The organism is Arthrobacter sp. BC5 (assembly GCF_056680255.1).
This window is the reverse complement of record NZ_JBWXPX010000003.1, coordinates 56,782-113,052: the sequence shown is the minus strand read 5'-3', so window position 1 is coordinate 113,052 and position 56,271 is coordinate 56,782. Positions and strand designations below refer to the sequence as shown.

Annotated in this window: 59 protein-coding genes and 1 other annotated feature (2 of these 60 cut by a window edge); of the genes, 38 read left to right on the top strand and 21 right to left on the bottom strand. The window is 63.2% G+C overall.

What is annotated here, in order from left to right; all coding sequences use genetic code 11:
* The 10 genes from AC1MFI_RS19490 to AC1MFI_RS19445 form a co-directional block, all read left to right on the top strand.
* Nucleotides 1-1,110: the 3' portion of an ABC transporter substrate-binding protein gene (locus tag AC1MFI_RS19490; RefSeq protein ID WP_479821400.1), read on the top strand. It extends 258 nt beyond the left edge of the window; 1,110 of the gene's 1,368 nt are visible here — the last part of the coding sequence; the start codon falls outside the window, past its left edge; it ends in the stop codon at nt 1,108-1,110.
* Nucleotides 1,111-1,193: 83 nt separating this feature from the next.
* Nucleotides 1,194-2,372, top strand: coding sequence for a CaiB/BaiF CoA transferase family protein (locus AC1MFI_RS19485; protein ID WP_479821399.1), 1,179 nt, complete (start codon nt 1,194-1,196; stop codon nt 2,370-2,372).
* The gene (locus AC1MFI_RS19480) at nt 2,369-3,157 is read left to right on the top strand and encodes an enoyl-CoA hydratase (protein ID WP_479821398.1); all 789 of its coding nucleotides are present in this window, start codon (nt 2,369-2,371) and stop codon (nt 3,155-3,157) included. The genes AC1MFI_RS19485 and AC1MFI_RS19480 overlap by 4 nt, the downstream gene beginning before the upstream one ends.
* Complete coding sequence (locus AC1MFI_RS19475; protein WP_479821397.1) at nt 3,157-4,041, top strand: amidohydrolase family protein; 885 nt, start codon at nt 3,157-3,159, stop codon at nt 4,039-4,041. The genes AC1MFI_RS19480 and AC1MFI_RS19475 overlap by 1 nt, the downstream gene beginning before the upstream one ends.
* A 35-nt stretch (nt 4,042-4,076) precedes the next feature.
* Nucleotides 4,077-5,267, top strand: a complete 1,191-nt coding sequence (locus AC1MFI_RS19470; protein WP_479821396.1) for a fumarylacetoacetate hydrolase family protein — start codon at nt 4,077-4,079, stop codon at nt 5,265-5,267.
* Nucleotides 5,267-6,241 (top strand): C-terminal binding protein, encoded by a 975-nt coding sequence (locus AC1MFI_RS19465; protein WP_479821395.1) that lies wholly within the window; start codon nt 5,267-5,269, stop codon nt 6,239-6,241. Before AC1MFI_RS19470 ends, AC1MFI_RS19465 begins: the two co-directional genes overlap by 1 nt.
* A gap of 26 nt (nt 6,242-6,267) precedes the next feature.
* Nucleotides 6,268-7,728: an aldehyde dehydrogenase (NADP(+)) gene (locus AC1MFI_RS19460; RefSeq protein WP_479821394.1), complete on the top strand. Its 1,461-nt coding sequence runs from the start codon at nt 6,268-6,270 to the stop codon at nt 7,726-7,728.
* Nucleotides 7,725-8,267 (top strand): gamma carbonic anhydrase family protein, encoded by a 543-nt coding sequence (locus AC1MFI_RS19455; protein WP_479821393.1) that lies wholly within the window; start codon nt 7,725-7,727, stop codon nt 8,265-8,267. The genes AC1MFI_RS19460 and AC1MFI_RS19455 overlap by 4 nt, the downstream gene beginning before the upstream one ends.
* A 290-nt stretch (nt 8,268-8,557) precedes the next feature.
* A complete protein-coding gene (locus AC1MFI_RS19450; protein ID WP_479821392.1) occupies nt 8,558-9,166 on the top strand; it encodes a DUF1016 N-terminal domain-containing protein in 609 nt (202 codons plus the stop codon).
* Between the two features lie 8 nt (nt 9,167-9,174).
* Nucleotides 9,175-9,603, top strand: coding sequence for a PDDEXK nuclease domain-containing protein (locus tag AC1MFI_RS19445; RefSeq protein ID WP_479821391.1), 429 nt, complete (start codon nt 9,175-9,177; stop codon nt 9,601-9,603).
* A gap of 159 nt (nt 9,604-9,762) precedes the next feature.
* Here the strand turns inward: AC1MFI_RS19445 and AC1MFI_RS19440 are convergent, their stop codons facing one another.
* The 9 genes from AC1MFI_RS19440 to AC1MFI_RS19400 all read right to left on the bottom strand — a co-directional run bounded on the left by AC1MFI_RS19440 (nt 9,763) and on the right by AC1MFI_RS19400 (nt 19,526).
* A complete protein-coding gene (locus AC1MFI_RS19440) occupies nt 9,763-10,347 on the bottom strand; it encodes a hypothetical protein (RefSeq protein ID WP_479821390.1) in 585 nt (194 codons plus the stop codon).
* 73 nt (nt 10,348-10,420) lie between these two features.
* Nucleotides 10,421-10,873 (bottom strand): DUF4913 domain-containing protein, encoded by a 453-nt coding sequence (locus AC1MFI_RS19435; RefSeq protein WP_479821389.1) that lies wholly within the window; start codon nt 10,871-10,873, stop codon nt 10,421-10,423.
* Between the two features lie 5 nt (nt 10,874-10,878).
* Nucleotides 10,879-12,696, bottom strand: coding sequence for a type IV secretory system conjugative DNA transfer family protein (locus tag AC1MFI_RS19430; RefSeq protein WP_479821388.1), 1,818 nt, complete (start codon nt 12,694-12,696; stop codon nt 10,879-10,881).
* Nucleotides 12,693-14,459, bottom strand: coding sequence for an ATP/GTP-binding protein (locus AC1MFI_RS19425; protein WP_479821387.1), 1,767 nt, complete (start codon nt 14,457-14,459; stop codon nt 12,693-12,695). Before AC1MFI_RS19425 ends, AC1MFI_RS19430 begins: the two co-directional genes overlap by 4 nt.
* Nucleotides 14,459-15,976 (bottom strand): SCO6880 family protein, encoded by a 1,518-nt coding sequence (locus tag AC1MFI_RS19420; RefSeq protein ID WP_479821386.1) that lies wholly within the window; start codon nt 15,974-15,976, stop codon nt 14,459-14,461. The genes AC1MFI_RS19425 and AC1MFI_RS19420 overlap by 1 nt, the downstream gene beginning before the upstream one ends.
* The gene (locus tag AC1MFI_RS19415; protein WP_479821385.1) at nt 15,957-17,783 is read right to left on the bottom strand and encodes a hypothetical protein; all 1,827 of its coding nucleotides are present in this window, start codon (nt 17,781-17,783) and stop codon (nt 15,957-15,959) included. The genes AC1MFI_RS19420 and AC1MFI_RS19415 overlap by 20 nt, the downstream gene beginning before the upstream one ends.
* Before the next feature lie 55 nt (nt 17,784-17,838).
* Nucleotides 17,839-18,600, bottom strand: a complete 762-nt coding sequence (locus tag AC1MFI_RS19410; protein ID WP_479821384.1) for a DUF8175 domain-containg protein — start codon at nt 18,598-18,600, stop codon at nt 17,839-17,841.
* A gap of 37 nt (nt 18,601-18,637) precedes the next feature.
* Nucleotides 18,638-18,940 (bottom strand): hypothetical protein, encoded by a 303-nt coding sequence (locus tag AC1MFI_RS19405; RefSeq protein WP_479821383.1) that lies wholly within the window; start codon nt 18,938-18,940, stop codon nt 18,638-18,640.
* A gap of 4 nt (nt 18,941-18,944) precedes the next feature.
* Entirely contained in the window at nt 18,945-19,526 is a 582-nt protein-coding gene (locus tag AC1MFI_RS19400; protein ID WP_479821382.1) for a DUF6668 family protein, read from the bottom strand.
* Between the two features lie 212 nt (nt 19,527-19,738).
* On the opposite strand from AC1MFI_RS19400, the gene AC1MFI_RS19395 reads away from it, so the two are divergent.
* From AC1MFI_RS19395 to AC1MFI_RS19330, 14 genes are all read left to right on the top strand, one after another.
* Nucleotides 19,739-19,990, top strand: a complete 252-nt coding sequence (locus AC1MFI_RS19395; RefSeq protein WP_479821381.1) for a helix-turn-helix domain-containing protein — start codon at nt 19,739-19,741, stop codon at nt 19,988-19,990.
* Nucleotides 19,991-20,058: 68 nt separating this feature from the next.
* The gene (locus AC1MFI_RS19390) at nt 20,059-21,534 is read left to right on the top strand and encodes a MinD/ParA family ATP-binding protein (RefSeq protein WP_479821380.1); all 1,476 of its coding nucleotides are present in this window, start codon (nt 20,059-20,061) and stop codon (nt 21,532-21,534) included.
* A 77-nt stretch (nt 21,535-21,611) separates the two neighbouring features.
* Nucleotides 21,612-22,751 (top strand): transglycosylase SLT domain-containing protein, encoded by a 1,140-nt coding sequence (locus AC1MFI_RS19385; RefSeq protein ID WP_479821379.1) that lies wholly within the window; start codon nt 21,612-21,614, stop codon nt 22,749-22,751.
* On the top strand, nt 22,736-23,401 hold the full coding sequence (locus AC1MFI_RS19380) for a hypothetical protein (protein ID WP_479821378.1): 666 nt from the start codon (nt 22,736-22,738) through the stop codon (nt 23,399-23,401). The genes AC1MFI_RS19385 and AC1MFI_RS19380 overlap by 16 nt, the downstream gene beginning before the upstream one ends.
* Nucleotides 23,402-23,475: 74 nt before the next feature.
* The gene (locus tag AC1MFI_RS19375) at nt 23,476-23,703 is read left to right on the top strand and encodes a hypothetical protein (protein ID WP_459337315.1); all 228 of its coding nucleotides are present in this window, start codon (nt 23,476-23,478) and stop codon (nt 23,701-23,703) included.
* 142 nt (nt 23,704-23,845) lie between these two features.
* Nucleotides 23,846-25,729 (top strand): hypothetical protein, encoded by a 1,884-nt coding sequence (locus AC1MFI_RS19370; RefSeq protein ID WP_479821377.1) that lies wholly within the window; start codon nt 23,846-23,848, stop codon nt 25,727-25,729.
* Nucleotides 25,730-26,655: 926 nt separating this feature from the next.
* Nucleotides 26,656-27,294, top strand: coding sequence for an AAA family ATPase (locus tag AC1MFI_RS19365; RefSeq protein WP_479821376.1), 639 nt, complete (start codon nt 26,656-26,658; stop codon nt 27,292-27,294).
* Nucleotides 27,285-27,587: a hypothetical protein gene (locus tag AC1MFI_RS19360; protein WP_479821375.1), complete on the top strand. Its 303-nt coding sequence runs from the start codon at nt 27,285-27,287 to the stop codon at nt 27,585-27,587. The genes AC1MFI_RS19365 and AC1MFI_RS19360 overlap by 10 nt, the downstream gene beginning before the upstream one ends.
* A 1,147-nt stretch (nt 27,588-28,734) precedes the next feature.
* A complete protein-coding gene (locus AC1MFI_RS19355; RefSeq protein ID WP_479820873.1) occupies nt 28,735-29,985 on the top strand; it encodes an IS256 family transposase in 1,251 nt (416 codons plus the stop codon).
* Between the two features lie 328 nt (nt 29,986-30,313).
* Nucleotides 30,314-31,534 (top strand): IS110 family RNA-guided transposase, encoded by a 1,221-nt coding sequence (locus tag AC1MFI_RS19350; RefSeq protein ID WP_479817666.1) that lies wholly within the window; start codon nt 30,314-30,316, stop codon nt 31,532-31,534.
* Between the two features lie 142 nt (nt 31,535-31,676).
* A complete protein-coding gene (locus AC1MFI_RS19345) occupies nt 31,677-32,165 on the top strand; it encodes a hypothetical protein (protein ID WP_479821158.1) in 489 nt (162 codons plus the stop codon).
* 464 nt (nt 32,166-32,629) lie between these two features.
* Nucleotides 32,630-33,979, top strand: a complete 1,350-nt coding sequence (locus tag AC1MFI_RS19340; protein WP_479821374.1) for a ParB/RepB/Spo0J family partition protein — start codon at nt 32,630-32,632, stop codon at nt 33,977-33,979.
* 426 nt (nt 33,980-34,405) lie between these two features.
* Nucleotides 34,406-34,687 (top strand): helix-turn-helix domain-containing protein, encoded by a 282-nt coding sequence (locus AC1MFI_RS19335; protein ID WP_479821373.1) that lies wholly within the window; start codon nt 34,406-34,408, stop codon nt 34,685-34,687.
* A gap of 23 nt (nt 34,688-34,710) precedes the next feature.
* Nucleotides 34,711-36,011, top strand: a protein-coding gene (locus AC1MFI_RS19330; RefSeq protein ID WP_479821372.1) for an IS3 family transposase whose coding sequence is annotated in 2 segments (ribosomal slippage) — nt 34,711-35,005 and nt 35,005-36,011 — 1,302 coding nt in all. Because the reading frame shifts where the segments join, the coding sequence is not laid out codon by codon here.
* Nucleotides 34,992-35,141: a sequence feature (AL1L pseudoknot), on the top strand. It overlaps the preceding gene by 150 nt.
* Nucleotides 36,012-36,023: 12 nt before the next feature.
* Here AC1MFI_RS19330 and AC1MFI_RS19325 read toward each other — a convergent pair.
* On the bottom strand, nt 36,024-36,485 hold the full coding sequence (locus tag AC1MFI_RS19325; RefSeq protein WP_479821371.1) for an ArsR/SmtB family transcription factor: 462 nt from the start codon (nt 36,483-36,485) through the stop codon (nt 36,024-36,026).
* Between the two features lie 96 nt (nt 36,486-36,581).
* Nucleotides 36,582-36,923, bottom strand: a complete 342-nt coding sequence (locus tag AC1MFI_RS19320; protein WP_479821370.1) for a histone-like nucleoid-structuring protein Lsr2 — start codon at nt 36,921-36,923, stop codon at nt 36,582-36,584.
* Nucleotides 36,924-37,163: 240 nt separating this feature from the next.
* Between AC1MFI_RS19320 and AC1MFI_RS19315 the strand changes: the two genes are divergently transcribed.
* Nucleotides 37,164-38,441: a competence protein CoiA gene (locus tag AC1MFI_RS19315; RefSeq protein WP_479821369.1), complete on the top strand. Its 1,278-nt coding sequence runs from the start codon at nt 37,164-37,166 to the stop codon at nt 38,439-38,441.
* A 135-nt stretch (nt 38,442-38,576) separates the two neighbouring features.
* Here AC1MFI_RS19315 and AC1MFI_RS19310 read toward each other — a convergent pair whose 3' ends face one another.
* Nucleotides 38,577-39,515 carry an AbiTii domain-containing protein gene (locus tag AC1MFI_RS19310; RefSeq protein WP_479821368.1) on the bottom strand — a complete coding sequence of 313 codons (939 nt, stop codon included), beginning with the start codon at nt 39,513-39,515 and terminating at the stop codon, nt 38,577-38,579.
* A gap of 194 nt (nt 39,516-39,709) precedes the next feature.
* Complete coding sequence (locus tag AC1MFI_RS19305; RefSeq protein ID WP_479821367.1) at nt 39,710-40,501, bottom strand: SDR family NAD(P)-dependent oxidoreductase; 792 nt, start codon at nt 40,499-40,501, stop codon at nt 39,710-39,712.
* Between the two features lie 114 nt (nt 40,502-40,615).
* Between AC1MFI_RS19305 and AC1MFI_RS19300 the strand changes: the two genes are divergently transcribed.
* Nucleotides 40,616-41,119 (top strand): MarR family winged helix-turn-helix transcriptional regulator, encoded by a 504-nt coding sequence (locus tag AC1MFI_RS19300; protein ID WP_479821366.1) that lies wholly within the window; start codon nt 40,616-40,618, stop codon nt 41,117-41,119.
* A 133-nt stretch (nt 41,120-41,252) separates the two neighbouring features.
* On the opposite strand, the gene AC1MFI_RS19295 is transcribed toward AC1MFI_RS19300, so the two are convergent.
* The gene (locus AC1MFI_RS19295) at nt 41,253-41,792 is read right to left on the bottom strand and encodes a GIY-YIG nuclease family protein (RefSeq protein WP_479821365.1); all 540 of its coding nucleotides are present in this window, start codon (nt 41,790-41,792) and stop codon (nt 41,253-41,255) included.
* A 531-nt stretch (nt 41,793-42,323) separates the two neighbouring features.
* Here AC1MFI_RS19295 and AC1MFI_RS19290 point away from each other — a divergent pair.
* Nucleotides 42,324-43,289, top strand: a complete 966-nt coding sequence (locus AC1MFI_RS19290) for a hypothetical protein (protein WP_479821364.1) — start codon at nt 42,324-42,326, stop codon at nt 43,287-43,289.
* Between the two features lie 239 nt (nt 43,290-43,528).
* Here AC1MFI_RS19290 and AC1MFI_RS19285 read toward each other — a convergent pair whose 3' ends face one another.
* From AC1MFI_RS19285 to AC1MFI_RS19265, 5 genes are all read right to left on the bottom strand, one after another.
* A complete protein-coding gene (locus AC1MFI_RS19285) occupies nt 43,529-44,149 on the bottom strand; it encodes a TlpA family protein disulfide reductase (RefSeq protein WP_479821363.1) in 621 nt (206 codons plus the stop codon).
* A gap of 147 nt (nt 44,150-44,296) precedes the next feature.
* The gene (locus AC1MFI_RS19280) at nt 44,297-45,007 is read right to left on the bottom strand and encodes a vitamin K epoxide reductase family protein (protein ID WP_479821362.1); all 711 of its coding nucleotides are present in this window, start codon (nt 45,005-45,007) and stop codon (nt 44,297-44,299) included.
* A 15-nt stretch (nt 45,008-45,022) separates the two neighbouring features.
* A complete protein-coding gene (locus tag AC1MFI_RS19275) occupies nt 45,023-45,772 on the bottom strand; it encodes a cytochrome c biogenesis CcdA family protein (RefSeq protein WP_274249654.1) in 750 nt (249 codons plus the stop codon).
* Nucleotides 45,769-46,458, bottom strand: a complete 690-nt coding sequence (locus AC1MFI_RS19270) for a DsbA family protein (RefSeq protein ID WP_479821361.1) — start codon at nt 46,456-46,458, stop codon at nt 45,769-45,771. The genes AC1MFI_RS19275 and AC1MFI_RS19270 overlap by 4 nt, the downstream gene beginning before the upstream one ends.
* Nucleotides 46,459-46,631: 173 nt before the next feature.
* On the bottom strand, nt 46,632-47,291 hold the full coding sequence (locus AC1MFI_RS19265) for a cation diffusion facilitator family transporter (RefSeq protein WP_479821360.1): 660 nt from the start codon (nt 47,289-47,291) through the stop codon (nt 46,632-46,634).
* A gap of 130 nt (nt 47,292-47,421) precedes the next feature.
* On the opposite strand from AC1MFI_RS19265, the gene AC1MFI_RS19260 reads away from it, so the two are divergent.
* From AC1MFI_RS19260 to AC1MFI_RS19240, 5 genes are all read left to right on the top strand, one after another.
* Nucleotides 47,422-47,799 carry an ArsR/SmtB family transcription factor gene (locus tag AC1MFI_RS19260; RefSeq protein WP_479821359.1) on the top strand — a complete coding sequence of 126 codons (378 nt, stop codon included), beginning with the start codon at nt 47,422-47,424 and terminating at the stop codon, nt 47,797-47,799.
* Nucleotides 47,796-48,377 (top strand): signal peptidase II, encoded by a 582-nt coding sequence (lspA, locus tag AC1MFI_RS19255; protein WP_479821358.1) that lies wholly within the window; start codon nt 47,796-47,798, stop codon nt 48,375-48,377. Before AC1MFI_RS19260 ends, lspA begins: the two co-directional genes overlap by 4 nt.
* A 97-nt stretch (nt 48,378-48,474) precedes the next feature.
* Entirely contained in the window at nt 48,475-49,083 is a 609-nt protein-coding gene (locus tag AC1MFI_RS19250; protein ID WP_479821357.1) for a cadmium resistance transporter, read from the top strand.
* Nucleotides 49,084-49,551: 468 nt separating this feature from the next.
* On the top strand, nt 49,552-50,460 hold the full coding sequence (locus AC1MFI_RS19245) for a DNA/RNA non-specific endonuclease (RefSeq protein WP_479821356.1): 909 nt from the start codon (nt 49,552-49,554) through the stop codon (nt 50,458-50,460).
* 246 nt (nt 50,461-50,706) lie between these two features.
* A complete protein-coding gene (locus AC1MFI_RS19240) occupies nt 50,707-51,054 on the top strand; it encodes a hypothetical protein (RefSeq protein WP_479821355.1) in 348 nt (115 codons plus the stop codon).
* A gap of 43 nt (nt 51,055-51,097) precedes the next feature.
* Here the strand turns inward: AC1MFI_RS19240 and AC1MFI_RS19235 are convergent, their stop codons facing one another.
* A complete protein-coding gene (locus tag AC1MFI_RS19235) occupies nt 51,098-51,367 on the bottom strand; it encodes a DNA cytosine methyltransferase (protein WP_479821354.1) in 270 nt (89 codons plus the stop codon).
* A 655-nt stretch (nt 51,368-52,022) separates the two neighbouring features.
* Here AC1MFI_RS19235 and AC1MFI_RS19230 point away from each other — a divergent pair.
* Nucleotides 52,023-52,877: a restriction endonuclease gene (locus AC1MFI_RS19230; RefSeq protein ID WP_479821353.1), complete on the top strand. Its 855-nt coding sequence runs from the start codon at nt 52,023-52,025 to the stop codon at nt 52,875-52,877.
* Nucleotides 52,878-53,266: 389 nt separating this feature from the next.
* On the top strand, nt 53,267-53,830 hold the full coding sequence (locus AC1MFI_RS19225; protein ID WP_479821352.1) for a recombinase family protein: 564 nt from the start codon (nt 53,267-53,269) through the stop codon (nt 53,828-53,830).
* Here AC1MFI_RS19225 and AC1MFI_RS19220 read toward each other — a convergent pair.
* Nucleotides 53,827-54,486: a hypothetical protein gene (locus AC1MFI_RS19220; protein ID WP_479821351.1), complete on the bottom strand. Its 660-nt coding sequence runs from the start codon at nt 54,484-54,486 to the stop codon at nt 53,827-53,829. The genes AC1MFI_RS19225 and AC1MFI_RS19220 overlap by 4 nt on opposite strands.
* A gap of 46 nt (nt 54,487-54,532) precedes the next feature.
* On the opposite strand from AC1MFI_RS19220, the gene AC1MFI_RS19215 reads away from it, so the two are divergent.
* From AC1MFI_RS19215 to AC1MFI_RS19200, 4 genes are all read left to right on the top strand, one after another.
* Complete coding sequence (locus AC1MFI_RS19215) at nt 54,533-54,811, top strand: hypothetical protein (protein WP_479821350.1); 279 nt, start codon at nt 54,533-54,535, stop codon at nt 54,809-54,811.
* A gap of 227 nt (nt 54,812-55,038) precedes the next feature.
* Nucleotides 55,039-55,731: a GNAT family N-acetyltransferase gene (locus tag AC1MFI_RS19210; protein WP_479821349.1), complete on the top strand. Its 693-nt coding sequence runs from the start codon at nt 55,039-55,041 to the stop codon at nt 55,729-55,731.
* 1 nt (nt 55,732) lies between these two features.
* Nucleotides 55,733-55,951: a hypothetical protein gene (locus AC1MFI_RS19205; protein ID WP_479821348.1), complete on the top strand. Its 219-nt coding sequence runs from the start codon at nt 55,733-55,735 to the stop codon at nt 55,949-55,951.
* A 169-nt stretch (nt 55,952-56,120) separates the two neighbouring features.
* A protein-coding gene (locus AC1MFI_RS19200) for a hypothetical protein (protein ID WP_479821347.1) crosses the window boundary here: on the top strand, nt 56,121-56,271 show its 5' portion. It continues 206 nt past the right edge of the window; the window shows 151 of its 357 coding nt (coding positions 1-151); the start codon lies at nt 56,121-56,123; its stop codon lies beyond the right edge, outside the window.

The following is a 56,271-nucleotide window of genomic DNA, read 5'->3' as shown; positions in this document are numbered from 1 at the left end:
GAGCGCGAGTTCGCCGATTTCGGTGCCTACTTCCAGCGGCTCAACGTGCAGGGAACCAGTGGCAACCTGCCCTGCCTCACCCAGATGCAGGGCCGGCAGCTGAACGACTACACGTCCCGCAACCTGTTCCTCCCCCTCGATCCGATGATCGAATCCGGTGCGATCGACGTCAGCGACATCCCCGAGGAGGTCCTCGACACGGGCCGCGGGACGGACGGCAACCTGTACGTCGTCCCCTACGGTGCCGCCTACGACGCCCTCGTCGTCAACGAGACCCTCGTGGAGCAGGCGGGCAGCGAGATGCTGCCCGAGGGCTACACCTGGGAGGACCTGCAGAGCTGGGCCATGGAGATGCAGCCGAACCTGCCCGAGGGAGTCTCCGCACTCTCGCTGAGCGGTGGCCGCCCGAACTTCCTCATCAGCTACATGGCGGCGAAGGGCGAGACCCTCTTCAAGGACGGCAAGCTCGGCTTCTCCGAGGAGGCACTGGCCGAGTACTGGACCATGTGGGAGGAGATGCGCAACGCCGGAGCGACGGCAACGCCGGCGCAGATGAGCGAGCAGCCCGAGCAGCCCGAGCAGAGCTACGTCTCCCGCGGAGTGACGGTCGCCGACACCGCACCGGGCAACTCGATCATCAACTCGCAGGCCACGCTGGACGGGCTCGGGAACGGTCAGACACTGACCTCCCTCCCCCTCCCCTCGGGAGAGGCAGGGCCCGGCAACGTGCTGTTCACGTCTGGCTTCGCCATCCCCGTCAACTGCGACAACGTCCCGACGGCGGCAGCCTTCATCGACTTCTGGGCGAACAACGACGAAGCGGCGGCGGTGTTCGCGTCGTCGAACGGTGCTGTCACCAACTCGCGCCACCTCGAAGCGCAGCTGGAGAACCCCGAACTGCCGGAGCTCCGCAAGCACGACCTCGAGCTGTACCAGCAGATCGCCGAGTCCGAGCCGCCCACGGTCGTCTACCCTCCCGGCTACCAGGCCACCTTCGAGGAGTCCTACACCCGTGCCTACGAGCGTGTGAGCTTCGGCGAGGTCTCCATCGAGCAGGCCGTGTCCGACTTCTTCACCGAGGTCAACGCAGGGCTCGGCGCTACGGGATAACGCACCCGGGCAGGGGCGGCCCGCTGCCGCCCCTGCCCGCCCGATCACCCGATCCCCGTACCGACCTGACAGAGGAGAGCCCCGTGCCCCCATCACCACCGCCGCCCGCAGGGCCACCTGCCGCCCAGGCACTCACCGGCATGACCGTCCTCGACCTCACCCAGGTCATGGCGGGACCGTTCTGCACCATGGTGCTCGCCGACCTGGGCGCCGACGTCATCAAAGTGGAGAACCCCCAGGACGGAGACCAGACCCGGCGCTCCTGGGGAACCTCCGGCAAGGGGGAGGACAGCCGGGCCTTCCTCAGCCTCAACCGGAACAAGCGCAGCATCACCCTCGACCTCAAGACCGAGGAGGGGCGCGACTCCTTCTACCGCCTCGTACGGACAGCCGACGTCGTGATCGAGAACTGGAGGCCGGGCGTCGCGGAACGGCTCGGACTCGACTTCGACACCCTCAGTGCCATCAATCCCCGCCTGGTCGTCGCGAGCATCTCCGGGTTCGGGAAGACCGGCCCCTACGCGACACGGCCCGGGTACGACCTCATCGCGCAGGCCATGGCCGGCGTCATGAGCATCACCGGGGAACCCGACGGCCGCCCCGTGAAGAGCGGCATCCCGGTCGCTGATCTGGGCGCGGGGCTGTTCTGCGCCGTCGGGATCCTCGCCGCCTGGAGCTCGAGCAAGGAGACCGGGCAGGGGCAATACCTCGAGACCTCCCTCTTCGAATCGACCCTCGCCCTCTCCGTCTGGGAGTCCACGGAGTTCTGGACGACGGGCGATGCGCCGCTGGCCCTCGGATCCGCGAACCGCATGTCGGCGCCGTACCAGGCCCTCGCCACGAAGGACGGGTACGTCACGATCGGAGCGAACAACGACCGGCTGTGGAACCGCCTCTGCGAGTGCACCGAGCTCACCCGGCTCCTGTCGGACACGCGCTTCATCGACAACCCCAGCCGGATGGCCAACAGGGCGGCGCTCGTCGCGGAGCTGGAGGCGGTCTTCACCGGGAGGACGACGGCGGAGTGGGTCGACGTGCTCCTCGGCGCCGGCATCCCCGCAGGTCCCATCCAGAACTACCAGCAGGTCCTCGAGGAGGACCCCCACGTGAAGGAACGGGACATGATCAAGTTCATGGACCATCCCGTCGAGGGGCGCGTCGAGGTCATCGGGTCCCCCATCCGGCTCAGCCGGACTCCTCCCACCATCCGCCGACACCCACCGCTGCTCGGGGAGCACAACGACGAGGTGCTGGGAAGATGAGGGCCACTGCTGCTGACGAGGGGCGGATCCTCCTCGAGAGGAGCGGGCCGATCCTCCAGGTGGTCCTGTCCCACCCTGGGCGCCACAACGCACTCACCTGGCGGATGTACGACGAGCTCGCGGAAGCCCTCGAGCAGACGGCGGCGGACCCGTCGGTCAGGGTCCTGGTCATCCGGGGCCAGGGCGGGGCCTTCGCCGCCGGCACCGACATCACGCAGTTCTCGTCCTTCACGACCGGCGAGCAGGGGCTCGAGTACGAGCAGCGGGTCGGCGCGATCCTCGACTCGCTGCTGAAGCTCAGCATCCCGGTCATCGCCGCCGTCGATGGTCCCGCCGTCGGCGCCGGGCTTGCGATCGCCGCCTGCTCCGACGTCGTCATCGCCACCGAGTCCTCGACGTTCGGGGTGCCGATCGCCCGGACGGTCGGGAACTGCATTCCTCCCGTGGTGCTGAGGCGGCTCCAGGCCCGCATGGGCCAGGGACGCACCATGGCCATGCTCCTCGCCGCAGCACTCCTGCCCGCCGGTGAAGCGCAGAAGGCAGGCTTCGTGTACAAGGTGGTGGCGCACGAGGAGTTCGAGGCCACGCTGTCCAAGCTCAGCACCAGGATGAGCCAGACGGCCCCTGTCACCATCGCCGCGCTCAAGGAGATGGACCGGCGCCTGCAGGAAGATCCCGCCGCGAACGGCGACGACCTCCTGCTCGCGTGCTACGGCAGCGCAGATTTCCAGGAGGGCGTCGCAGCCTTCACCGAGCACCGCACACCCCGATGGAAGGGACACTGATGGAGCAGGCACAGGAGCAGGCACCCCGCGTCGTCGACGCGCACCACCACTACTGGAAGCTCGAGGCCCAGGAGCAGGCCTGGCGAACGTCCGACCACAGCCACATCGCGCGGGACTACGAACCCGCCGACCTGGCCTCGGAGCTCGTCGGCTCCGGAGTGGACGCGACGGTGCTCATCCAGTCGGTCGACAGCAGCGACGAGAATGACCGGCTCGCGGCCTACGCCTCCTCGTGCGGCACAGTGGCCGGCGTCGTGGGCTGGCTCCCGCTCGAGCAGCCCGAGGCGGCCAGGGCCGAGCTGGCACGCGCGGATACGACGGCGTGGGCAGGGGTCCGCTGCCTCGTGGGAAAGCGTTCCCTTGAGTGGCTGGGCAACCCCGACGTCATCTCCCTGTTCGGGGACCTCGCCGAGCGGGGACTGTCCTGGGACATCGTGCCCGTCACCCCCGACCAGGTGGCGGCGGTCGGCGCCCTGACGCGCGCCGTTCCCGACCTCCGGGTCGTGCTCGACCACCTCGCGCGTCCGCCGGTGGATTCCGGCGGCTGGGAGCCGTGGGCGGGGCAGATCGCCGAGCTGGCGTCGTCGCCCTCCGTCTCCATCAAGATCTCCGTCGGGATCGACGTCCTGACCGCGTGGTCCCAGTGGCGGCCCGACGAACTCGCTCGCTATGTGGACTGGGCGCTCGCCAAGTTCGGCCCGCAGCGGTCGATGCTGGCCAGCAACTGGCCCGTCATCCTGCTCCAGCGCAGCTACCGGGAGGCGTGGCAGGACCTCTCCGCGCTCGTGGCCGCCACCGGCCTGTCGGCCTCCGACCTGGCAGCCGTGCGCGGCGGGGCCGCGATCAACGCCTACCGGCTGCACGAATCCATTCCCGCCGCGTGAGGAACCACGCGAGCACGAGCTCCTGAAAGAAGCCGATGCATCTTCTCGAAAACCACGCCGATGTCCTGCCGGTCGACGCAGACGCAGCAACACTCGTGGGCCGGGTCCTCGATCCCGAGGTCGACGGGCCGTGCGTCGTCGTCGTACGGGACCGCCGCGTCCACGACATCACGGACGCCTTCCCCACCATGAGCGACCTGCTCGAGTCCGCGGACCCGGCGGCACAGGTCGCGGCGGCGGAAGGAACCCGCAGCTGGGACCTCGACGACGTCCTGCGCAACTCGCTCGACGAGCGCCACACCGGCGTCCGCCTCCTCGCTCCCGTCGACCTGTCCGTGCTGAAAGCGGCCGGAGTGACATTCGCGAACTCGCTCATGGAACGCCTGATCGAGGAACGCGCGGGCGGCGACAAGCACGCCGCCACCTCCTTCCGCGCCGAACTGGAGCAGCTCGTCGGAGCCGACCTCACGACGGTCCGGCCCGGCAGCGCCGACGCGGACGCCCTGAAGGCCGAACTGTCGGCCAAGGGCCTGTGGTCGCAGTACCTGGAGGTGGGACTGGGCCCGGACCCGGAGGTGTTCACCAAGGCACCCGTCCTCTCGGCGGTGGGCTGCGGCCAGGACATCGGAGTCGCGTCCGTCTCCACCTGGAACAACCCCGAACCGGAGGTCGCGATCCTCGTGACGTCCACGGGGCAGGTGGTCGGCGCAACCCTGGGGAACGACGTCAACCTGCGGGACGTCGAAGGCCGGTCCGCGCTGCTGCTGCCAAAGGCGAAGGACAACAACGCCTCCGCCGCCGTCGGCCCGTTCATCCGCCTGTTCGACGACGCATTCAGCCTCGACGACGTCCGGGCCGCCGAGGTCCGGCTCGAGGTACTGGGCGAGGACGACGGCTTCGTCCTCGACGGGGCCAGCTCCATGCCCCTCATCTCGCGGGACCCGGAGGCGCTGGCCCGCTACACGGTCGGGGACTCCCACCAGTACCCCGACGGGATCCTGCTCTACCTCGGAACGCTCTTCGCCCCGACCGCCGACCGGGACGGCGCGGACATGGGATTCACCCACCATCCGCGCGACATCGTCAGGATCTCCAGCCCTCAGCTCGGGACCCTCGTCAACCGCGTCACCTCCTCGGAGGCGGCACCGCCCTGGGAATTCGGCATCCGCGACCTCATCCGCAGCCTCTCCGAGCGCGGCCTGGCCGCAACGGTGGGGGTGCGGTGATGCGCATCGTCGTCACGGACCACAACTTCCGGGGACTCGAGGACGAGCGCGCCGCCGCCGCAGCGCTCAGCGCCGGCTTCGAGGTGTATCAGGCAACCACGGAAGAGGCCGCACGCGAGGCGGTCCGCGGGGCCGACGTCGTCCTGGTGAACTTCGCGCCCATCACGGCCGCAGTTCTCGACGAGCTGCCGGCTGGTGCGGTCGTCATCCGGTACGGCATCGGCTACGACAACGTCGACCTCCAGGCGGCGAACGAGCGGGGGATCTCGGTCTGCAACGTCCCCGACTACGGCGCCGACACCGTGGCCGACCATACGCTGAGCCTGATCCTCGTCCTCGTGCGCAAGCTCGTGCAGTTCGATCGGGTGCTCAGTGGGGGAGGCTGGATCTCGCCGCCGTCTTTGGCTCCTATCCGTGCTTCCGCAGACACCACGGTCGGGCTGATCGGGCTGGGCCGCATAGGGCTCGGCGTCGTCGCCCGGCTCAAGCCCTTCGGGTTCCCCGTCCTGGCTTTCGACCCCTTTCTCGATCCGTCGGTCGCGGCCCACCACGGCATCGAGCTCGTGGACCTGGACACCCTCTTCCGCAGGGCGAATGTCGTCTCACTCCACGCACCTGCGACTCCGGACACCTACAAGGTCGTGAACGCGGAGAACCTGCGGAAGATGCAGCCGGGATCCTTCGTCGTCAACACGGCGCGCGGGACCCTGGTGGACCAGGACGCCGTCCTGGCTGCCCTCGACGCCGGACAGCTCGCAGGAGCAGCCCTGGATGTCTTCGACCCGGAGCCCCTGCCCGCGGACCACGGATTGAGGAGACATGCCAACGCGGTCCTGACGCCGCACGCAGCCTTCTACTCCGAGGCGTCACTGGCCGCGCTGCAACGGCTCGCCGCCGAGGAGGCGTACCGTGCAGGTCGGGGCGAGCCGCTACGCTGCCTCGTGAACCAGCCGGAGACAGCACAGACAGCATGAGCAGCATCGGAGAGGACTGACGGGCCATGAACAGCACGATTGAGGACACCCGGACCGAGGAACTCGAGCAGGTCCTGTCCGCGGTAGCGGCTGCCGCGGATCCGTGGGCCGCGACGCCCGCCCGCAACCGCGCTGCGGCGCTTCGCGCCATCGCGGACCACCTGGACGGGGCCGCGGACACTCTCGTCGACCTGGGGACCAGGGAGACCTTCCTTCCCGAGGCCCGCCTGCGCGGCGAGCTGAAGAGGACGACGTTCCAGCTCCGGCTCTTCGCCGAGGTGCTCGACGACGGCTCCTACCAGGACATCCGCATCGACACCGCGGACGAGCAGTGGCCGATGGGGGCTCCGCGCCCGGACCTGCGCCGGGTGCTGGAACCCGTGGGCCCCGTCCTGGTCTTCGCGGCCAGCAACTTCCCGTTCGCCTTCAGCGGGGCCGGCGGCGACACGGCTGCAGCCCTCGCGGCCGGGTGCCCGGTCATCCTCAAGGCCCACCCCGGGCATCCCGAACTGTCGGTCGCGACAGCGGACGTCATCCAGGCCGCCCTCCGTGACGCTGGCGCTCCGTCCGGGCTGTACTCGGTCATCTTCGGTCTCGATGCCGGACGTTCAGCCCTGCTGGATCCCCGGGTACAGGCGGGATCCTTCACGGGATCAATCGCAGCAGGGCGGGCGCTGTTCGATCTCGCCAACGCCCGCGAGACACCCATCCCCTTTTTCGCGGAGATGGGCAGCGTGAACCCGACCTTCGTCACAAGGACGGCCGCCCACGCCAGGGGTGCAGACATCGCCTCGGCCTTCTTCGCCTCCGTGACGGCCAGTTCCGGACAGCTCTGCACCAAACCGGGCGTGCTCGTCGTCCCGGAGGACATGCTGGTCCACCTGCGCTCACAGACGCCGCCGCCGCCGTCGCCACTACTCAATAACGGGATTCAGGAGGGGTACGTCCGCTCCCTGCAGGAGCTCGTGTCCCACCCGGGCGTCACGCCCCTGTTGGGAAGCGAGAAGGCCTTCGCTGACCCACCGGAAGCAATCCTTCTGGTGACGAGCATCGGGGACGTGCTGGGCGATCCTTCCCCCTTGCTCGCCGAGCGGTTTGGTCCTGCCGCGCTGGTCGTGACCTACGAGGACGAGGGCGATCTGCTGAGCCTGGCTCGCGTGCTGGAGGGTCAGCTGACCGCGAGCATTCACGGCGAAGAGGCCGACGACGTGCAGGACCTCATCCGCGAGCTTGCGAAGCGGGCCGGGCGTCTCCTTTGGAATCAGTGGCCCACCGGCGTGTCCGTCACGTACGCCCAGCACCACGGCGGGCCCTACCCCGCAACCACCCAGGCCGGCACGACCTCCGTCGGAACCGCCGCCATCCTCCGGTTCCTCCGGCCCGTCGCCTACCAGGGCTTCCCGCAGTCCCGGCTTCCGGAGGTGCTGCGTGATGACGCCCCGACACCGGTCCAGCGGATGCTCAACGGGAAGCTAGTGTCGGCGTGAGCATCATCCCGTTTCGCGGTCATCTTCCGGTAGTCCATGACACGGTCTTCGTCGCGTCGACGGCGTCATTGATCGGTGACGTCGTCCTCGGCCCGGGAGCGAGCGCCTTTTACGGCGTTACCGTCCGTGCTGACACGGCGCCCATACGGGTGGGGGAGGGGACCAACCTGCAGGACAACGTCGTCGTTCATGCAGACCCCGGTTTCCCCGCGACCATCGGCGCACGGGTCAGCGTGGGCCACAGCGCAGTCGTGCACGGCTGCACCATAGAGGACGACTGTCTGATCGGCATGAGCGCGACCATCATGAACGGCGCGGTCATTGGCAGCGGGTCGCTGGTCGCAGCCGGCGCCGTGGTCCTGGAAGGAACGTCCGTGCCGCCTCGATCGCTTGTTGCGGGAGTTCCCGCGAAGGTGCGCCGGCAATTGACCGATGACGAAGTGATGGGAGTCAAGGTAAACGCCGAGCAGTACAGGAGCTTGGCTGAAGAACACCGGGAATGGTCGACCGGAAACGGAAGCAAAAGGATGATCTGGTAGTCGATCACTAGACGTTCTAAAAGGCCTTTGCTTACAGCCTCGCGAAGATCTGCCGACGACGGCTCCTGGTTGGTTGCAGCACCCCGGCCACATCCAAGAACAATCACCCGCTATCGAGCGCGGTCACACAGAAGTGCGGAATTACTGCGTGGCTGGTCTTTAATTGCGCCACAGGTTGTGGCGCTAGTTGTCGAGCACCCTGCTTGCCGATCGTCTGCTGTAGCAGCACTGCCACCGCAGGCTCGGGCTGACGGGGAATGAACACTGGTACGTCCAACTAGGGTGGTTTCATGACCCAGCTGGAGCCGGATCTTCCAAGAGACTACGCCGCCACCCTCACCGCTCTGACGGCGCTGGTGCAGGAAGCTCAGCACCGCGCGCAGCGCGTCGTGAACACGGCGATGATCGAGTTGTACTGGAACATCGGGCGGTCCATTCTGGACAGGCAGGCCGACGAACCCTGGGGGAGTAGGGTCCTCGACCACCTCGCGAAGGATTTGAAGTCAGAGTTCCCCCATATGAAGGGCTTCTCCCGGACGAACCTGTACAATATGCGTGCCTTTGCCGCTGCGTGGGACGGCACGGAATCAATTGTCCAGACACCGTCTGGACAATTGAGCTGGAGCCACAACGTCACCCTTCTGAACAAGGTCGGCGACCACGATGTCCGCTCCTGGTACGCAGCGCGGGCTGCTCAGCACGGCTGGTCCGTGGCCGTCCTTGAACACCAGATCCTCACCAACCTCCATGCCCGGGCCGGCGCAGCACCGAATAACCTTGAAGCACGACTACCCGGTGTGGGTTCGGACTTGGCGCGCGAAGTAGCGAAGGATCCGCTGGTGCTCGATTTCCTCGGGCTGACCGAGGAAGCCAGGAACACGCCATCGAGGAAGCCATGACTCTCCGGATGGCCCAGACCCTGGCGGAGTTCGGGCCAGGGTTCGCCTTCGTCGGCCGTCAGCATCACCTGAACATCGACGGGGACGACTTCTACATCGATTTGTTGCTTTACCACGTCCCCTCCGACCGATACGTGGTCGTGGAGTTGAAGGCCGGCAAATTCAAGCCCGAGAACCTGGGACAACTCAACTTCTACGTCGCAGCCGTCAACGACATCCTGCGACTCCCACGGCAAGCACCCACCGTAGGGATCCTCGTGTGCGGCTCAAAGAGCGAACGAGTCGTGCGCTACGCCCTCGAGGGATCCACCCAACCTTTGGCTGTCACCTCCTACACCTACGACGCACTTCCCGCTGATGAACAAGCTGCCTTGCCGTCGCCAGCCGCCATCACCGCTGCACTCGGGCACGAGAAACAACCAGACACTGACAATTGAACCTCTGCCCTGCGCGATAACTCCGCCATGAAGCGATAGACCGCTCATCGAGACCGTTCTGAAGCCCCAACAGCCCCTCTTCGAGACGAGCAAAAACTGCCGATAACCATGATTATGTCAACCTAAGTTGACGACATCTACTTATCGGCACTTTGCTCGTTAGTCACCCCACAGGTCATTTACTGTTGCAAGATCATCTGCTTGCTTAGCGGCTGCGACGGCTTGGTCGGCCTTGAATACCTCTGCGAACGCGTGGACAAGGGTTTTGATCTGCGGAGTGATTTCTTCCTCGGAGAACAGATATTGAGGAAGGACCAAGCTTTGAGAATTTCGCGCGTTACCATCGTGGATGTCATAGCCGTTGTTTTTGAGAAGTTCGGCTAACTTATTGACCTTCGGACGCATGTATTGGAACAACGAAGTTCGGATGTCATTCGGCGTCACCGGAGAGTAAGCCCTTGCCTCCGGCCAAATGATCTTGGATTCAGCACTAGCTAGGTCTGCAGCGAGTTCGTCCGCCAGCATTTGCAGGTCGTCCTTTAGCTTCACAATACCCTGATTCCCGAGCGCCCGAGTTACGTCGGGTTGCGTCTGCGCCGTCCGCTTCGCCAAGTCCGTCGCGTGCTGAGGGAGATTGGCTGCAACCGCTGCTAACAGCTCCCTCTTGCGCTCCAGAGCAATTTGTTGAACCTCTAAGTAGGTAGCGTTAGCCTGCTCTAGTTTCTGTGCTGTGTCACTGCTCATTCAGTAAGGCTAACTGACGCGGTATACGGTGCTCCTCGACCTAGGCCTTGCTACCCCGACGATTGCAGGTGTTCTACGTGAAAAGACCTGATGGTGCAGGTGTAACCGGTAGCGACGGATTAGCTGGTTTGTGTTCCTCGGCTGTGCAGCCTTGGAACGGGCCCTTCGCAGCGAAGAGCGCGTTCATCGTGGGGTCCGCGTAGTGGGTCCACCAGTCAGCCATGCCTGTCGTCTCATTCAGGCGGAGCGCTTCCCAGGCCCGCCAGAGGGCGTTGAGTCGGCTGGCCGCTTCTGTGTGTGCCCACCAGTTGCTGCACCAGTAGAACTCCTTGTCGTACGCGGATGCCTGCACAGGCCGCGGGAAGTGGTGGACAAGGTAGTCCGAGACGAACGCTTCCAGGTTCGGAAAGATCAGCTGAGGCTGATCATCCTTGGTTTCGTCACTGGTCGCATTAGCTTCCGCATCAGTGCCGGGCGCGAATGGGTCGAGGTCGTCCTCGGACTCGTACGAGGAATGAGAATCCATGTTTGTTACTCCTTCACCATGGTCGTCCACCGGTTGCCGCCACCTGCAGGCGCGGCTGCAGACGCCACCTTAGAGGCGACCGCGGCCGGAGGGTTCTTCTCGGACGTCTGGGAGCCGTTGTGCGCGGCTTCTGAGGCCGCGACCTTGTCCGCGTAAGGTCGTTCACTGATCGGCACGGTACGGAGCAGGACGGCTCGGGAGCCTGAGCCGAGCATGATGGCCCGGCCCTTGGGCATCGCGGCGAGGTCGGCGACGGAGAGGATGTCGTCGGTGGAGTCCTGACGGCTCGTGGACCGGCTGTCCTTCTGCCTCGAGGTCGATACCGAGGTGTACCGGTACTGACCTACCAGGTCGGAGAGCATCTTCAGGAAGCCCTCTTCCTTCACGTTGCCGCCGTAGGTGACGACATTGGCCGTGGAAAACAACTTCTTCATCCCGGACTCTCCCCAGACGTCGACGCCCTGAGACCAGGATTGTAGGAATGTAGAAACCACGATTCCTCGGGAACCGTAGTGACTGTAGAGGTCGGGCAGGTTCTCCCACCGGCACACGTTCGCGGCCTCATCGAGGACGCAGACCATCGGGACCGCCAGGCGGCCGCCGGGCTGGGTAGCTGCGTACTCTTCGGCTGCGGTGGCCGTGGCCACGGTCAGCGACGTCACCAGAGGACCTGCGGTGCCGGCACCTTCCTTGGACAGCGCGTAGAGGGTGTTCTTGCCCTTGATGAAGTCCTCGGGCATGAACTGCGGCCGCGGATCGTTCGGTCCACTGGGGTTGACCCATGCTGCGATCTTCTCGTTCTTCAGGCACGTGGCCATCTGCCGTGCGGTGCCGTAGACACCTTCGCGCTGCTTGTCGGGCAGCGCCATGGTGCTGCCCATCGAGTCGGCTTCCTTCGTCCACCCAGCGTCCCGCAAGAGCCCCGCGGCTTCCCTGTTCTCCGCGTAGGACAACCAGCTGTGAACCTGGTTGATCGGCCTGCCGGCGACTGCGGCGGCGAGGAGGTAACCGGCGAGCAGGTCCTTGCCTGCGTTGTCGAAATAGGCGTCAGCTTTCGCGCCGACGGAGCGGGAGCCGAGGGCGAAGTTGTTGGCCATTTCTGCCGCACGTTCTGCGTCGACCACGTAGCTGAGCGGGTTCCACCACCAGGTGGGCTTCTCGTTCGCGACGCCCTGCGGGTCGAAAATCCACACGTCGCCGGTCTCGACGCGGATGTCCCGGGTCAGGTCAGACAGGTCCCGCTTGTTCGACGTCGCGATCACCGGACCAGGTGCTTCGATGATCGAGGGCGCGGCCTGCGTCGTGGTCTTACCGGTGCGGGTGCCCCAGATGTGCAGGAGCGTGTCCTCCCACGAAGCATAGAGCGTGTTCCCACCGCGCACCATGCGCCCGATCATCACCCCGGGCGACTGGTCAGCACTCAAGCCGAAGCGGGCGGACTTGGCTTTGACCTGCTTCTCGGTAAAGGGGGCAACGTCTTTCAGGGACGCCATCTTCACAGCGGCCCGGTCGTGCTTGACGAGTCGCCGGCCCTTGCGAATGCTCATGACGATGTACAGCACGAACAGGGCCAGCAGCACCACGCCGGCGATGATCGCCAGCGTGATCTCCGTGGACCGCCACGGCATGATGCCGGTGAAGTTCCCCAGGGATCGCGGCCAGAACCCGGCAGAGATTCCTTCGGGCCGAGGTGCGAGCTGATGCCCGAGGGTGTTCAGCCCGTACAGGGCGCCCGGGACGCCGACGAGGGCGACGATGAGGACGACCAGGAGTGCGGCCTCACCGCCGAGTCCTGCTGTGTGTTTGCGGTCCAGTGAGCTCACAGTTCGCCTCTCTCCTCTGCAGCGGCTCTCTTGGCTTTGTGCCACTTCTTCTCGGTGTCGTGGACGCGCGACCGGCGCTCGGTGGGGGTGAATTCCATCGAGAATGGGATGCCGGCCCGGGAGCCGACCTTGATGAAGAACTTGCCCTGGCCTGGTGGGGGCTGGGTGGAGCGGTCGTCGTTGTACCAGGCGGCGTTGTCGTCGTCCTCGAGCCACGCGGCCAGCTCATCATCGGTGAACGACTGATCGGTGCGCCGGAACACGTCGTCGTTGGTGTAGCGCATCGCATCCTCTCCTGCCCGGTTCCAGGCGGGCGGGTCCTGCCATGCGGCGAGCTGTTCCTGCTCCCGGTTGCTCAACGGCACGGACTGGGTGAGCAGCGGCATTTCGGAGCGGGCAAGGCCTCCGAGGATCTTGATGCCGCAGCGGTCCATGATGCCCTGGGCCTTGTGCCGGTCCGCTTCGTCCTTGACCGCTTTGAGGTCAGAGGGAGTGTGGGACGCCATGATCTGACCCACGCCCCACTCGCGGTTCAGGCGGGTGAGTGCGTTGACCTGATCCACGATGCCGGGACCGGCCGCGAGGGTGTTCCACAGCTCATCGAGGATCACCAGGAACCTTTGGCGCTCGATCACGCCGTCGTCCGCGAGCATGTTCGAGGTGGTGACGGTCCCGAACCCGGCCGACCAGCACGCCATGAGTGTTGCCGCCCGCAGGTCGTTCTCGGCCTGCGAGATCCGGGAGAGGTCGAACGCCATCGGCGTCGTCGCGTCGATCTTGTGGGTGGAGGCCTTGGAGAACATGTCACCGAACGCACCGGCCCCGCACAGTGAGTTCAGCGAGGACTCCAGGCCCTCGGTGATCGTGTCGTATCGCTCGTCGCTGCCACGGTCGAGGGCGACTTCCCGCACCTGCGCCGGACGGCTTTTGAGGACGGCCCGCAGGTCGTTCATGAGGGGGACGGTGCCGGCGGGGTTGTGTGTCGCTTCGAGGACCATCAGGCACCGGTCGAGGATCGACTCCTCACGCTCATCGAGGGGCTTTTTGCGCAGGATGGCGATGAGGGCCGCGATGAGTCCGCGGCGTCGTGCGTGGAGTTCGGTGAGCAGTTCCTCCCGCTTCACCGGGGAGAGGCGGGTCGCAGCTTCCAGGGCGCCGGCATCATCGAGGGGGTTGATGTGGCCGATACCGCGCCCGAGCGGCAGGCCCTTGCCGCCGAGCTTTTCGATCATGTCGATGTGTTCGCCCTTGATGTCTCCGAGGATCATCGGGTTCACGCCGAATGCGCACAGGCCGATCGCCATGCGGCGCAGCAGCGAGGACTTCCCCAGGCCGGGGTTCGCCATGACGAACGCGGACGGGTTGGAAATCAGGCGGACGTTCTGGAACCACGAAATCGGGTCGCAGCACACTGGTTCGTTCGAGAGCAGGTTCCGGCCCAGTGGCACTCCTTCCAGGGGTGCGCCGCCGCCCATTGGGAACGGGTAGAGACCGCAGACCTGATAGTTCGTGCCGCGCATCTCCTTCACCGGGTGCAGCAGCTGCGCCTCACCCATCCCACGGCCCTTGAAACCACGAGGGCCAGGACGCAGCGCAGGCTTCAGTGCAGTGCTACCGGTGCGCGTCTTCGTCGCAGCTTTCTTGCTGGTCTTGGCGCGGCCCTTTACCTTTGCGGGAGCGTTGCCAGTGCGGAGACGGGCGAGGATCCGCGACAGTGCTCCATCGTCGGTGGGGATACCTGCGCCGGGGTTGAGTGCGGTCATCAGAGTGCGTCCCTTACAGTCTTGGGCAGTGCCAGGTGGTCGGGAATGACGATGCCCAGCGGCAGGCCGGCGGCGAAGGTCGAGTCCTGCGCCCCGTACGCCTCCTCGAGGCGGATACGAGCGGATGCGCCAAGGTTCTCGATGGCGGCCTCTGCCTCGGGCAGGTCCTCCTTGTGTCGGACGGTCGCGGTGACGATCATCGCGAAGTTCAGCAGACCTGCTCCATCGGCTTCCTCCTCCGCCGTCGCTTTCGCGGCCCGCGTCTCACGGCTGTCCCGTGATGTTGCGCGGTTGCGGGAGGAGGCGTTGAAGGTTGCGGTGTTGACGTCGTTCTCGACCAGCTGCGCGGCTCGCGCCGGGTCGATGGGACGGTAGAGCATCGTCACGCGCTTACGCACGACCTCAGGGGTCGGCGCGACGAGGGACTGCAGCACGTTCGCCTGAATGGTGGATCGAGGCGGGACAGACATTGCCCAGGTCTTCGACCACGCGTTGTTGTGGTGGTAGGTGTCCCAGAACGCGTCAGCGGCCTGCGGGCCAACCTCGTTCCAGTCGAGCATCGGTGCTTTGCCTTCGGCGTGGGCGCGGTCGAACAGGATCGCCTCGGCCGGGTCGTAGGCCACGCGAATAACCTCGCACAGCTCCTGCGCAGACAAGGGGGTCGAGACGCCGGCCCCGGTGTCCCCCAGGCTCAGGGTCAGGTTCGGCAGACGCGCCGCGAGGTCGTTGGCGACCTCATCGGCCTTACGGATTTTGCCGCCCGGGCGCAGCGTGGCTTTGAACGTCACCGCGATGTAGGCACGGGTGACTGTCGCACCGGTGGGCAGGGCCCGCACGGTTTCGTTCATGATGTCGCGGGCGAACTGGGGGGCGTTCGGGTCCATACGATTCTCGACCTTGCGCGCGAGCCGGAACCCGGAATCCGGGGCGGTCTCGATCGTCGCGGACGCGGCAATCAGGCCGGGCTCGTCGGTGAGCATCCCCAGCCAGTGCGACCACCGGTCGACCCACCGGTTGATCTGCTCCTGGTCGACCATGCCGCCGCCGTCCGGCTCGGAGCCGAGGACCACGGTGTAGTGGTTCTTCACCGGAATGTGCAGCAGAGCGAACGGGCGGCCGTAGCCGTCGGTGTGCTCGCTGATGGTCGAGCGAGCCGAGATACCCGGTAGCTGCGTCGTTCCGGAGGGGACACGGCTGATCGGTCCCGCCCGGTACACGTTCGCCCCGGCGTAGCGGGCGTTCATCCACCCGAAGCGGCGCATGATGCGTTCGATCATCGTGCGGCCGTGCTTGTTCTTCTGCATCGACAGCAGGATCAACAGTCCGATCAGTAGTTCGAAAATCAGGGCCAGCATCCACTGGCCGAGCATCATCAACACCACTCCGACGACAACGCCGAGGATGAGGATCACCGTGCCCGCCGTGGACAGCCCGGCCAGACCCTTGCTGGTCGGCAACCGGTAGTTGCCGTAGATGCGTGGTCGGACGTCGGGGGTCTTAGCGTCGGTTTGCGCCATCAGTGCGGTCCTCGTTCCCAGTGTTATTCGAGACTTCGTTCTTCAACTGCTGCGTCTTCTTCTGGATCTGCGCAGCTCCCTGCCTCAGCGCAGCGCCCGCCGGACCAGAGGTACCGGATGCGCCCTTGGGTCCAGCTGCTTTCGCACCCGCCGGTCCTCCGGTTGTCTGGGGCGGAATAGCACCCTGAGCCGAAGGCTTGGCCCCCGACTCCGCAGCTGACGGTGGTGGAGCCTTCGGAAGGCTGCTCGAGCCGGCCTGCCCACTTCCCTGTCCACTGCCTGACCCGGTTTGTGCGCCCTCCTGGACAGCGCCCTGAACGGCTTCACTGCCCTTCTTGACCGCTTCACCGGCGATCATTGCTGCAGCTGCGGGAGGCGCGGCAGCAGCCGCACCAGCAGCTGCACCGCCACCGGCGGCCGCGCCGGCCCCAGCGCCTGCTGTACTGCCAGCCCCAGCGGTGGTGCTCGTTGCTGATCCGGTCGGCACTGCTTTCGAGCCGCCGCCGGTCACGTCTGCACCCTTCGGTGCGGCACCGTCACCGCTACCGTCCCCGCCACCCTTGGGTGCGGACGATGACTTCTCCGACTTCGCCGGAGGTCGCTGCGGTGGTGCCTGGCTACCGAATCCTTGTCCTCCACGCGGAGTGCGGGACGCACCCTGCGGGATCGCCGCGCCCAGTGCTGCAAAGCCCATGGCGGCCCCACCGCCGCCACCGGAGGATGCCATGGCGCCTAACGCGGGGCTGAGGAAGCCGATGAGGACCGGCAGAGCGACGACGGACGCGAGGATGAGCATGAGCCCCGCGGAGAACTGTAGGAGAGCCTGCCCGGAGAACAGCCCCGAGGTCGTCATCTGGATACCGGTCGCGTAGATCAGTGCGGCGGCCGGCTTGTAGAAGGCGAAGGCGAGGGTCCACGCGATGATCTTGCCGAACCAGGTCTTTCCTGTCTCGGTGTTCATGAACGCCGCTGACAGGGGCAGGACGCCTGCGATGAGGAACAGCATCGCCGTGCGCAGGACCATGAGCATGATCTGCACGATGTTCACCAGGACCGCGAGCAGACCGCCGACGATGATGAGCATCTGGTTGCCCATGAGGAACGTCGCGCTGGAGGTACCGGTGTCCTCCATGCCCAGCAGCATCTGGACGTCTGATTGGAAGTCGTCTCCAACACCAGCCTGAATGATTTGCTCGGCCAGAGCGTCGGTCGCTCCGAGGAGCACGTTGAGGAGGGCAACGCCCGAGGCTGTCACGATGGCCAGCGTGAGTAGTCCCTTGAGGAGGTCCTGTGCCGGTTCGGCGCGCTGTGACCACACCATGCGGACTCCGGCGACGATCATGCTGATAGCCGCCAGTGCGAGGGTCAGGTAGAAGGTCTGATCCTGCACGAACCCCACGGCCGGGGCCGAGGATGCCGCACGTCGAGGAACGATATAGCCAACGAGAGAGGTGGCCCCACCAATAAGGGCTGCCCCACCGAACACGATCGTCGCCGTGTTGACCAGGCCCGCGCCATCACCACGGCGGGCATTTGTCACCAGAGTGATTCCGAGAAGGATGATGGCGATCGTGCTGATGCCCAGCCCGATCCAGGTCGCGTAACCGAGGATTGTTGCAACCTGATCGTTGAATGCGCCCCCAGCGGGAGCAGCTGCGGACCCAGTCTGACCGGTTGTTAGGTCGCCGGCGTCGATCGTCGTCCACAGCGTGCCAAGCTGAGCGATCGTCGCGACAAGGGCAGCCTGTACGGCATCCGCCATGGCTTCGATCGCGTTGCCGGCCGCACCAGTGATTGCGTTAGACAACCCGTTCTTGACGTTGCATCCAAAATCGCCGAACTCGCAAACCTTCTCAGCGACCTCAGCCACTGGTGGGCCCCCAGGGGATGTAGCCCGATAGGTCGGACACTTGGCCTTGAACAGGACCACTGGAACCATCGTCTTGGTACTTCACGTACCAGTCGCCTTTGTGCCACTGCATCACCGCGGAGCTTGTGAAGTAGAGCAGCTCAGAACCTGAGTCACCCGAAGCAACAACTTCCACTACTGCCTCAGCATCGTCGTATGACAGCAGGCGGAACCCTTCAATCTTGATTGGAGGAGCAGACGATTCTCCAGAGTCGATGTTCTGCTGGATTCGCTGAAGGCCAACCACTTTGCCCGGTCCGTCTAGCGAGAGAGCCTTGGCAGTCTCGAGGTACAGTTCCGGATCACCACTCGCCGCCATCCGACCAACCGTGGCTAGAAGTGCACCTTCGGGGGTGTGGGAGTAGCAGGAGCGAACACCCGTTTGCTCGTCCACAACACCAGGCCCATGTTCAGCTGACTTGGGTGCTGCAATTCCTCCAAGGAACTCCCACTCGACGTCCTCGGGTGCAGAGGTGAGAGTAGTTCCGCCGGTGGCGTCTAGGCCACACACAGATTCGTCTAATGCAAGCGACGCGGACGGCGTTGGTGTGACAGCTTGCGTCTGGGCCGGTGGTGCAGCCTCAGATTCATCGTCGTTGCCGACCCAGACGAAGAGGATGATCCCGACGATGATGAGCAGCAGGACGGCGACCGCTGACATGAGGAAGCGGGGTGCGGCCCACCAGACGTTCTCGGGTTCTTCGGTTTCGGCCATGACTACTCCTGTAGGTAGGGCTGATTCTGCAGGGTGGCTACGCCGTGCCGCCGCCGGAGATGAAGGTCAGCAGTGAGGCCCCGCCGGAGATGAGGGCGACGGCGAGGACGATCTTGATGATCCCGGAGATCTCCTGCGTGGTTTCGCCGCGACTGGAGTCAAACGCCATCTTGCCGCCGACAACGAGCAGGCCGAGAACGCAGATGCCCAGGGCAATCCATTTACCGACGCCGACCATCCGGTTCCAGGCATCCCCGATGCCTGGAGGGGCTAGGGGCCCGCTGTCGGGCAGGGTGTTCGCATTGATCATGACGTCCTGTGCAAGGAGGAGCAGCTGCATGGGTCTAATTCCTTCCAGAATTAAGGTTGACGATGACCTCACTGAGACTGGTGAGGACTTTCCTTGGCTCGCGGGCCAGCGACTCGGGGTCGACTGTGCCTTCGAGTCGAAGCTCTTCTATCCACGGCAGCGTCCATGTTTGTGGGATACCGCCGGCGGTGATGCGGGTCAGGTTATGCAGGGCCTTCGGCAGCTTGCCGGGTGCATCTGCAATCACGACGAGGCCGCGCAGGGTGATGGTCGGGTGTGAGCCTGCGGCCCAGTCGCGGGCGGCGAGCTGGGCGGCTTTCAGCCCTCGATGGTTCTGCCGGGCGACGAGGAACACATCAGCCGGAGGCACGGACAGGTTCGTGGATGGGTCGGCGTCCGAGCGGGAAGGCCAGCGGTGGTGGCACGGTACCCCACCCAGGAGATCGGCCATGGTGTTCTCACCGGCGCCCCCATGCACACCAAGCCAGAAGACTCCCGGGTTGTCCGTGATGAACCGAGCCATCCCCTCGCCTGCGGCGAGGCCAAGGATGCCCTGCTGAGGCCCAGCGACACCACGAAGGACCTCAACGGCGTCACGAATCTCGGTTTCCATCATCACAGGCGCCTCATCGGGCTCGCGCGTAACGAATCCACCCCACCGGTTGTTCATGTAGCGCTTCCCCCAACTGGCTTCCCATAGACTCGACTACTGATCATAGTAAGGCACCTTAGAGGAACGAAAGACCATAATGAGGAGAAACATGCTGATATGTGGTGGAAGTAAGGTTTCCGTGTATTGTTCCCACTACAGGAACTGGGGCGGTCATTGTGTCTAAAGCTCTTGACCGTCTCTTCGCGGAACTGCCCTCGCGGCTTAGTGTCGATCAGCTCACCGACATTCTTGGTTTGTCGGATAAGTCGGTGACGTATCGCTGGCTGCGCGAGGGTCGAGTGCCGGCGATCAGGCTGGGCGGCACCTGGATCATCTTTCGGGATGACGTCCGGGAGCACCTTGAGGCGAGCTACAACACGCGCCCCGGTTTCAAGGCAGCAGCGGAGCACGATCCACCAGAAGACTGAGGGGACATATGACGGCGGAAGCACTGACCAGACCGGTATGCACGGCAACCATCAAGGATGATGACACAGTGAGCGTCACCATCGATGGCGTTGACCAAACCTTCGGCTCCATGCCCGACGCCATCGGCTTCCTCGCCAGCACGGCCGGCGATCTTGGCCGCCCCGTCAAAGTCACCGCTCACGACCCGTCGTCGACCACGCAGCCGGAAACGTACATCATCGTCAATGAAGATGGTTCCGTCGACGCAGACACCAGCGTGCCAGTAAAGAAGCGGCTCCCACGCCGCACCACGCCCCGTCCCGCCAAGGCAGCAGCTGCAAGCCAGCCCGAAACCCCGTCAGGGAACGAAGATGCTGCGGCTGTGCAGCCCACTGCCGTCATTGGCGCCCACTTCGTGCCCGACGTCGCAGCAGCGGACGCAGCGGACGCTGCCAGAACTCAGCAGCGACCGTCGGTCGAGACACCGCCTGAGGCACACCCCGCTTTTCCCGTCCAGCATGACGTCCCAGCACCCTCTCCCGAGCCAGTCCCGGCGCCACAGGTGCCGCAGGCCCCGCAGGAATCAGAGGCACAGCAGGAACCACAGGCACAGCGGACCGCACCCACCGCTGTTCAGGTCGAGCCGGGGGATGACCGGATCACGCTGCGCCCCGAGGTGAAGACCGAGAAGGCTGCAGTGCCGGCCCGTGAAGGCTTCCGAGGCTGGTTGAACGCCACGTTCAAAGCGAACCTCGCCGCCTCTACTGCAGAGCAGTCGGGCCGTGAGCGCCGGGCGCGCATCCAGCGGCCGCTGGAGACTCACTGCACGATGGCCGTTGTCCAGCTCAAGGGCGGTGCGACGAAAACCACCGTCGCCTACCACCTGGCCGCGACCTACGGGCGGATCCGCGGAGGGAACATCCTCGCCGGTGAGTTCAACGAGAACCAGGGAACCCTCGGTGAGCGAGCCCTCGCAGGCTCCCACGACCGCACCACTCTGGACCTGATCCGGAACCTCGGCACCGTCACCCGTCGCACCAGCGACCTCGTGCGCTACATCCGGCCCCAGGGCGACGACAGGATCCACGTCCTCGCCTCACCGCCTGAAGGCGCTGACCGCCGCCGCGTCGACGGCACCTCCGTGAAAGCCGCGCACGACGTGCTGCTCTCGCTCTACAACCTGATCCTGCTCGACACCGGCAACTCCGCCCAGGCATCGACCTGGCGGGCCGCCGTCGACGTCGCTGACTCGCTCGTGTTCGTCGCCCAGAACAAGGCTGACGATTTCCGTCTCCTCGAGGCGACCATCGAGGGCGTCACAGCCCAAGGCCATGCGGCGAAGTTCGCCCGCTCGATCCTGGTCATCACTAACACCGCCCAACCCAACACTGAGCGCCTCGCCCAGCTCAGGGAGTACGGGGAGAGCATCGGCCTCGCGGCCGTCGTCGTCGTACCGTTCGACCGCTCCCTGCAGGAGGGCCAGGACTTCGACTACGAAACCCTCAACCCCGCCACACGCCGGGCCTACGAGGAAGCAACCGCCGCCCTCACCGACCAGCTCTAGACGCACCAGCCGATCGGTCCACAGCCCGGTCTCACATTCAGTTCTCGGTTCAGACCTAGCGCAGGGGTTAGGAAGGCATGGCAGGGGGGAAAGCCATCGGGTGCGGCATCGCCGCCCTCACCGTCGTGCCCATCGGCGCGGTCGTGGCCATGACCATGCTTGTCGCCGGCATCGCCGAGGACGAAGAAGCCAACCAGCTCGAACGAGCATCCTGCACGGTTTCGGCAAGCTCCTCCGAGGACACTCCCGGGGACACCGGCGCGACGCCGGGTGCCCTGCAGGCTGTCCCCAACGGGTGGGGGCCGCTGGTGGAGGCGGCAGCGAAGGAAGCCGGACTTCCGGCCAGCGTCGTCGCAGCCCAGCTGAACCAAGAGTCCGGGTGGAACGAGAACGCCACCAGCCCCGTTGGGGCCCAGGGAGTCGCCCAGTTCATGCCAGCGACGTGGGCGGCCTACGGCAACGGCGGTGACCCGTTCTCCGCGAAGGACGCCATCCCCGCCTACGGGCGGTACATGACCGCGCTGAAGAGCCAAGTGCAGTCGATCGCAGGCAGTGATGCGAACCTGCTCGTGCAGCTCACCCTCGCCGCGTACAACGCCGGACCTGGTGCCGTGCAGCAGTACAAGGGGATTCCGCCGTATCAGGAGACGCAGAAGTACGTCAGCGCCATCCTCGACTCCGCCCAGAGCGGGTTCTCCATGGACTGCAAGGCACCCACCGGCGGCAAGCCGTGGGACGGGGACCTCGGAGACGGTGAGTGGGCCACTCCCCTACCCGGCGGTGTTTTCACGTCGGGGTATGGGAAGCGCAACGTCCCCGGGCTGCCCGCCTGGGCGCAGGACCACGTCGGCGTGGACCTCTCGAGCCCCGGCGCCGGCTACGGCAACGGCGGGCCCGTCGTCGCGCCCACAGACTTGCGCGTCACCGGGTTCAACGACAAAGACGGGTGTGTGATCGCCAAGGAGGACGGCGACGACCCCGACTTCGGGTTCGCGTTCTGCCACCTCAACGCCTACTCGGTGGAAAAGGGCGACAAGCTCAAACGCGGCGACATCATTGGCACCGAAGGCAACAGGGCCGACCTCGGCAGCGTTCCGACGCATCTACATTTCGAGATCTACACACCCGCAGCCCCCGACGTCACCTACCCCTACGAGGGCTTCAACATCGACCCGGAACCGATCCTGAAAGAGAAAGGCGCGTGGCCAGCATCATGACCCCGCCCACCACGCACCACCAACCCACAAACCGGTACAGGCACCAACCCCGCAGGATCGCAGCTGTGCTGTGCCTGGCACTGCCCCTCACGCTCTCAACGACCGCCTGCAGCAACAACGAAGGCCCAGCCGGGTCGACACCGAACCCGACGTCAACGACGGTGGACGAGGGCTCTGACGCACCCGCGGCGGCCGAGCTCGCTGGTGACGGCACGTTCACTCAGCCCGAAGACGCCGACCGTGCCAATGCCGAATCCACCGCCGAGGTCGCTGCCCTGATGCTGCACTCATGGGACACCACGACCGACACAACACAGACAGCAGCGGCAATCCGGGCGATACCGCTGATGAGCAACGAATGGGCCACCAACCAGGTCGAGCCCGAACGCAACGGCGCACAGGGCGAATGGCTCGGGCCAGCCGAACACCATGCCTACAGTGCACCCTCGATCGTCCCAGCCCCCGGCGACGTCTCCCAGGACGTAGCCGACGACAAAGCCATCCGCGCCTACGACGTCACTTGGCGATGGATCAGCCGCGACGGAACCGAGCTCACAGCCACCGGACGGCAGATCGTCACGATCTACCTCGAGAAGCACGACGGCCGGTGGGACGTTGTAGGCCACCAGTACCAGGACATGGGGGTGTGATGAGGAAAGTAGTGGGATGCGACACGCCGCGTCGAGGTGCGGGTTTAAATAAAAATCCTTGGCAGAGTGAGGCTATGACTGCGCAGCGAAAGATCGGACGTCCTAGCAAGGGCTACGGCCCACGCCATACCGTCGCGGTTCAGCTCAGCCCAGAAGAGTTCGAAGTTCTTCAGCAGATCACTGCTGAGATGGGCATGAAGCCCGGACCGTTCCTCACCGAGAGGTCGCAGGCGCTAATAGCGGCGTTGCGCGCAGAACACGTCGGCAATCAGGAGGCGCTGCCCTTCGAAAAGGCTAGTTAAACGAGGAAGGCCCGCCTAGCCGGCGGGCCTTCGTATCAAGTTATTCAAGCTTCACACCGTGTCGTCCGCCAAGATTCCCGGTGAGTAGCTCAACCGAGTGCGTCCTTTTCAGGTCGTACCCTCTGCAGAAAGTGTACACCGCGTGCTTGAAGCACCTCCAGCTCTTTATGCCGCGCCGCGCCGTGACGATTCCCACTGTGATGCGGTATGGGTCCTTGCACCGCTGATCGCAGGTCAGCCCTCCTACCGCCTCGGGCGATGGAAGGACGGCCGGTTCCAGTACCCGCAGCCCACTACTCCCCTGCCGATCACCAGGACACTCCCCGCGAAACCGGCGGCAGTCATGCTGCACGACGTCGACGGCACCGTCCGCACACTGTGCCTTGACCTTGACACCTCCAAGGCCCGCAAAGCCGTCGTCGACGACGACGCGAAACGCCTCGGGGCCCTCCTGCACGCCGCCCGCCTCGCCTATGTCGAGGACACCTCCCCTAGCGGCGGCCGCCACCTGTACGTGCCGCTACAGGAACCCCTCATCGCTGCCGAGGCACGGCAGCTCGTGGAGGCCCTCGGGCGCCAAGCAGCGAGCCTTGATCCGAGCCCCCACCAGAACGTCGTCCATGGTTGCATCCGTGTCCCTGGATCTGCGCATAAGTCGGGTGGCCACCAACGCTTGGTCACGCCGCTGACGGAGGCCTACGGCATCCTCACCCGCCGCAACCCCGCCAGCGCGGTAGCCGCGCTGCGTAAGGCCTTGGCGCCGGAGTTGTACCGCCTCGAGCAGAAGCGCCGAGCAGATATACGCGCAGCGACCGCGACTGCAGCTGTGCAAGCCGTCGCCAACCGTGGCGCAGCACCTGCGGCCGGGACCGACCGCCCGCTGCGCGTTGTGGCCCGCACGGGGCTCTACGACACCAGCCGCTACGCCAGCGATTCAGAGGCCCGCATGGCGGTCCTGAACCACTTCGCCGCCTGCCACTGGACCCTCGACCAGGTACGCGCCGGCATGGCCGACCAGTTCACCGGCCTCGCCGCTCTCTATGGCACCAAGACCAACCGGCTCCTGCCCGTCGAATGGGCCAAAGCCCAAGCCTTCACCGCCACCACGGCGCCAGCGAAAGACCCCTCCCAGCGCAGAGGGAAAAAGACTGCGCACAAATACGACACAAGCCCTACTTACCTCACGGGGGGCAGTCCCAAACCCACCACGCATCAGGGTTCCCCGCTCAGCCAGCTCTCGATTCATCAGCTCGTGAACGACCTCGAGAACGTCCTCTATGCGTTGCTCGACTACCGGTTCATGGAACGGGGTAGGGAAGGCATTAGTCTCCGATTCCTCATCCGTGCCGTGCTGGCGTACATGCGGACACTGGAAACCAACATTCTCGACGTCGGATGCCGCACCTTCGCCCTCGCCCTCGGCAAGAACCACGACACCATCGCGCGCCTCCTCCCCGTCCTGGAGCGCGCATCGGCAGGCATCCTCACCCGCATCGACCGCGGACGCGGCCGCAACGCCGACACCTACGCCGTACAACTCCCCCAGCACTTCGAGCAGCTCGCCCGCGACCTCACCTGGCGCAAAGGCAAGATCCACGCCATCCGGCCCGTTTTTCGGGTCCTCGGAGACGTCTCAGCCCTCGCCTACGAGGTCATCGAACGCGGCCGCCACTCCCCCACCACCGCAGACCTCACCCGCACCACGGGCATCTCACGCCGGGCCCTCACCGACCATCTCACTCGCATGGAGTCCCTGCAGATGATCCGCCGGCACCACGGCCGCTGGGAACTCGTAGCCACCACCAACCTCGCCCAGCTCGCAGACCGCCTCGGAGCCACCGAGGACCGCGAAGCCCAGCTCACCCGCTACCGCAAGGAACGCGCCGCCTGGCACGCCTGGCTCGACCGGCACCTAGTCCCCCAGCTCGAAGAGCACGAGCTGTACGACGCCGAGGTGGACGAGTACTGGCAACCGCCGATCGAGGATGAATACGAGCATCAACGCTTGCTCTGGACCGCCGCATGAACGGCCACAGGACCTTGACCCTCGCCACAGGTCCATTTGCGTGGTGAACTTGGGGTCCGCTGTGCCGACCCGTACGGATCGCCTCCTCACGGGCCGGCGCAGTGCCGTCATCGACGTGAGGGTTCGGCCGTGGAGATTGCAATCGTTGTGGGGATCACGCTCGCTCTATGCGCTGGGGTGATCCTAGGTCCTCATACCAAGGCCCGTAAGGACAACAAGAGCAAGAGCCACTGATCTGGGGTTTGTTCCTTGCCAGGCCTCCTGCCCACAGGGGCACGGCACAAGCTCCCCCACGCTCCGCTGCTTGTCCCGCACCCAGGATGGACAGCAGGAACCACTCCCCCGCCTGCACACAGCCACCACCACACCGACACGTATAGCTCACCTCGAGCAAGCGGTGGCCGTGCACAGCCTCCTGAAGCTCAGGTACCGAAACGATTCTTCACCGGGATCTCACGCCGCCGGCACTGATCAGGCCGCACCCACGCCTCACGAGCCCGTGAAAACTCAACCCATTGGGCGTACACCGCGTTAGGCGTCCACGCCATCGCGAAGCCCTTCACCGTCTGCTTCCGCCCATCCGGGTACTCCAGGTCAACCCACAACGCAGGCGCCTTCTCCGGCTCCGTCACCGAACCATCGGGGACGTCGAGCTGTAGCGGCGGCACAAAACGATCTGCGCTTGGCGGGATGCCATGCCAACCAGGGCGAGAAGCTGAAGTCACCGGCACACCGTACCGGCCTCCCCCGACATCAGGACCTCCAAGTACCCAATCAATCGGCGAGGGACGGCCGTACAGGTAATCGACCCACTCACCCAGAACCGCGTCTGCACCGTGGCGGACCACCAATGTAGTACCAAAGCGGTACTAAAGTAGTACCGTGTAGGTACCGGTGCAGTACTGGTCTGGTACTAGACTGGCACCATGATTCTTCTAGTTGCTCATACCAAGGGTGGTGTCGGAAAGTCCACGCTGACAATCAACCTCGCTGTCGAACTCCAGCGCCAAGGCGCTGACGTGATCCTCGTGGAAGCCGATCCCACTGTGCATACCGTGAGCAACTGGGCACGTGACCGCGAGGAAAATGGGCACCCGCCCATTCAAGCTGTGCAGAAGACCGGCAACCTCCGCTCCTCTCTTCTCGACCTCGCGACCCGGTACGACTACGTCATCGTCGACGTGCCCGGTAAGGACAGCAAGGAAATGCGCACAGCCATGACCGCAGCTGACGTACTCCTGATGCCAGTCGTGCCTTACCAGGCAGAACTCGATACGACAGAGAGTGTCGTCGCCACCCTCACAGAAGCCAAAGACTTCAACCCCGAGGTCAAGGCACTTGCCGTCCTCAACATGGCACCAACGAATACCGGCGCCAACGACGTCAGAGACGCACGCGAATACCTGTCTGACTACCCCGAGGTGATGGTAGCCCGCACTGTCATCCACCAACGCAAAGCCTTCCGAAACGCCCTCTCACAGGGTTTGGGTGTCGTGGAAATGCGTGACCCAAAGGCCAAGGCGGAAATTCAACTACTCATCCAGGAGGTCACGACGTGGCACTGAATCGACGACCACGACAATCGCCGGTAGCCGACGAACGAGAAATCGAAGCGTTCGCCGAGCGAGCAGAACTTCCCAAGCCGGACCGCCAGACACCCACGCCAGCTGCCCCCGCGATCGACTGGCGGAGTCGCAACAAGGAACCCAAGACGACAGGGCTCAATTTCCGGCTTAGCAAGAGCCAATCAGCGCTACTGCAGCAAGCCGCAGCCGACCAGGACATCAGTCAGCAAAAAGTCCTGGAGCGCATCATCTGGCCCCTCCTTGAGGAGAGGTACGGCTCGGGCGGCCAATAGCTGGACTCCCCTGAGACAGTTGCACGGCTTTGGTACCAGTACTGTACTAGTGCAGTACTACTTTGGTACCACACTAGTACAGTACTGGTTCTCTACCGGTGTAGTACCAGTTGGGGTTCTGGATTGAACACACGCAGCGAATCTCGGGGGAGGCGGTGTACGACCACTGCTTGCTTGAGGTGGGTTCACTAGTGTTGACGAGGTGGTGAGTGTGCGCACACGTCAGGTGGTTCCTGCTGCGCAGGCGTGCCTGGGATAGGCAGCGGGATGGGGGAGCTGGTGTTCCACGGTCAATAGCTGGACTCCCCCGAGACAGTTGTACGGCTTTGGTACCAGTGCGGTACTAGTGCGGTACTAGTACTGTACTAGTACTGTACTAGATTGGTACCACACTAGTACCGCACTGGTTCTCTACCGGTGTAGTACCAGTTGGGGTTCTGGATTGAATACACGCAGCGAATCTCGGGGGAGGCGGTGTACGACCACTGCTTGCTTGAGGTGGGTTCACTAGTGTTGACGAGGTGGTGAGTGTGCGCACACGTCAGGTGGTTCCTGCTGTGCAGGATCATTGATTTTTAGGCACAAAAAGGTCCCGGCGGGCTACGTGAATGGGGGAAAGCACGTAGGCGGCCGGGACCTTCTCTTCAGTTGTACCCCGTGGGAGCATTTCCCAGCCAGCTCGTGATCTGTTTGGGCAGCTAACCGTTCTCTAGGAAGCCGCCGCCGGCAGCAGTTCACCAATAACCCAGATCGGGTTCCACGCCTTCGCGGCAACCTCGTCCTTACAAGACTGACTCTCACACGCAGCTGAGAGGGAACCTGACGCAGGGGAGTACACCGTCAGGGCCATGAACAAAGCCGCCAGGGCACTAACGGCCGACAAACCAAGTCGTAGACGTTCGCTCATCCGACCAACCCTCCTCAACCACTAACCCATCAGTACGCCAGTTTACGCAATGCCCCTTCTGCGCCGCTTAGTGGGTGTCCTTGGCCGCCTTCTCAACCTCTGAGTGGTCCTGCGCTTCGCTCCGGCCTGATGAGGCCCGGGCGCTCCTTCGGGGACTGTCAGAAAAACGGTGTGTGAGGGTTCGGCCTGATCCGAGAGGAGATGGCCGTGAACGACTTCACGACCGAAGTATCAGAGGCGATGATCGATCCTGTGACGGGAGAAACCATCGATCAGAAGGACCTTGCTGAACGCCTGCTCGCCCAGGCGAAGGAGCAGGGCGTGAGCCTGGTTGGCCCTGGTGGCTTGTTGAGCCAGCTCACGAAGAACGTGCTGGAAACCGCTCTGGAAGCGGAGCTGACCGAGCACCTCGGGCACGAGCACGGGCAGACACCGATCGCAGAGAACATGCGCAACGGTACGAGGCCGAAGACGGTGTTGACCGAGATCGGCCCGGTCGAAATCGAAGTGCCAAGGGACCGGGACGGTTCGTTCGAGCCGGTGATCGTACCCAAACGGAAACGACGCCTGGACGGCATCGACGAGATCGTCCTCTCCCTCTCCGCCCGCGGACTGACCACGGGTGAAATAGCCGCGCATTTCGAGGAGGTCTACGGGGCCAAGGTCTCCAAAGACACGATCTCGAGGATCACGGAGAAGGTCGCCGGCGAGTTGGGCGAGTGGGCTTCCCGTCCGCTGGACCCGCTCTACCCGGTCCTCTTCGTTGATGCGATCGTGGTCAAGGTCCGGGACGGGCAGGTCCGCAACACCCCGTTCTACGTCGTCATGGGCGTCACCACGAACGGGGAACGCGACATCCTGGGCATCTGGGCCGGCGACGGAGGTGAAGGAGCGAGGTTCTGGCTGCAGGTCTTTTCCGAGCTGAAAAACCGAGGCGTCGAGGACGTGCTCATCGCCGTCTGCGACGGGCTCAAAGGCCTGCCCGAGGCGATCAACACGACCTGGGAGCGGACCGTCGTGCAGCAATGCGTCGTGCACCTGATCCGCAACAGCTTCCGCTACGCCGGCCGGCAACACCGGGACGGAATCGTGAAAGCCCTCAAACCCGTCTACACCGCGCCGTCCGAAGCGGCGGCGAAGGACCGGTTCGCGGAGTTCGCAGCCGAGTGGGGCCAGCGGTATCCGGCGATCGTAAACCTCTGGGAATCCTCCTGGGCGGAATTCGTGCCGTTCCTCGAATACGACGTGGAGATCCGACGGGTCATCTGCACGACGAATGCGATCGAGTCGATCAACGCCCGCTACCGCCGAGCGGTGCGCGCCAGGGGCCACTTCCCGAACGAGGCCGCGGCGCTGAAATGCCTGTATCTCGTGACCCGGTCCCTTGACCCCACTGGCGGCGGCAAAGCACGCTGGGTGATCAGGTGGAAGCCGGCGCTCAACGCGTTCGCGATTACCTTCGCGGGCCGGTTCGAGAAGACCACTTACTGATGAAAACCGCCGGACCCCACACACCGTTTATCGGACAGTCCCCTCCTTCGTCGCACCCGACCCTGACGTTTTTTGTCTGCTGTCCTTATGTTGTTGAGCGGGTGGTTTCCGGGGCAGTTGTAGTGTTTCGGCTACCCAGGGGTGGTGGGTATGGCTTTGTCTGCTGTGCCGGGCGCTTGTCGTGACGGCTTCGTAGGATTGGCCGCCTGCCGTTCCCGTGATGGCCCGACCGCTGATTGAGAGACGCGACTGAAGCTCGCTGGATAAGGACACGACGGCGCGGTTATCTGCTGGGCTTTACTGGATGCCGAGATGATTGGAGGCTGCGATGGCGCAGCTGTGGGCTGGTGTAGATGCTGGTAAGACCCATCACCATTGCGTAGTGATCGACACGGACGGGACCCGCCTGTATTCGCAGCGGGTCGCCAATGACGAGAGTGCCCTGCTGAACCTGATCGCCGACGTCGCCGGCCTCACCGGTAATCCTGGTGGGGGTGAAGTGGTGTGGGCGACGGACTTGAACCATGGGGGAGCGGCATTGCTGATCGCCCTGCTGGCTGTTCATGATCAGCGGCTGCTCTACATCCCGGGTCGCACGGTTCATCACGCGTCCAAGACGTACCGCGGTGATGGGAAGACCGATGCGAAGGACGCACTGGTGATCGCTGACCAGGCGCGGATGCGCAGGGATCTACAGCCCCTGCGGGTGGGGGATGAGGTGAGCGTCGATTTGCGGATCCTGACCTCCCGCCGAGCCGACAAGGCAATCGATCGTGTGCGGGCTATCAACCGGCTGCGCGCCCAGTTGCTGGAGTACTTTCCCGCTCTCGAGCAGGCCTTTGACTACAGCCGGTCCAAAGCCGCGCTGATGCTTCTGACCCGGTACCGGACACCCGAGGCCCTGCGCCGAGCTGGTGAGGCTCGGGTACACGCCTGGTTGAAGAAGCACGGTGCCCGTAGCAGCGCCCTGGTCGCTGAAAAGGCCCTGACCGCAGCGAAGTCCCAGTACACCGTGGTGCCAGCACAACGGGTCGGGGAAATGATGGTCGCGGCCTTGGCCCAGGATGTCCTTGATTTGGAACGCGAGCTCGCGGACCTTGATGCGCTGATCAGTGCCCGGGTTCTCGATCACCGGCACACCAGCATCCTGCTGAGCATGCCGGGTTTTGGGCCCGTCCTGAGCGCCGAGTTCCTCGGGGCGACCGGCGGGGACATGGCAGCGTTTGACGGCGCGGATCGCCTCGCCGGCGTCGCGGGCCTCGCCCCGGTCCCGAGAGATTCGGGCCGGATCTCCGGCAATAATCACCGTCCCCGACGCTACGATCGCCGGCTCATGCGTGTCTTTTACCTATCAGCAATGTCCAGCCTGAAAAGCAATCCACCTTCCAGGACGTACTACGACCGCAAGCGAGCCGAAGGTAAATCGCATACCCAGGCCCTCATCTGCCTGGCACGTCGCCGCCTCAACGTCCTTTGGGCCATGCTCCGCGACAACGTGCAATACGAAGCTCAGCACGAGCTGCACCCGAGACTGTCGTCTGCACTCTGAGGACGATCGCGTATGGAACTTGATCGTTTCGCTCAGGTGGAAGGAGCGCTGAGGGGAGAATCCGTGGCGGAATAAGGAAATACGTGCTCTGATATCCCCACCAGTAGTATCTCCGTCGCTACTCGCAGGGCTAGGAGCCGTCATGTCAGACACCGATGAACTCGCTATCGCCCTGCCAGACCGAGTACAGGTCGCCCATCAACTCGCCGTGGTCACGAGGTTCCTAGCCGTCGTCACGTGGATCGGGGTCCTGGCGATGTTAGTCGTGAGTCCGAACGGGCTTGTTTTCGTGCTGCTGGGGGTGCCGTTAGTCGTCGCAGCTGCGGCTATCTGGGCGAGCCGCACATCCAGGACGAGCATGCCGACACGGCGGCAGGGTAGGGCAACCATCAAGGCTGCGACTGGAGCACGCGTGGATGGTTTGCTCCCACACGGAACCACGTTGACGCTGGGTGCGAGCCTGATGGTTCCTGTCTACTACGCGGCGACACTTGCATGGGTGGGTGTGGCGTACGTCGCGCTTAACGATCCCAGGCCCATCGTCCTCATCGCTTTCCCGTTGCTAGTCACGTTCGCCGCTTACGCCGCGAACAGGCACTTGAAAGCGATCGACACACCACCCGCACCCTAGTCATCGTCATTCGCCAGGCACGACGGGTGAAACCTTTCTAGCGCAGTGCGAAGTATGGAGTGACTCACGGTCGACCCCTGAGTCAGGTCACTTACCTCGGTGCATGGGCTTAATGAGCGCCCCATCTGAGTGCGGGTCCCTCTCGCCATGTCTCTTGAAGAAGTGCCTTGGAGCACGGCGCGGACGTTGACAACATCATTGAGATTCCTTCGGATTGTGCGCCCCCGCTCCACACCATCAATCGGCAAGCCGACTGGCGCCGGCCACAAACCTCTACGGCGCTCCTACGTCGCTTATTTCCTTCGAGGTTTCCGGCAGGCCCCTGCCCCTTCGGGGTTGACAGTGCTCCGTCGGGGACGAGCGAGCGAACTCGCCAGCAGGCAAAAACACCGGGGGAAGAGCCGAGCAGCACGTGCCACCACCACAGGTTCCCACCCCACCTCGTGACCGAAGGAGCAACAACCATGAACACCCCAACGACCGTCCTCGAGCACCTCGACCCGACCGAGCTGACCATCGACGCCAACGTCCGCGCCGATGTCCGGCTCGATCCTGAGTTCCTGGCCTCGATCAAGCAGCACGGCGTCCTGCAGCCGGTCGTCGCCCACCGCACCGAGGCCGGCGTGCACGTCCTGTACGGGCAGCGCCGCACCCTGGCGGCCGTGGAAACCGCGCAGCCGACCATGCCCGTGTACGTCGTCGCCTCCCTGAGCGAGGCTGACCGGTTGGTGCAGCAGATGGTCGAGAACGACCAGCGTCTGGCCCTGAACGACCGGGACCGCACCGAAGCGTTCCACCAGCTGTCCCTCATGGGCATCACGGCCGCGCAGATCGCCAAGAAGACCGGCGCCAAGAAGACCACCGTCGAGACCGCGCTGAAGGTCCGCGCCAACACCACAGCCACCGAAGCCCTCACCGCCGGGTGGACGCTGGAGCACTCAGCGGCGCTCGAGGAGTTCAGCGACGAGGAGCTCACCGTGAAGCGCCTGCAGCACATCCTCGAGGTCCAGCCCGAGCAGTTCGACCACCAGGTCGCCTATCTCCGGCAGGAGCGCGCTACCGCCCGCCTGATCGCTACCGCGAGGGCTGAGCAGGAAGCGCTCGGCAACACCGTCGTCGACGGGTACGGGTATGGGACCCCGGAGAACCAGAACCCGAACATGCTTCTGCGGGCAGACGGCGAGAAAGCGACGAAGGACGACGCGAACGCCGTGGTCATCAGCACGACCTACCGGGGCGAGGTTCAGGTAACGCCGGTGGTCGCGAACTTCCGGGACCACGGCTTCACAATCCGCGAAGGACTCGGTATGAGTCCCACGGCAGGCCAGTCAGGGCCGATGACGGACGCGCAGAAGGAAGAGCGCCGCACGGTGATCCAGAACAATAAGAAGTGGGACGCGAGCACCGAGGTCCGGCAGGCATGGCTGATGACCCTGCTGGGGAGGAAGACCCCGCCGAAGGGATGGGCGCAGTTCACGGCCACGACCCTCGCGAACTACGGCAATTCGGTCGCCCGGGCGACGGCGCAGAAGCACGAACTCGCCGCCGGCCTCGCAGGCGTCACCGACCCCGACTACCGGGCGTACCGGGCACTGGTCGAGAAGCCGACCACGAACCCGGACAAGGCAGTCCTGGCGATGATGCTCGCCGCGCACGAGGCGGACCTCAGCCGCGAATCATGGCGACGCCCCGGCCCCCAGGCCGCGTACTACCTCTTCCAGCTCGAAGAGTGGGGATACACGCTCAGCGAGGTCGAGTCCCTGATCACCGCCCACGCCATGAAGGACACCAAGAGCGCGGAGCGGACCGAGTAGGGGAGTGAGGGGCGGCAGGCAGGACCTGCCGCCCCCCACCACCGGCATGTGATCATTTGGGCATGGTCGATCTTCAACTTCAGAGACTGGAGGCCGAAGCCAGGCGTGTGCCCGACCCAGGCGGACCTCTGGAGAATTACTCCGCCGCGTTGGTTGAGTGGGCTGCAACGCACCCCGAACTGCCCTACAGCAGGCTATCGCCCATCATCCACCGCTTGGTGTGGGAGCGCCGATAGATCCGTGCAGGCATCGAAGCTGCCGCTAGTCTGAAAGAAGGCCCAGCCCTATCAGGGCCCCATTAGATTTCCTTGTCACGAGGAAAAACCGGAGACGGAGCCATGTGGTGTGGCCCCGTCTCCACCCACTTAAGGCGTCGACCCGGCGTCGATCAGCGGCGCAGCGTTTGGTGGCTGGAATGCTGGGTACATGACAGACCCACCCCAGGACGACGGGCAGCTCAATGAGCAGGCCACGCCGCTGCGGTTCCTCACCCTGCAGCAGGTAGCTGACGAATTGAACACCAAGCACAGCACCGTTCGGGCTCTTATCGCCTCCGGGGATCTGCCTGCCATTCAGATTGGCGGCCGCGGCCAGTGGCGCATCGAGCGGAGCAAGCTCGAGGAGTACATCACCGGCGCCTACGCTAAAGCCCGGACAGACATCGCACGCGGCGACGTCGACGCAGCACCTGAATCGCCCCGGGTTTAGTGGAGGCTCTCAACCCATGGAGGATGAGAGTTATGGCGACGAAGTACAGCGATGAGTTGCGTCAGCGGGCGACCCGGATGGCGGTCGAGCTGCGGCGTGATCCGGACTCCCGCGTTGGTGCGGTGGAGCGGGTGGCGAAGCAATTGGGGATGCACCCGATGACGCTGCGTAAGTGGGTTCGACAGGCTGAGGTCGATAACGGGGTTCGGGCGGGCACCACGAGTGCGGAGGCCGAGCGGATCGCGAAGCTTGAGAGCGAAGTCAGGGAACTGAAGCGGGCCAACGAGATACTGCGGACAGCGTCGGCTTTTTTCGCCGCGGCGGAGCTCGACCGCCAACTGAAGTAGTTACTGGCTACATTGATGCCCACCGTGATCGTGTCGTGGAGGGCAAACCACTCGGGGTCGAGCCGGTCATCGAGGTCCTGCGCTCAGCAGGCGTCGAGATCGCCCCGAGCAGTTACTACGCCGCGAAGAGCCGGCCGCTCTCAGCGCGTGCGGTGCGGGATGCGGAACTGATGCCGGTCATCACCAAAGTGCACCAGGACAATATTGGTGTTTATGGTGCCCGGAAGGTCTGGGCGCAGATGAACAGGGAAGGCCACCCTGTCGCCCGGTGCACCGTGGAGCGATTGATGCGAGCCGGCGGCTTGCGTGGGATCAGCCGGGAGAAGACCCGCAAGACGACCCTCGTCGCGGGCGCGGAAACACCGCGGCCGGCGGACCTGGTCGAGCGGCAGTTCGTTGCTGCAGCCCCGAACCAGTTATGGGTGGCGGATCTGACCTACATCCGGACACACTCGGGGTGGGTCTACGCCGCGTTCATCATCGATGTCTTCAGCCGCCTCGTCGTCGGCTGGCAGGTATCGACCTCTCTGCGAACCGATCTGGCCCTGGACGCCCTCGAGATGGGGTTCTGGAACCGTCAAAGAGCCCGACAAAGCGTTGCGGGTCTGACGCATCATTCCGATCGTGGAGTGCAATATCGTGCGATTCGCTACACCGAACGGCTTGCCGAAGCCGAAGCGGTCGCTTCCGTTGGATCCAAGGGCGATTCCTACGACAACGCCATGGCCGAGGCATTCAACTCACTCTTCAAAGCTGAGTGCATCCGCAACCCGATCATGCGGCCCAAAGGCGGCTGGAAAACCGTCAGTGACCTTGAAATCGCTGTCGCTGAATACATTGACTGGTTCAACCATCGGCGCCTCCACGGCGAAATCGGGCTGATCCCACCGGTGGAGTTCGAGAACAACCATTGGGCGCACGAGTCCACGGAGGCCTACAGTCTTACCAACGTCCCCACCGGGGCCGGAAGCAAGTGAACCGAGCCTCCATCAAACCCGGGGCGATTCACCGGCAGCTTTGCCCATCGTGCGACCGATCGGAACCCTGCCTGACTCTGCAACAGGAACGACACTCAGGTCCGCCCTGGCAGCGGGTGCCAGAGCATGTATGTCCGTGTCCGGCTCAGTCTGCCGAGCATCATGGTGGGCGACGTCAGAGGGATCCTCAGCTGTCAGACCTGGCAGATTGGCTACGAAGCCGAAAGCGGAAAGCCACCGTTGAACCTCACTTAGAGGATCAATCACAAGGGAGTAGTACCGCTTCTGGCCCTGAGCTTGGGTGCTGACCAGTCCTGCCTCCCGAAGGATCTTGAGGTACTTGGACACGGTCGGCTGGCTTACTTGAAGGTCTGCAACGAGCTCACCTACTGCTTTGTCGCCTTCCCGCAGGATGACAAGTATCTGACGCCGTGTTGGTTCCGCGATTACAGCAAATACATCCTCGATAGCCACCGACACAGCCTACGACGTATGCATCACAAGGCATCAGTGCAGAAACGGGTGACTGCATGATGCGCTGGCACACGCTCTACGCACGGGCATACGGTCCTACTGGTTGGCCTTGTTATAGGCATCCACGATCGATTGGGGGACACGACCCCGAGAGTTAGGGGTCAAGCCGTTCTCCTGCGCCCACTGACGGATGTGCTGGACCTCGGCGCGTTTGGTGCGACTCGTGGACGTCCCTCGTTGTCCGCTCCTACCTCTGCGGCCGCCGGGCGCCTTTCGGCCAACATCTATGTACTGGGATAAGACAGCTCGTAAGTCTGAGGCGTTTTGCGTTGTCAGGTCGATCTCGTATTCCGAGCCGTCAACGGAAAATCGAACAGTTTCCTGTGCTTCCTCCCCGTTGAGATCATCGATCAAAAGCACCTGTACACGCTGAGCCAATGCAGTCCTCCTGGGGATCATCAAAATATGCTGAGCTATTGACGACTGTAGCCCGCACCTGCGGGGGCAAGCTAACACCGAGAGCCAGGGGACAACCTGTAAGGACACTTCGACCCGTCGTGCTGGCTTGTTGATCAGTCACTAGTTGATAGGTCTGTACCGAGGTCTCGACGATGACCTGTTCCATTTTGGTGTTGTTGAATTCCGGATGTTATGACTATTGGGGGACAAATGCCTTTGGTGGCGGAGCTCGACGGGGAGCGTTTGCGGGCGGATCAATTTACACAGGAGGCGTGGCAGTCCCTTCAAGAATCCGATGATCGCCGGCGTCTGACGATGCCCGTCTGCGGTGTCCGTGCTGTCGCTAAGGTCCGCGGTCAGACTCGTTTCTTCGCGCACCTCCGACTTGCTCAGTGTGGCGTTGACCATGGAGGAGAGTCAGCACAGCACCTGGCAATGAAGCTCGCTTTGGCCGACTGCATCGATGCAGTTCAGGGATGGCACGCCACTATCGAATACCCACATCCTTCTCGTGAATGGATCATCGACGTCCTGGCTGAATCCGATGATGCGCGCCACAGAGTAGCGTTCGAAGTGCAGTTGTCCTCTCAGACCATGGACGAGTACCTCTACCGAACGCAGCGGTACTGGGATAGCGGGGTGCTGTCCGTATGGCTGATACCCAAACAGCTCGAGTACAGCCCGTTTCAGGTGCCGACCGTGGTGACCGGCTTCGGAAAGACCTCACTAGTGCCCGAGGGCCCTGCCAGCCTGATGGACCTCGACGTTGTGCCGAATTTTCATACCACCCGAGGCGCTCTGGGGTATTTCATCGAGCAACTCCTGCTAACGGGGTCTCGCTGGAGCAAGGGAAGTCCGGACCATCAACGTAAGAAGGTCGAGGCGGATGCCCTTCGCGAACGCGCGGCCTCAGAGGCTGAGGCGCGCCGCCACGTTGCTGCGCAGGAGGCGCACGAACGGAAGGTGCAGGAAGCCGAGCGGCGCCGAGCAGAGACAAGCCGCCTCAGTATGTCTCCTGAAGAACGCTTCGGTGCCCATACAGTGCACACCGAAACGGGCCCCTTCGTCTGGGCGACTACGACGCCCTGCTGGAAATGCAATCGAATGATGCTCGTATGGGATGCGGTGGGCACCAAGCCCGAGCAGCAATGGATGACAGCACCCCATCTCAACGTCAAGGTGGACGTAGGTCCAAAACGCTATGAGAATCACCCCGAGGTCCACCGTGCTATTGACCGCTGGATGCAAGAGAGCCGTGCTGATACGCCGAAGGCGCTGATCAAGCAGCAGTTCAGCAGGGCAGCTGGGAGCACCTACAGTGCATTCACCTGCCCCTCATGTAACTCGCTCATTGGACAATTTTTCATTGCCAGCATCGACCCTGCAAAGTGGTCGCTGATCACTGCCCCTCTACTCAAGGCAACTACACCGTCAACCGCAGGGCTGCAGAATCATCGCGACGCGGCCTGGCACGCAGCTCGACGCGGACCTCGGTAGCTTCCGAGTACGCTCGACGCGGCATCATCGAACTGTGGAAGAGACGCCAGATGTGGCACGAAAAAGCGGGCCATCTCAGCGTTCTCCCGTCAAACTCAACTCGCTTCGCCGGCCGGTCTAGCGCCCACTTGACCTCTACCCAAATGCTCCCTGCACGGCGAGCTCAGTCAAGGCAGTTACAGCTGCGTTCGCGGCGCTCGTTACGGTAACGACTCCTAACTTCTCGGCAACCTGACGTAGCTTGCCCGCGCGTCTAATCACTTCACCTGTCTCGGGTTCTGGCTGCGTGATCGCGTGATGCAGTTCTGCGAGGGCATCCTCGATTTCGGCCGTGTCTCCGTCCGCCGAAGCTGCAGACTGTTTCACGGACTCTAGGAGTTGAAGTACATCGTTGACGTTCAGGCCGGCGGATGCAGTTGCACCAGCACCGACTGCGGTTGGACCAGATGGCCTCACGACAGTGGTCTTATAGACGTCCCCAAGATGACCGATGTGGTGCCGCATTGCAGCGTCGACGTCCTCTCTGCTGGGAAGTTCAGCCAAAGGGGTTGCCATCGTCAGATCAGCTATCAGATCAACGAGGTTCGTTCTGATCTGCCCCAGTATGCCTGCAAACACCGACCCGGAGACGGTGTAGGACAGGTTCAAAATTGACTGAAAGGCGCCCAGCTCGCGATTCCAGATGCTTTGAGCAGTGGAGACGCTCCGTGGCTTGAAGTGAAGAGACTTCTCCAGAGCCAGGCGCTCAAGCTCCTCGGCTGGCTGCGTCAGAACGAGGAACTCTGACACGTGCTCCCTTGCTGCCCGGGGGAGTTGTGATCGAGTGATAATCTGCCCGGTTGTCCAAGTGTTCCCGCTCATGGAGTCCACAGTCATGGGAGCGTTGAAAAGTTTTCGGTACTCCGGCAGCGACGCTTCATCCGTGTATCCGTTAAGTTCGAGGCGGGCCCAGTCTCTAAGCGATGTTGATCCCGTCTCAGCGCCAAGTAATAGGCACTTCCGCAGCAATCCAGCCAGGGGTTCACTCTCGTCCAGCACTCGCTCACGAAGTGAGTGCAGCAAAGGTTGGGTCATGCCTTGATCCTATTTTGTGCCTCTGACGAAGCGCTCATGAGATGCCAGGCGCTGAAGGTTCATCAGAGCGCTAAATGTCCGATTCCCGTCGGTCCATTCGAGAAGATCCCGGGTAACGCTGCCCAATGCGGAACACTTCGGGGGGTCCTAGATGCCTCGCCTACCGCTCAGCCCGCGGGTGACATGCACTGCCGCTAGATGATTGAAGTGAGCACTCCTCCATCAGCCCGTACGGCAGCCCCGTTTGTTGCGGACGACAAGGGGCTGGCGAGGTAGGCGGCCAAGTTGGCGATTTCGTGGGGCTCGATGAACCGCTCGAGAAGCGTGGTGTGATTCCCGCCGATGATCATTGCTTTAAGATCATCTGTCGCGAGGTGCTGTGCGTCGGCTATTCGTTCCACCGTCTGAGCTACCCCGTCCGAGTAAGTGGGTCCGCCGAGGATCGTGTTGACCGTGACCCCGGTACCACGGGTGAGCTTGGCAAGCCCGTTGCCCAGGGCGAGCATTCCGGCCTTGGTGACCCCGTAGTGGATCATGTCCGCAGGAATGTTCACGCCTGACTCGCTGCTGATGAAGATAATCCGACCCCATCCGGTGTCCAGCATCCCGGGAAGCAGTGCCCGCGATAGCCGCACACCGCTCATCAGGTTCACGTCCAAGTACCCCGACCAGTCCTCGTCAGAGACGTCCTCAAAGGGTTTCACGTCAAAAAGTCCGACGTTGTTCACGAGGATGTCGACGGGTCCGATTGAGCCCAGCAAGTGCTGCACCTCGGTTGCATCGCGGAAATCGGCAGCGATGCCTGCGACTGTTGCGCCAGGCACCTCTGACTCAAGTTGCTGCACCGCAGCCTTCACCCGATCCTCGGTGCGGCCGTTGATGACGACAGAGACTCCCTCGGCGAGAAGTGCCTTGGCGATTGAGTAGCCGATGCCCTGAGTGGAGCCACTAATGAAAGCTCGCTTGGTTGCCAACTGCATGTCCATGCTTCGTCGTACCTCATCTATTACTTGAGTGGGAAACTAAACCCTAGGCACCTGATAGTTGCTCAGTCAAGTAAAAAGGCGGCGCGGTCGACCTCGTTCTCGTACTGTGGTCGTATGACTGATAGCTACCATTTGGCGGATCTTGCGGGGGAGGACCTCGAGACGTGGGCAGGACTGGCGACGGTGCTGGAATGGTTGCCGCCCGCTCTTGATGTGTCGTTGATGCAGGACTTCGGATTGACGCACTTCGAGCACGGCATCCTCTTCGTTTTGTCCACCGCGCCCGAGCAGACCCTTCGCATGAGTGAGCTAGCCGGCTTCGCCAACAGCTCACTCTCACGACTGTCCCGCGCGGTTTCCCGGCTGCAGGGTCGAAGCCTGGTGCAGCGAGCCCAGGACCCGCAGGACGGTAGATCAACCCGGGCAACCCTGACTAAAGCAGGGCAGGAACTGCTCGAACAGGCAACGCCGGCTCACGTCGCCACGGTCAGGAGGCTGGTCCTCGATCCGTTGACGGCCACTCAGAGACGGCAGCTCCACGCCATCACGGCGCGCATTCAGCGGGCCATCCGAGCTGACGAGGGATGGCGACCGCCACAAAATCGCCCGCACCCCTAGGTGAGCGATGCAGCGCCTTCTGCGCGAATTTGGCTGGCAGGTCTTCGACTGCCAGATATCGGTCGATCGAGCCCATGGAAGGAGTCGATAGGCGCGGGTGGCTGTGGTGGCCTCGCTGTCCGTAGCTTGAGGGCTACACCCGGTTCAACGGCGGCTGAAATACATGCCGAAGCCGAGCCTCCAACGCGGCAGCGTCACGCTCAGTACGCGCTCGGAGCCAGGAAACATCACAGCCCAGCAGCCAGCTCCGAATCGCTGTCGCCTGCCCAGTCGTCACCTTCTGCCGAGTCGGACTGCCCGTGACATTGGGTGGGATCTGAAACAGCAGTTCACATACGTTCCGACGCAACGAAGATCCCGCAAGGCTCATACCTCCGCCAAGGTGCGTCGAGAGCCGCTTTTGCAAACTCGTCGCCGTACCGACATACTGCGGTACCCCACCACGCGACCACAGGTAAACCCCCGGCTCATTCGGCAGATCCGCGCGGGTTAGGTCACTTGCAGCCCGTCTCGGCGCTGCAAGGAGCCGACTCCAGTCCTTGCCTGCAGGCTCAGCGGAGTCGAGCGTTATCGACGACGTCGCCTCGTCCAGCGCATTAAGGATGGCGTCCATTTCGAAGTCATCCTCGGCACCGTAGATGTTCAGATCGCCTTGGTCATAGCTGTTCGTCACGACGCAACAGTATCGCCGAATAAATAGCAGACACGAGCGGGAGAGTCAGGCTGACCCTTCCTGCGCAGCGTACCCAAGGCGGTACTGGCCCGCGAGTACGGCATCAGCCGCGAAACCGTCTACTCCTACCTCCGCACCGGCTCCGACCTAGGTTCCAGGGCGGATTCTGGAGGGTCGAGCACCTTGAGTGCCCTCATTGCGAGCCTGCCAGCCGATAGCCGGGCCATCCCTACCCCTCACCCCGTATGACAGCCTTCTGCGGCGCCGACCGAAACCCCCAAGCCACTCCCTGAATAGGCCCATCCTCTCATCCAGGCCAAATGCCAGGTCGTCGCTCGCTCGCTGAGCACTCCTACGCAACGGCTCGTCTCATCCGCCACTTACCGCTACAAGAACAGCGCCACTTACCGTTGCAATTCACAGCTTCAAGTAGATTCATCGCAGCCCCTCCCGACGATCAACGTCTCACTTGAGGATCTGTAGGGTCGGCTTATGTCCTTGACAAGTCACCTCAATGATCCCAATTCAGCTGTGCGGAAGTTCGTGTACGAGAGCGCGCCAAACCTAGCGATGGCCGGCACCAGGGGAGCTCGTGGCAAGGCAATGGCTTTTCGCTTTGGCTTCGATGCTCTCACTTCATTGTCGACCCAGATACCCATCCCGGCCGAGGTGAAGAGCGCGGATCGCAGGAGCTACGCCATTACAGCGGGAATGGCGATCGACTATCGCATCCGCATGGCCCTGCCGGGCTTCGACATCTCCCAGACCACGGCGGAGCAAGGCCTCGATCGCCTCCTCGCAGACCCCACCGTCGTACACCGCGGCAAGCACATCGCAACCCTCCTGCAGGAGGCACTCGGCTTCGCCTTTCTGACGATGAAAGAGGCGGACCCTGATCCGCTCAGTCTTGCCAGGGTGTCGGTTCCGCTGGCGTGGTGCGAAGCGATCTACCGCGCAGGGCCTGTGATGGCCCTAACGAATGATCTGGGTCGACAGATAAAGCGAGCGAAGACGTCGGTTGACTTGATGATGAGCATCGAGGATCCACTGATCTTCGACATTGCACAAATGCACAGATCGCTTACCCCGCTCCTTGAGGAGTGGAGGGAGGCCATTTCTCACGACGTCCCCTACACGCCGAACCCCAGCTTCGTCGGAAGTGTCGCGGTTGGAGGGGCAGATGCCGATCTGGCGATCAGCGACTTGCTCGTGGACTTCAAAACGCGCGAGGAGATCACGAACCCGTGGCTCAGGGACACCCTGTTTCAGCTGCTCAGCTACACGCTCCTCGACCTGGACGACTCACTCGGCATTCGCCGTGTCGCCATTCTGCTTCCGCGTCAGCCATATATCGAGATCTGGACGCTAGACGACCTCTTCGGCCGAGATGCTGACGAGGCTTTACCGGAGCTGCGCGAGGAGTTCGCGGGCATACTGGCCGAGGCGATGAGTGAGCGGCTCGCGGAGGTGGCAGCAGCCAGCACCGAGATCGACTGACAATCGCGGCAGGCTCGACAGCAAGGACAACACTCCTCCTCTTTCCGCCCTACGCGATGCTCATGTACTCAGCGCAGACGACCTTGAGCACTTGTGCAGACGAGTGCGAGCACTGACGCCGGTGCGCACAAACGACCGTTTAAGAGCCAGTTTTTTTGCACCACTCGATGTGAGTTGCATTGAGAATGGCGGGGTTCTTGTACGTGGGTGGCGGTTTCGGGGCAGGACAGAGCGCACGTTTATGGTGTCTTTGCGACGTCCTCGACGAGGGTTGTCAGTGTGGTTTTCTCCGCGAGTCCCAGGATGCGTGCTGATACCCTGCCTTGCCGGTCCAGGATCAGCGTGGTGGGCACGGCTTGGGGTGGTACGTACTGGGTCAGGTTCAGCAGAATATCGCCGTCGCGGTCCTCGAAACTGGGGTAGGTGACGCCAAAGTTCCGTTCGAACGCCTCGGCTGTAGCTTTCTCATCGCGTACGTTGACGCCGTAGAAGCGCACTCCTTGGTCTTTGAATTGCTCGTGGACCGTGTTCAACGTGGGGGCTTCGGTGCGGCACGGCGCGCAGGCGGCGTACCAAAAGTTCAGGACAACGACCTCACCTGCCCAGTCGTCTTGATTGATGAGCGTTCCGTCGAAGAGCGTGCCCTGCAGACTGACCGGGTCGCCTCGGTTTTCGGGTGAGTATTCGGCAACGGATCCGTCACCGGCGATGTAGTTCTTGTTGTCTCCTGCTTCGGCTTGTTGAGCCAGGGAATCTGTGGAGGTACAGCCGGTGAGGGCGAGCGACGCGGCGACGAGCAATACGCCGAACTGACAACTCATTCGGGCGGGAGTCAGGTTGGGTCGGGGTGAGTCATACATGGGAAGCTCCTTCGCGCTCATCCGTGGTCGTAGTCCGTGGTCGTAATCCGCCCGACCCGGTGTCCTGTGGCTGTGACTGTGGCTGTGTTGCGGTGGCTGAGGATGGCCGGTGAGAAGTGATCGTGGACAAAGGTTGTTCGGCGGGGATCAGTTGATGAAGACGTGGATGAACCGGAAGAACACGGACGCGGCGACGGCGAGGTACGTGAGGACGATGATGGGCCCTACCCAGTCAGCGACCCACCGGGTCAGAGGGGTGGGTGCGGGGATGACTCCGTGAACCATGTTGCGGACGGTGGTGAGGATGACCAAGGGGATCATCGCTGCCCAGACGATCATGCAGTAGAGGCAGAGGATGTAGATGTCGAACAGGGCCTGGCTCCAGAGCCAGGTCGCGAAAACAGCGCCGAGTGTGACGCCTATCTGGAGGCCGGCCCAGTACCAGTGGGCGAACCGGGCGCCGGCGAGCAGAGCCATGCCGGTGGTGATGATGACGGTGAAGCCGACGAGGCCGATGAAGGGGTTTGGGAAGCCGAAGAGCTCGGACTGCCAGGTTTCCATGACCTGCCCACAGGACACCCACGGGTTGATATCGCAGCTGGTGACGTGGTCCGGGTTCCGGTAGAGCTCGAGCTTCTCGAGGATGAGAATTCCGGCTGCAACCCAACCGATGATCCCTGTGATGAGTAGGGCCAGGCCGAACGGCCGGGCAGTCGTGAACCTTGGGATGGTGAGCGAACTACCACCGCGGTCAAGGGGTGCACCACGGTCGTCGCTGTCTATGTCGTTGCTCATGTCGCCGGAACCGGTGACAGAGGAAGGGGCAGGGACGTTGTTGGCGTCGGTGCTGGGGTTCATGGGGCTCCGCTGCTCTTAGACGGGGGTGATGAAGGTGCCGGCGAGGTTCTGCAGTTGGTAGATCCACTGCATCCAGAGGCCGGTGAGCATCATGACGCCGACGAGGATCAGCACGATGCCTCCGGCGATGTTGAAGGTCCGGATGTGTCGACGGACGAAGCTCAGCGCGGTGCTCACCCAGTTGATGCCCATAGCGACCAGAATGAAGGGGATACCCAGTCCCATGCAGTAGACGAATCCCAGCAGGGCCCCGCGCCAGGCTCCGCCGGTGGTGGTACTCAGGGCCAGGACGGCGCTGAGGGTGGGACCCATGCAGGGTGTCCATCCGAGCCCGAAGATAATGCCGAGCAGGGGCGCCCCGGCGAGACCTGTTTGCGGCCGGTAACTGAGTTTCTTCGTTTGCTGGAAGAAGGAGAACTGGCCGACGAGGACGAGTCCCATGATGATGACGAACACGCCGAGGCCGCGGATGAGTACGTCCTGCCAGCGCAGCAGCCATCCTCCGATGACGCCGAACGCGGCCCCGTAGAGGGTGAAGACCAGGGCAAAACCGAGGATGAACAGGCCCACCCCAGCGACGACGCGTCGACGGTTGCCTTTCCGGGTGGGATCGGTGAGGCCTGACACGTAGCCGAGGTACCCGGGGACCAGGGGCAGGATGCACGGCGAGAGGAAGGACACGATGCCGGCGATCAGGGCCAAAGGGATCGCGGCGATGAGAGCGCCGGATTGCACCGTTTCGGCGAAGTACCCGCCGATCGTCATGAACCGATGGCCGCTTCGATCAGGTCACGGAATTCTTCGACGGTGGCAGGCTGGATCATGCGACCGTCGAGGAAGAATGTCGGAGTTCCCTCGACGTTGAGCGCCATCCCGTCGGCCTTGTCCGCGTTGACGCGGTCCATCGTGGCCGGGTCGGCGATTGCAGCGTCGTACGCGTTCATGTCCAGGCCCAGGTCCTCGGCGTAGCCGCGGAACACCGGGGAGCGATCCTCATTGGTGTGGCTCCACTCGGTCTGCGTCTCGTACATGAGTGCGTGCATGTCCTTGAACTTGCCTTGCTGCGCGGCCGCCTCGACCGCGGCTGCTGCGGTCTCTGAGTTCGGGTGCCCGGGCAGCGGGAAGTAGCGGGAGACGACGGTGAGGTTCTGCCCGTATTCCTCGGAGAGGTCCTCCACGACCGGGTACGCAGCGAGGCAGGACTCGCACTCGAAGTCGAGGAACTCGACCAGAATTGCTTTCTCGTCCGGTGCCTGAGACAGCCGGTGGCTGTCCTCGCGCACGACCTCCACATCGCTGGGCGACGCCCCCGGTGCCGCCTGCCCCTTGTCCTCGCTCACGGTGTTGAACAGGATCACCAGTCCAACGACCAGGGCGATCAGGGCCAGCAAGCCGATGGTGATGCGGTTGGGAAGGCTCAGGCCCTTGCGTGCACTATCCGGGCTGGTCATCGAAGGACTCCTTATGAAGGGGTGGCATATCCACCCTTGTAGCGTGAGCTGAACGACGCGACCCCCTTCGCTGCCGCCAACCCCCTCATTTTTTCTACCTCTTGTAGAAATACTAGAGGCTTGGTGTGCGGCAGAGCCACGCGGGCTGGTGCGCGGACGTCGATCACAGGCCGTCAGTCGTCGTCGTCGTCATCATCGTCGTCCTCGGCGAGTTCACCTTCCCAGGCTTCCTTGCCTTCGTGGAGGGCGAAGAGGGCGATGATGAAGCCCGCGACTGGATCCAGCCATGCCGCCCCGGTCAGCATGTACAGCCCGACACCAAGGAGGGTTGAGACGCTGAGCAGGACGCAGATGCGCGTCTCGGCGGCGTCGGCAAGGATCAGGTTGTCACCGAGCTTCCGTCCCACTTTCGTTTTCATTGCTGCGAGGACCGGCATGATGATCAGTGACAGGACCAGCAGGATGATGGCGATGGGCGAGGACTCCGGAGCCTCTCCTTCGATGAGACTGCGGATCCCCTCGAACGTCACGTAGGCGGCAAGGATGAAGAAGGTTACGGCGACGGCCTTGAGCGTCAGACGCTCCTTGCGCTCATCGGTCTCACCGTGACGCAGCCTGGCGGCCAGGCGAAGGCCGACCAGGACGGCGGCGATCGATTCGATGCCGGAGTCGATGCCGAAACCGACGACCGAGACGAGGCCGGCCATCAGGCCGACGGTGATGGCTACCGCTCCTTCAACCACGTTGTAGGCAACCGTGAACTGCGCCAGGCGCAGTCCTCTGCGCGTCAGTCGTTCCACCTCAACAGGGGAAAGAGATGTCTGGGTGGTCATGGTCGCTCCTCAGCGTGAACGGGTGATCTGGTGTGGGTGATCCGAAATAATGATCGGCCGGAGACGATGATATCGTATTGCAACGGTAGTAACAGCATGGTCGATGAGGGGTGTGAGCAGGATGACTGGGATGTCTGAGGTGTGTGCAGGGGATGGCCTCGAGCCGGCGGTAGCGCTCTTTCGTTCGCTGGGTGACCCGACCCGGCTGGCGATTCTTCGCACTCTTACCTCGGGTGAGGCCCGTGTAGGGACCCTGGTCGGGGAACTGGGATTGGCCCAGTCCACCGTGTCAGCGCATATCGCCTGTCTCAAGGACTGTGGCCTGGTCGTCGGCCGCACCGAGGGACGGAAAGTGCTGTACTCCTTGGCCCAGCCCGAACTGATGGACATGCTCGCGCAGGCAGAAGTGCTTTTGGCAGTCACCGGTAATGCGGTGGATCTGTGTTCGACCTATGGGTCCGCGCAATCCGCTGCCACCTCGCGTACCACTCAGGACTCCGTCGCGTGAGCGAGTCCTCACCGGATGCCAATCACGCCAAGGACGCTAGGGATGCTGAGGGCACTGGTACCGCTACGGGAACTGATGCAGCCGTCCGCGGCGTGCAACGCTCCAAACGCCGTCCGCTCACCGTTCTCATAGGGGCCCTCCTCCTCGCCGGCATTGACCTCGGCATCAAAGCCGGCATGGAAGCGCTGCTGATGGACGGCAGAGCGATCGACGCCGGACTGGTAAACCTGCGCTTGTTCTACAACATGGGTGTGGCTTTCAGCCTCGGAACGAACCTGCCGCCGCTGGTGGTCATCGCGTTCACCGGGGCGATTATCGCCGGGCTCATGTGGTTCCTCATGGGATCCGCGAACAGCTTCTCCCGCACCGGTCGCATCGGCGGAACGCTTCTTCTGGGCGGAGCGCTCGGGAATTTCATTGATCGCACTGCTGGCAATGGTGTCGTTGACTACCTGCACTCAGGCTGGTTTCCGACGTTCAACCTCGCTGATGTGTTCGTCACCACCGGGGTCGGTCTCATCATCATCGGCACGCTCATCACCAGGCCGCCACACGCGTCAGTCGGGATCAAGGACTGATGTCTCAAATTGAGGTCAACCTCGCGGTGAACGAGGGAGTGCCGTACCTGGACGCTGCATGCTCGGTGCCGGGATGCCAGGAAGCCTCGGTGAGCGCATGATCCTGTCATCAGTTCTTCCTGCCATCGGCCTGTTCTTCCTCACCAACATCGATGACATCATCGTCCTCGCTCTGTTCTTTGCACGGGGAGCGGGGCAACGAGGAACCACGGCCCGCATCCTTGGAGGGCAGTACCTCGGCTTCCTCGGGATCCTTGGCGCCGCGGTACTCGTCGCCCTCGGCGCCGGCGCCTTCCTCCCCGAAGAGGCCATTCCGTACTTCGGTCTCATACCCCTCCTGCTGGGTCTTCGGGTCGCATGGCAGGTATGGCGCAACCGAGACGACGACGATGACGACGATGACGAAGCGAAAGTTGCCGGTAAGAAGGTCGGTGTTCTGGCTGTCGCTGCCGTGACCTTCGCCAACGGTGGCGACAATATCGGGGTTTATGTCCCGGTATTCCTGAACGTCGGGCCGACCGCCGTCATCGCCTACTGTGCGGTCTTCCTAGCTCTGGTGATCGTCCTTGTGTGGCTCGCCAAGTTCGTGGCTACCCGACGTCCGATCGCTGAAGCCCTCGAGCGCTGGGAGCACATCCTGTTCCCTGTTGTCCTCATCGCTCTTGGCCTGTTCATCCTCATCAGCGGCGGAGCATTCGGCCTATGACGGGTTGCGCCCACCCTGTCCAAGGGGCGGCAAGGTTGCCCCAGGTTGCTCACACTGCGCCTGGCTAGCAATACGCCTAGCAGCTACAACGGAGGACGTGACACGTCGGTCTCGGATCACACACGCAAGCTGACCAGCTTCTCTTCTTTTTGCGACAAGTTTGTTGGGCCGGTGTCCTAAGTGTGCACAAACGACCGTTTGAGCGTCAGTGAATTTTGCTGCGTCCCAGTGCGGCCGAGAATGCATCACAAGCCATGTGCGGGAGCTTCACTGCTGTTCCGGTGAGGTCACACGACTTTTGCTACGTGTCTCGGGGTCACGGCGGCTCGTGGCTACCGCTGGTGCTCCTGGTTGCACGGGTGGCGCTTTGCTGCTGGCCGACGGCCCGTGAGCGTCTCGGCTGGCCTTGTCCCGGTCCAGGCTGGAACTGTTCATCGTGTTGTCACCTGTCGCTGGTAGCTTCACCGGATGGACGCCACCCTGCCCACACCTCAGACCGCACACCAGACCACGGCCGCGAGTCTTGCCGGTCGTGAGGGGTTCGACGAGCAGTTCCTCGGCGTTCCGGTGTCCGTGCCGGCGCTGGCCGGGGTCGATACGGTCCTGCTCCCGTACACGCACTTCTCGGTGCTGATGCGACCTGACAAGCGGCTGGCGGCAATCACGGCCCTCGGGATCGACGGGGCGAAGCTCATGGACTTGGACCGGTCCGGGATTCAGTGGCGGTTGGATCCGCGGTTGCCGGAGGATCAGCAGACGGGGGAGCGGGTTTACGCGCGCAATGACATCGACCGCGGGCACCTTGTGCGTCGGGCCTCGGCGGTGTGGGGCGACACCCGGGTCGAAGCGGCGACCGCGAACGAAGACACCTTCCACTACACCAACGCTGCCCCGCAGGCCGCGAAGTTCAACCAGGGCCTAGAGCTCTGGTTGGGCCTGGAGTCGTACCTCCTCGAGAACGCCGCGGACAACGGCCGGCGCCTGATCGTTTTCACCGGCCCGATCTTCAGCGACCTCGACCCCGTGTACCGGGGCGTGGAGATCCCGCTGCGCTACTTCAAGGTCGCCGTGTTCCTGCAGGGAGGCTCGCTCGCGGCGACCGGGTACGTCGTTGACCAGGCCCCGCAGCTGGCTGACCTCGATGACGTGCCGAAGCCCGGCGCTGTTGGGGATGACGCACCACCGTTGGGGCCGTTCCGGACCTTCCAGGCGCCGATCCGCGACATCGCCGCGCTCACCGGGCTCGAACTCGAGCAGCTGATCGGGGTTGATCGGATGCCGATCGCCGCGGCCCTACCCAGCGCGCGCGTGACCTCCGCCTGGCGGGAGCTCTCCAGCCCGGAATGCCTCGACCTCGACTTCGACCTCAACACCTGATCATGACGACCGGAAGCACCGCCATCGTCGCTGTTCTTACGATTCAGTGAAGGATCGCTTCGAGGCCCGCACGGCGGACCCTCGGGTGCGAGTGCATCTTGTCGTCAGCGTTGAACCAAGCCATGGGCGTCCCTCCCGAACGTCTGAGCGGTGAATTTCGCGTTGCCCCTTACGAAGCGAGGTGATCCGTCGACTACAACTTTGAGCGCCACGAAATGCGCCTAGATTCGACAAAGGAACAAACCGATGGATGTACCCACCTTCGCCGCCTTCGCGGTATTCGCTGCAGCGGCCCTCAAGCTGCTCGGAGACACGGTCGAGCTGTATGCGAAAAGTGACGACGTCGAGGGGCGTCCGCGAAGCAAGAAAGCTCTGACGAACGCAAAGGCGGTACTAACCGCATTCTCAGCAGGAGCCGCCTTCATTGCCGCTTCCACCGTGGCCTTCGGCCCTGAGATGGCCGTGAGGACCTCAGTTGGGGTCATCTTCGGGCTGCTGCTACTGACAGGAGGCGTCCTGGTCTGGGTGCACCAAGAGCCCAAGCAGCCTACGGCCGGCGAGGACCTCCGAGCAGAGGACCAAATCGTTCGGTAGCGCTCTCGCGCCCGAGTGCCGTCTGCGGTCATCAGAAGCATGATCACGAACCCACCCCCAATGTCTGGGCGCCGATGCTGATGAGGTCGCGGGTGGCGGGTGGGGTGACGGCGTTGCCTGCCTGCTTGACCTGCTCGCGCTGGTTCCCGGACATGACGTAGTCGTGAGGGAAAGCCATGCCTGCGGTGATCTCGCGGGGCTCGAGCATCCGGAACTCGCACTCGTTGACGTCGGGCACCATCCATTCGGTGGTGCCGTGGTGCTGGCCGCCGGCGGAGAACGTCCCGAACGGATCCTTCACTGACCTAGCCATGTCGGTGTAACCAATCACGAAACTCAGGGACTGTCAGGCGCCGCAGGGCGTCACTCACCTCCCTGGTCGTTGTCTGCGCTCTCGTCGAGTTTGGCCGGCCAAAATGATTGGGTCCGAAGAGTTGAAGCTTTCCGGAAGCGTCGACGACGTGGAGCTGCCATACTCCCCACATCTTCCGGACAGCTGACGCAGACAAGAACGCCGAGGCGCGTTCGTCCGCGAGCTCGGGCGGCACCACTTCGCATATCGTCGTGCGCATGCCGTGGTCTTCCTCGTAGAGGCACTCGACGCACACGGAACTAGAGAGCACGGCGACAGGATGTCCATCCCATTCATGGCCGCATGAGGGGCAGTCTCCGGTCACGATCACCTTCCCAGTATGAGCACGACAGCTAACATTCCGCAGGTGTTGAGGGATCGATAAGCGAGACGGCTGGAGGAAGTGACCCCTTTGGCAGGTGAGCGCGATGGAACTGGCTCGTGCCACGAAGGCTCATACTTGCACCCTTCGTCATTCGATCCAGAGGAATACCGTTGCTGTGCTCGATGAAGATGTTTGGCTATGGCAGCACTTGCTCGGTGAATCGTTTATCGATTGGTTTGATGCTGACGCTGGCGAACACGTTCCTATCGGCCTCCTTCGTATACTCAGAGGATGACAACGGAGCCTGACAAGAAACCAAACGAACAGGCACCCACAGAAGAGTCGGACGAGGATAAGCCAGACGAGCAGGAGGCGGAACTTACCGAGTCGGACGACAACTTCGTACTAGGCTCCCTCGACTTTGACGGGCTATCTCCGACCGACTTCGAGGAGTTTAGCTTCGACCTCATGACCGGGAGCGGCTTCTCCAACGTGGACTGGCGAAAGGGCACACCCCTGGCGGCGTCACCCTCCGATCGAGGCCGGGACATTGTTGCTCGGAAGTCCCTGCAAGACATCGACGGCCACGATTACGAGGAAACCTGGTTCGTTGACTGCAAGCACTATAAGCGCGGAGTGCCACCCGATGCGCTCCAGGGGACTCTCGCCTGGGCTATGGCCGAGCGCCCAGCAGTCGTGCTTTTTGTTGCTTCTGGCTACCTCACCAACGGCGCAAAGGACTGGATTGCGGACTACCAACGCACCAACCGGCCGCCCTTCCGGATTCGAGTTTGGGAGAAGCCGCAACTCCTACGGCTCGTGGAGAAGAATTTGGACATCGCCTTCCGCCACGATGTTGGAACAAGCACGCTTCGGCGGGTGTCCGAAATCCTTAGGGCGGAGTCGGAGTTCATGGATCGACTCTGGTACGGCAGGAAACCCGCGGATGAAAACGTCCATCTCTACGACTGGGCCGACGATATTAAGGCGGGCATGCTCGCCGCTAAGCGCCGCATGGAGGAGCAGTACGGCGTCGAAGAGTTAGCGAAGGACGTGGAGTCGGACTGGGCCTGGGGTTACCTGTCCGGCCGAATTTCTGCGCTTCGTTGGGTCCTCGGAGACGAGTGGCACATGCTTGATAGCTGACCATGTGGTTTGGAGCGAGCTATCTCGGTTGAACGTTAGATGCCTCGAGCCTAGCCCGGCTGCACCCGCATGTCGGTCCTTCGACGCTCACCTTATAGCTATAGTCCTCGCACCTGTCAGCACAGCAGCGGCGATGGACGTTTAGCGTGGACGGTGAAAACGGACGGAAGGGTGCCATATACGTGCACCAAGGAGAGCTTCCGGCTGCCGACGAGCAGTCCCATCAAAGGATCCTTTGACCGGACGAACGGGTGAGCTCCAGGCCAATCCGGGCGTTCTCAGCATCGGCGGGGAATTCTATGTCCCAGTCTTGTCTCAGTAATGTGTCTCACGTCCGCTATTCTCGTCAAAGCAGAAATGAGCCTTTGATGAGCGTGAGGAGCACGGGGATGGGAAGCATCGGGTATGCCAGGGTCAGTACCTTGGAGCAGAACGCGGACCTGCAGCATGCCGCGCTTGCTGCAGCGGGTTGCAGTCGGATCTTCACCGATCACGGTGTGAGCGGAACGACGGCCAGCCGGCCGGAACTCGACAAGTTGCTCGATCACCTTCGCAAGGGTGATGAGGTTGTGGTGTGGAAGCTGGACCGGCTGGGACGCAATACCCGCAAGCTGCTGGCGTTGATCGATGACCTGGAGTACAGGGGAGTGCACTTCCGCAGCGTCACCGAGGGCATCAGCACGACCGGGCCAATGGGCAGGGCCATGCTCACCGTGATGTCCGCATTCGCCCAACTCGAGCGTGACCAACTCGCCGAGCGGACCAGGGCCGGCATGGCCGCAGCCGCCGAACACGGACGCAAAGCCGGCAGGCGGGAAATCACGACCGACCATGCAAAGGTCAAACGAGCCCGAGATCTCAGAGCACAAGGGCTTGCACCGGCGGACATTGGAAAGATCATCGGTGCTAGCCGGGCGACGGTGTACCGCTACCTCACCATTGAAAAGAGTTAGGACAGCGGATGCTGACTGACATGAGAGGACTGATGAGCGGCCGCAGGGGTGATGGGCAAGGTGCGACCGTCCCTCAACCTGACTTCTTCGACAATCGATCCGTCGCGTAACCGGACACCAACAACGGAGTACGTCATCGCGGTTTTGTCCTGCCGGTATACGTAGGCCATTCCGTCAGGGAGATCTCCCAGTGTCTCCTCGCCGGGATACCCCGGCGCCCCGAGACTGGTTAGTTCAGCCGGGGACGCGCAGAAAATCCATAAGTTATCCGGATTCACTTGAGCGATCGCAATTTCACGCCCGGTCGTTGGATCGGTTTGTGACAGTGAGATGACGAGGCTTGTAGGGACGGCAGGGCCAAGCCACGCATCAGTGGGAGACGACTCCTGCTGGGATGCCTGCTGAATTTCTTCACAGGTGGCGGCGAAACCGGTCGTATTTGCCACTTCTCCGCCGCGACGCACGCCGGCATCGGTAGCGATGAGCAGGAGACCGATAACAGAAGCCCCCGTGAGCAGGAAGCGCCCTATACGTGGTGACCTGGGCGCGTGCTGAGTTGACTTATTGGGTGACGAGAACTCTTGGCCTGGTGCTATGCCGAGGTCAGTGATGACTACCCGTTGGTCATCGTCGCGTGTGGTGCCCTGCTGCCTCATCCCCATCCTTTGACAGTAAACGACGCCTTCAGCCGCTTCGAAATAGTTGACCGGCGAGCTCCTCGACTCGGGCACGGCAGATCCTGTCGACCTCAATCTTGTCGGCTTCGCATGGTTGAATCCCTGCAAATACCTGACCAGCGGCGGCTGGCGTTCTGTGGAGGGGGACCACATGGGGTTGATCGCACAGCTTGACGGTGACCGAGTCGACGCACTGTCCTTACCTGCGGAAGATTGGGCGTTCCTGAAGGATTCGGAAGACCGCCGTCGGCTAACGATGCCGCTTTGTGCTTATAAAGATGAATCTGTGATCCGCCGCTGCTGAGGGAGGAGGCGGATAGGTGGGGCCAGCGTGGTTGCCTGCAGGGTCATCGTTTGTCGCCATCACTCAGGGTGGTTTTCTCCTTCCGGGCGTGTCGTATGTTGTGGGGCTGTCACCATCGGCGCAGGTGCTCGTGATGCCGGACTTCGTTTTGTTGCGGGTTCGAACTAAGCTTCATGGACCCGCGGTCTAGCAGGAGGCCATGGAAGCAACCATTGTGGAGGTCTTTCGTGAAAATTCTTGCCCCGGAACTACATCAGGCGGACACTGCCGCCCGGGCAGAAGACGTAGTCCACGTTGCCTCGACGGTTTCCATCACGTTGAGGGCCTCGAGGATGGAATTTGGAGAGCCCGTTGAGGCAGGTTACCTGATGATGGAAATTCTCGGCGACGAGCTGTGGGATGACGTGTCGAATCTTTCCCTGCGGCAATTACGCGAGTTGTGCAATCAGGTTTACAGGTCCCTGGACTCTGATCACCCGCCGGTTGGTGCTGCCGCCCGGTACGAGGCCCTGGTCGAGGAAATCGAGACAAGGGCGACCGCTGTGAGGAACGCTGTTCCTACTGAGAGGACCCGTAGCGCGTTCCGGGACAACACGGTGTACTCCCGGTTCGAGTTCATCCATGAGGGCGAGTTGGCCGGCTACGTGAGATACGAGCTGCGCGGTGGGCAGGTGATGCTGCTTGAGACGGTGGTGCCACCCCAGTTCCGTGAGACGGACCTGGAGGTGGAACCGGTGTTAATCCGGCGGGTCATGCTCGAGGCCCACCGGCGTCGCCTGGCCGTTGTGCCGTTGTGCAGGGTGGTGGCGGGCTTCCTGGTGGAGTACCCCCAGTACCTGACACTGATCCCGACCTCCCAACGGCCCAGCACCGCTTCCGCCGTCATACGAGCAGCCCTGGAGGCGACAGCTGGTGCCTAACATGGTCACCGGCAAGGAACCGCAGACACTCGCGACGGCCCTGGTGTTCGCGGTCAGGGACGTCCTGCCCACAGCCGGTGTTATGGACCCGAAAACGATCGCCGTCGAACTCGACAAAGGCTTACGCACCTACTGGGGTCCGGACCATGGCATCACCACGACCGAAATATTGGCCACCGCCCGTGACATCAAAACCAGCACCACAGCTGAATTGAACTAGCCGAACGTGCTGCACCAAACCAGCTGCGCTGGATTAACTGCGCTCTCTTAGCGAGGTGGCGGGTTGCTGAGCTTTTGGAGGCTGACACGAGGTGGTTCTTTAGTCCGCGCACGGACGGGGCAGCTGGGGTGGCCGGGACCGCCGGGATCCAACGTTGAAGGGATCTGTGATGACCAATCATTCCGAGGACAGCTACAGGTACTCTGTGGTGTTCAGTGAGACGGCAAGGAACCTGGCGTTCGTGGACTTCGATTTCGGGGATCCTTCCCAGAGCTTTCCAACCCTGAACGAGCTACGTGATGCTCATGAGCAGCTGGCAA

Coding starts and splice junctions, on each gene's coding strand:
- AC1MFI_RS19480 (WP_479821398.1), top strand. CDS start 2,369: ATGAGGGCCACTGCTGCTGACGAGGGGCGGATCCTCCTCGAGAGGAGC.
- AC1MFI_RS19475 (WP_479821397.1), top strand. CDS start 3,157: ATGGAGCAGGCACAGGAGCAGGCACCCCGCGTCGTCGACGCGCACCAC.
- AC1MFI_RS19470 (WP_479821396.1), top strand. CDS start 4,077: ATGCATCTTCTCGAAAACCACGCCGATGTCCTGCCGGTCGACGCAGAC.
- AC1MFI_RS19465 (WP_479821395.1), top strand. CDS start 5,267: ATGCGCATCGTCGTCACGGACCACAACTTCCGGGGACTCGAGGACGAG.
- AC1MFI_RS19460 (WP_479821394.1), top strand. CDS start 6,268: ATGAACAGCACGATTGAGGACACCCGGACCGAGGAACTCGAGCAGGTC.
- AC1MFI_RS19450 (WP_479821392.1), top strand. CDS start 8,558: ATGACCCAGCTGGAGCCGGATCTTCCAAGAGACTACGCCGCCACCCTC.
- AC1MFI_RS19445 (WP_479821391.1), top strand. CDS start 9,175: ATGGCCCAGACCCTGGCGGAGTTCGGGCCAGGGTTCGCCTTCGTCGGC.
- AC1MFI_RS19440 (WP_479821390.1), bottom strand. CDS start 10,347: ATGAGCAGTGACACAGCACAGAAACTAGAGCAGGCTAACGCTACCTAC.
- AC1MFI_RS19435 (WP_479821389.1), bottom strand. CDS start 10,873: ATGGATTCTCATTCCTCGTACGAGTCCGAGGACGACCTCGACCCATTC.
- AC1MFI_RS19425 (WP_479821387.1), bottom strand. CDS start 14,459: ATGACCGCACTCAACCCCGGCGCAGGTATCCCCACCGACGATGGAGCA.
- AC1MFI_RS19420 (WP_479821386.1), bottom strand. CDS start 15,976: ATGGCGCAAACCGACGCTAAGACCCCCGACGTCCGACCACGCATCTAC.
- AC1MFI_RS19410 (WP_479821384.1), bottom strand. CDS start 18,600: ATGGCCGAAACCGAAGAACCCGAGAACGTCTGGTGGGCCGCACCCCGC.
- AC1MFI_RS19405 (WP_479821383.1), bottom strand. CDS start 18,940: ATGCAGCTGCTCCTCCTTGCACAGGACGTCATGATCAATGCGAACACC.
- AC1MFI_RS19400 (WP_479821382.1), bottom strand. CDS start 19,526: ATGATGGAAACCGAGATTCGTGACGCCGTTGAGGTCCTTCGTGGTGTC.
- AC1MFI_RS19385 (WP_479821379.1), top strand. CDS start 21,612: ATGGCAGGGGGGAAAGCCATCGGGTGCGGCATCGCCGCCCTCACCGTC.
- AC1MFI_RS19375 (WP_459337315.1), top strand. CDS start 23,476: ATGACTGCGCAGCGAAAGATCGGACGTCCTAGCAAGGGCTACGGCCCA.
- AC1MFI_RS19365 (WP_479821376.1), top strand. CDS start 26,656: ATGATTCTTCTAGTTGCTCATACCAAGGGTGGTGTCGGAAAGTCCACG.
- AC1MFI_RS19355 (WP_479820873.1), top strand. CDS start 28,735: ATGATCGATCCTGTGACGGGAGAAACCATCGATCAGAAGGACCTTGCT.
- AC1MFI_RS19350 (WP_479817666.1), top strand. CDS start 30,314: ATGGCGCAGCTGTGGGCTGGTGTAGATGCTGGTAAGACCCATCACCAT.
- AC1MFI_RS19345 (WP_479821158.1), top strand. CDS start 31,677: ATGTCAGACACCGATGAACTCGCTATCGCCCTGCCAGACCGAGTACAG.
- AC1MFI_RS19340 (WP_479821374.1), top strand. CDS start 32,630: ATGAACACCCCAACGACCGTCCTCGAGCACCTCGACCCGACCGAGCTG.
- AC1MFI_RS19335 (WP_479821373.1), top strand. CDS start 34,406: ATGACAGACCCACCCCAGGACGACGGGCAGCTCAATGAGCAGGCCACG.
- AC1MFI_RS19310 (WP_479821368.1), bottom strand. CDS start 39,515: ATGACCCAACCTTTGCTGCACTCACTTCGTGAGCGAGTGCTGGACGAG.
- AC1MFI_RS19305 (WP_479821367.1), bottom strand. CDS start 40,501: ATGGACATGCAGTTGGCAACCAAGCGAGCTTTCATTAGTGGCTCCACT.
- AC1MFI_RS19300 (WP_479821366.1), top strand. CDS start 40,616: ATGACTGATAGCTACCATTTGGCGGATCTTGCGGGGGAGGACCTCGAG.
- AC1MFI_RS19285 (WP_479821363.1), bottom strand. CDS start 44,149: ATGTATGACTCACCCCGACCCAACCTGACTCCCGCCCGAATGAGTTGT.
- AC1MFI_RS19280 (WP_479821362.1), bottom strand. CDS start 45,007: ATGAACCCCAGCACCGACGCCAACAACGTCCCTGCCCCTTCCTCTGTC.
- AC1MFI_RS19275 (WP_274249654.1), bottom strand. CDS start 45,772: ATGACGATCGGCGGGTACTTCGCCGAAACGGTGCAATCCGGCGCTCTC.
- AC1MFI_RS19270 (WP_479821361.1), bottom strand. CDS start 46,458: ATGACCAGCCCGGATAGTGCACGCAAGGGCCTGAGCCTTCCCAACCGC.
- AC1MFI_RS19265 (WP_479821360.1), bottom strand. CDS start 47,291: ATGACCACCCAGACATCTCTTTCCCCTGTTGAGGTGGAACGACTGACG.
- AC1MFI_RS19260 (WP_479821359.1), top strand. CDS start 47,422: ATGTCTGAGGTGTGTGCAGGGGATGGCCTCGAGCCGGCGGTAGCGCTC.
- AC1MFI_RS19250 (WP_479821357.1), top strand. CDS start 48,475: ATGATCCTGTCATCAGTTCTTCCTGCCATCGGCCTGTTCTTCCTCACC.
- AC1MFI_RS19245 (WP_479821356.1), top strand. CDS start 49,552: ATGGACGCCACCCTGCCCACACCTCAGACCGCACACCAGACCACGGCC.
- AC1MFI_RS19240 (WP_479821355.1), top strand. CDS start 50,707: ATGGATGTACCCACCTTCGCCGCCTTCGCGGTATTCGCTGCAGCGGCC.
- AC1MFI_RS19235 (WP_479821354.1), bottom strand. CDS start 51,367: ATGGCTAGGTCAGTGAAGGATCCGTTCGGGACGTTCTCCGCCGGCGGC.
- AC1MFI_RS19230 (WP_479821353.1), top strand. CDS start 52,023: ATGACAACGGAGCCTGACAAGAAACCAAACGAACAGGCACCCACAGAA.
- AC1MFI_RS19225 (WP_479821352.1), top strand. CDS start 53,267: ATGGGAAGCATCGGGTATGCCAGGGTCAGTACCTTGGAGCAGAACGCG.
- AC1MFI_RS19220 (WP_479821351.1), bottom strand. CDS start 54,486: ATGAGGCAGCAGGGCACCACACGCGACGATGACCAACGGGTAGTCATC.
- AC1MFI_RS19205 (WP_479821348.1), top strand. CDS start 55,733: ATGGTCACCGGCAAGGAACCGCAGACACTCGCGACGGCCCTGGTGTTC.